Source organism: Micromonospora sp. URMC 107, from assembly GCF_051386315.1.
In the GTDB taxonomy this organism is placed as follows: domain Bacteria; phylum Actinomycetota; class Actinomycetes; order Mycobacteriales; family Micromonosporaceae; genus Micromonospora.
In genome coordinates this window covers 1-55977 of record NZ_JBPQTK010000024.1, presented here as the reverse complement: position 1 = coordinate 55977, position 55977 = coordinate 1, and the positions used below count along the sequence as shown (strand labels likewise).

General features: G+C 74.5%; 53 protein-coding genes, 1 tRNA gene, 1 pseudogene and 1 riboswitch (1 of these 56 only partly in view). Of the genes and pseudogenes, 29 read left to right on the top strand and 26 right to left on the bottom strand.

The genetic code is table 11. The features are described from left to right. Positions 1–61, bottom strand: partial view of an SWIM zinc finger family protein gene (locus ACSNN9_RS08620; protein WP_436672344.1) — the 5' portion only. Its footprint begins 1070 nt before the window's first position; 61 of the gene's 1131 nt are visible here — the first part of the coding sequence; its start codon is at positions 59–61; the stop codon falls past the left edge of the window. Beyond that, a complete protein-coding gene (locus ACSNN9_RS08615) occupies positions 58–3288 on the bottom strand; it encodes an SNF2-related protein (RefSeq protein WP_436672343.1) in 3231 nt (1076 codons plus the stop codon). The genes ACSNN9_RS08620 and ACSNN9_RS08615 overlap by 4 nt, the downstream gene beginning before the upstream one ends. 158 nt (positions 3289–3446) lie before the next feature. Here ACSNN9_RS08615 and ACSNN9_RS08610 point away from each other — a divergent pair, with 158 nt between their 5' ends. After that, the gene (locus ACSNN9_RS08610; protein ID WP_436672342.1) at positions 3447–4319 is read left to right on the top strand and encodes a carbohydrate kinase family protein; all 873 of its coding nucleotides are present in this window, start codon (positions 3447–3449) and stop codon (positions 4317–4319) included. A 71-nt stretch (positions 4320–4390) separates the two neighbouring features. Here ACSNN9_RS08610 and ACSNN9_RS08605 read toward each other — a convergent pair whose 3' ends face one another. Next, positions 4391–4912, bottom strand: a complete 522-nt coding sequence (locus ACSNN9_RS08605; protein ID WP_436672340.1) for a DinB family protein — start codon at positions 4910–4912, stop codon at positions 4391–4393. Positions 4913–4996: 84 nt separating this feature from the next. On the opposite strand from ACSNN9_RS08605, the gene ACSNN9_RS08600 reads away from it, so the two are divergent. Continuing rightward, complete coding sequence (locus tag ACSNN9_RS08600) at positions 4997–5203, top strand: hypothetical protein (RefSeq protein ID WP_357871180.1); 207 nt, start codon at positions 4997–4999, stop codon at positions 5201–5203. A 9-nt stretch (positions 5204–5212) separates the two neighbouring features. Here the strand turns inward: ACSNN9_RS08600 and ACSNN9_RS08595 are convergent, their stop codons facing one another. Both ACSNN9_RS08595 and ACSNN9_RS08590 read right to left on the bottom strand, forming a co-directional pair. Continuing rightward, entirely contained in the window at positions 5213–6358 is a 1146-nt protein-coding gene (locus tag ACSNN9_RS08595; RefSeq protein WP_436672339.1) for a polysaccharide pyruvyl transferase family protein, read from the bottom strand. 68 nt (positions 6359–6426) lie between these two features. Then, positions 6427–7110, bottom strand: a complete 684-nt coding sequence (locus ACSNN9_RS08590) for a GNAT family N-acetyltransferase (protein WP_436672350.1) — start codon at positions 7108–7110, stop codon at positions 6427–6429. Between the two features lie 153 nt (positions 7111–7263). On the opposite strand from ACSNN9_RS08590, the gene ACSNN9_RS08585 reads away from it, so the two are divergent. Beyond that, positions 7264–8004, top strand: coding sequence for an SDR family NAD(P)-dependent oxidoreductase (locus ACSNN9_RS08585; RefSeq protein WP_436672338.1), 741 nt, complete (start codon positions 7264–7266; stop codon positions 8002–8004). A gap of 130 nt (positions 8005–8134) precedes the next feature. Here the strand turns inward: ACSNN9_RS08585 and ACSNN9_RS08580 are convergent, their stop codons facing one another. From ACSNN9_RS08580 to ACSNN9_RS08570, 3 genes are all read right to left on the bottom strand, one after another. Next, positions 8135–8932, bottom strand: a complete 798-nt coding sequence (locus ACSNN9_RS08580; protein WP_436672336.1) for an alpha/beta fold hydrolase — start codon at positions 8930–8932, stop codon at positions 8135–8137. 112 nt (positions 8933–9044) lie between these two features. Next, a complete protein-coding gene (locus tag ACSNN9_RS08575) occupies positions 9045–9512 on the bottom strand; it encodes a GNAT family N-acetyltransferase (RefSeq protein WP_436672334.1) in 468 nt (155 codons plus the stop codon). A gap of 108 nt (positions 9513–9620) precedes the next feature. Next, positions 9621–11462: a sigma-70 family RNA polymerase sigma factor gene (locus ACSNN9_RS08570; RefSeq protein WP_436672333.1), complete on the bottom strand. Its 1842-nt coding sequence runs from the start codon at positions 11460–11462 to the stop codon at positions 9621–9623. 139 nt (positions 11463–11601) lie between these two features. On the opposite strand from ACSNN9_RS08570, the gene ACSNN9_RS08565 reads away from it, so the two are divergent. The 3 genes from ACSNN9_RS08565 (at position 11602) to ACSNN9_RS08555 (ending at position 14869) form a co-directional block, all read left to right on the top strand. Further along, positions 11602–12474 carry a hypothetical protein gene (locus tag ACSNN9_RS08565; RefSeq protein WP_436672332.1) on the top strand — a complete coding sequence of 291 codons (873 nt, stop codon included), beginning with the start codon at positions 11602–11604 and terminating at the stop codon, positions 12472–12474. 179 nt (positions 12475–12653) lie between these two features. Further along, positions 12654–13556, top strand: a complete 903-nt coding sequence (locus tag ACSNN9_RS08560; protein WP_436672331.1) for an aminoglycoside phosphotransferase family protein — start codon at positions 12654–12656, stop codon at positions 13554–13556. A gap of 728 nt (positions 13557–14284) precedes the next feature. Next, positions 14285–14869, top strand: coding sequence for an HAD domain-containing protein (locus ACSNN9_RS08555; RefSeq protein WP_436672330.1), 585 nt, complete (start codon positions 14285–14287; stop codon positions 14867–14869). Between the two features lie 40 nt (positions 14870–14909). Here the strand turns inward: ACSNN9_RS08555 and ACSNN9_RS08550 are convergent. The 5 genes from ACSNN9_RS08550 to ACSNN9_RS08530 all read right to left on the bottom strand — a co-directional run bounded on the left by ACSNN9_RS08550 (position 14910) and on the right by ACSNN9_RS08530 (position 19185). Then, positions 14910–14984 (bottom strand) — tRNA-Val (locus ACSNN9_RS08550). Positions 14985–15063: 79 nt separating this feature from the next. Continuing rightward, a complete protein-coding gene (locus ACSNN9_RS08545; protein WP_334606300.1) occupies positions 15064–15531 on the bottom strand; it encodes a peroxiredoxin in 468 nt (155 codons plus the stop codon). An 83-nt stretch (positions 15532–15614) separates the two neighbouring features. Beyond that, complete coding sequence (locus ACSNN9_RS08540; RefSeq protein ID WP_121400356.1) at positions 15615–16052, bottom strand: DUF3052 domain-containing protein; 438 nt, start codon at positions 16050–16052, stop codon at positions 15615–15617. A gap of 112 nt (positions 16053–16164) precedes the next feature. Further along, complete coding sequence (locus ACSNN9_RS08535) at positions 16165–18651, bottom strand: thiamine pyrophosphate-dependent enzyme (RefSeq protein ID WP_436672329.1); 2487 nt, start codon at positions 18649–18651, stop codon at positions 16165–16167. Between the two features lie 51 nt (positions 18652–18702). Then, positions 18703–19185 carry a MarR family winged helix-turn-helix transcriptional regulator gene (locus ACSNN9_RS08530; RefSeq protein WP_436672327.1) on the bottom strand — a complete coding sequence of 161 codons (483 nt, stop codon included), beginning with the start codon at positions 19183–19185 and terminating at the stop codon, positions 18703–18705. A 91-nt stretch (positions 19186–19276) separates the two neighbouring features. Here ACSNN9_RS08530 and ACSNN9_RS08525 point away from each other — a divergent pair, with 91 nt between their 5' ends. Then, entirely contained in the window at positions 19277–19864 is a 588-nt protein-coding gene (locus ACSNN9_RS08525) for an NADPH-dependent FMN reductase (RefSeq protein WP_436672325.1), read from the top strand. Positions 19865–19959: 95 nt separating this feature from the next. On the opposite strand, the gene ACSNN9_RS08520 is transcribed toward ACSNN9_RS08525, so the two are convergent. Both ACSNN9_RS08520 and ACSNN9_RS08515 read right to left on the bottom strand, forming a co-directional pair. Next, the gene (locus ACSNN9_RS08520) at positions 19960–21399 is read right to left on the bottom strand and encodes a sugar porter family MFS transporter (protein WP_436672324.1); all 1440 of its coding nucleotides are present in this window, start codon (positions 21397–21399) and stop codon (positions 19960–19962) included. 73 nt (positions 21400–21472) lie between these two features. Beyond that, on the bottom strand, positions 21473–21877 hold the full coding sequence (locus tag ACSNN9_RS08515; RefSeq protein WP_358091439.1) for a YjbQ family protein: 405 nt from the start codon (positions 21875–21877) through the stop codon (positions 21473–21475). Positions 21878–22155: 278 nt separating this feature from the next. Between ACSNN9_RS08515 and aceE the strand changes: the two genes are divergently transcribed. Continuing rightward, entirely contained in the window at positions 22156–24900 is a 2745-nt protein-coding gene (aceE, locus tag ACSNN9_RS08510) for a pyruvate dehydrogenase (acetyl-transferring), homodimeric type (RefSeq protein ID WP_358091441.1), read from the top strand. A gap of 137 nt (positions 24901–25037) precedes the next feature. Here aceE and ACSNN9_RS08505 read toward each other — a convergent pair whose 3' ends face one another. Beyond that, positions 25038–25484, bottom strand: a complete 447-nt coding sequence (locus ACSNN9_RS08505; protein ID WP_250795157.1) for an SRPBCC family protein — start codon at positions 25482–25484, stop codon at positions 25038–25040. A 186-nt stretch (positions 25485–25670) separates the two neighbouring features. On the opposite strand from ACSNN9_RS08505, the gene ACSNN9_RS08500 reads away from it, so the two are divergent. Genes ACSNN9_RS08500 through gltX form a run of 3 tightly spaced genes read left to right on the top strand, consistent with a single transcriptional unit; the run spans position 25671 to position 29735 of the window. Further along, positions 25671–27002, top strand: a complete 1332-nt coding sequence (locus tag ACSNN9_RS08500) for a GH1 family beta-glucosidase (protein WP_436672322.1) — start codon at positions 25671–25673, stop codon at positions 27000–27002. After that, a complete protein-coding gene (locus ACSNN9_RS08495; RefSeq protein ID WP_436672321.1) occupies positions 26999–28276 on the top strand; it encodes an MFS transporter in 1278 nt (425 codons plus the stop codon). The genes ACSNN9_RS08500 and ACSNN9_RS08495 overlap by 4 nt, the downstream gene beginning before the upstream one ends. A 49-nt stretch (positions 28277–28325) precedes the next feature. After that, a complete protein-coding gene (gltX, locus tag ACSNN9_RS08490) occupies positions 28326–29735 on the top strand; it encodes a glutamate--tRNA ligase (protein ID WP_436672319.1) in 1410 nt (469 codons plus the stop codon). 100 nt (positions 29736–29835) lie between these two features. On the opposite strand, the gene ACSNN9_RS08485 is transcribed toward gltX, so the two are convergent. Next, positions 29836–30474: a copper resistance protein CopC gene (locus ACSNN9_RS08485; protein WP_436672317.1), complete on the bottom strand. Its 639-nt coding sequence runs from the start codon at positions 30472–30474 to the stop codon at positions 29836–29838. A gap of 245 nt (positions 30475–30719) precedes the next feature. Between ACSNN9_RS08485 and ACSNN9_RS08480 the strand changes: the two genes are divergently transcribed. Further along, a complete protein-coding gene (locus ACSNN9_RS08480) occupies positions 30720–31370 on the top strand; it encodes a hypothetical protein (RefSeq protein WP_436672316.1) in 651 nt (216 codons plus the stop codon). 91 nt (positions 31371–31461) lie between these two features. Here the strand turns inward: ACSNN9_RS08480 and ACSNN9_RS08475 are convergent, their stop codons facing one another. After that, complete coding sequence (locus ACSNN9_RS08475) at positions 31462–32388, bottom strand: NADP-dependent oxidoreductase (RefSeq protein WP_436672315.1); 927 nt, start codon at positions 32386–32388, stop codon at positions 31462–31464. A gap of 36 nt (positions 32389–32424) precedes the next feature. Next, positions 32425–32763, bottom strand: a complete 339-nt coding sequence (locus tag ACSNN9_RS08470) for a hypothetical protein (protein ID WP_436672313.1) — start codon at positions 32761–32763, stop codon at positions 32425–32427. Between the two features lie 194 nt (positions 32764–32957). Here ACSNN9_RS08470 and ACSNN9_RS08465 point away from each other — a divergent pair, with 194 nt between their 5' ends. From ACSNN9_RS08465 to ACSNN9_RS08430, 8 genes are all read left to right on the top strand, one after another. Next, entirely contained in the window at positions 32958–34205 is a 1248-nt protein-coding gene (locus tag ACSNN9_RS08465; protein WP_436672312.1) for a PucR family transcriptional regulator, read from the top strand. Positions 34206–34283: 78 nt separating this feature from the next. After that, positions 34284–35453 carry an acyltransferase domain-containing protein gene (locus tag ACSNN9_RS08460; protein ID WP_436672311.1) on the top strand — a complete coding sequence of 390 codons (1170 nt, stop codon included), beginning with the start codon at positions 34284–34286 and terminating at the stop codon, positions 35451–35453. Between the two features lie 118 nt (positions 35454–35571). Then, entirely contained in the window at positions 35572–36516 is a 945-nt protein-coding gene (locus tag ACSNN9_RS08455) for a beta-ketoacyl-ACP synthase III (RefSeq protein WP_436672310.1), read from the top strand. An 84-nt stretch (positions 36517–36600) separates the two neighbouring features. Further along, positions 36601–36840: an acyl carrier protein gene (locus ACSNN9_RS08450; RefSeq protein ID WP_089013151.1), complete on the top strand. Its 240-nt coding sequence runs from the start codon at positions 36601–36603 to the stop codon at positions 36838–36840. 2 nt (positions 36841–36842) lie between these two features. Then, positions 36843–38069 (top strand): beta-ketoacyl-ACP synthase II, encoded by a 1227-nt coding sequence (gene fabF, locus ACSNN9_RS08445; RefSeq protein WP_358091463.1) that lies wholly within the window; start codon positions 36843–36845, stop codon positions 38067–38069. 10 nt (positions 38070–38079) lie between these two features. Then, on the top strand, positions 38080–39519 hold the full coding sequence (locus ACSNN9_RS08440) for an acyl-CoA carboxylase subunit beta (RefSeq protein ID WP_436672308.1): 1440 nt from the start codon (positions 38080–38082) through the stop codon (positions 39517–39519). Positions 39520–39767: 248 nt separating this feature from the next. Continuing rightward, positions 39768–40670: a MerR family transcriptional regulator gene (locus ACSNN9_RS08435; RefSeq protein WP_436672307.1), complete on the top strand. Its 903-nt coding sequence runs from the start codon at positions 39768–39770 to the stop codon at positions 40668–40670. A 63-nt stretch (positions 40671–40733) separates the two neighbouring features. After that, positions 40734–41393, top strand: coding sequence for a lipoprotein (locus ACSNN9_RS08430; protein ID WP_436672306.1), 660 nt, complete (start codon positions 40734–40736; stop codon positions 41391–41393). Positions 41394–41399: 6 nt separating this feature from the next. Here the strand turns inward: ACSNN9_RS08430 and ACSNN9_RS08425 are convergent. After that, a pseudogene (locus ACSNN9_RS08425) lies at positions 41400–43039 on the bottom strand (glycoside hydrolase family 3 protein). A 76-nt stretch (positions 43040–43115) separates the two neighbouring features. Continuing rightward, a complete protein-coding gene (locus tag ACSNN9_RS08420) occupies positions 43116–43607 on the bottom strand; it encodes a DUF3145 domain-containing protein (RefSeq protein ID WP_357878380.1) in 492 nt (163 codons plus the stop codon). 308 nt (positions 43608–43915) lie between these two features. Here ACSNN9_RS08420 and ACSNN9_RS08415 point away from each other — a divergent pair, with 308 nt between their 5' ends. After that, a complete protein-coding gene (locus ACSNN9_RS08415) occupies positions 43916–44245 on the top strand; it encodes a hypothetical protein (protein WP_121655853.1) in 330 nt (109 codons plus the stop codon). 85 nt (positions 44246–44330) lie between these two features. On the opposite strand, the gene ACSNN9_RS08410 is transcribed toward ACSNN9_RS08415, so the two are convergent. Next, positions 44331–44921, bottom strand: a complete 591-nt coding sequence (locus ACSNN9_RS08410; protein ID WP_358091475.1) for a carbonic anhydrase — start codon at positions 44919–44921, stop codon at positions 44331–44333. Positions 44922–45067: 146 nt separating this feature from the next. Here ACSNN9_RS08410 and ACSNN9_RS08405 point away from each other — a divergent pair, with 146 nt between their 5' ends. The 4 genes from ACSNN9_RS08405 to ACSNN9_RS08390 all read left to right on the top strand — a co-directional run bounded on the left by ACSNN9_RS08405 (position 45068) and on the right by ACSNN9_RS08390 (position 50669). After that, entirely contained in the window at positions 45068–46003 is a 936-nt protein-coding gene (locus ACSNN9_RS08405) for an alpha/beta fold hydrolase (protein ID WP_436672305.1), read from the top strand. Positions 46004–46167: 164 nt separating this feature from the next. Next, positions 46168–48285, top strand: coding sequence for a HelD family protein (locus ACSNN9_RS08400; RefSeq protein WP_436672304.1), 2118 nt, complete (start codon positions 46168–46170; stop codon positions 48283–48285). Positions 48286–48361: 76 nt separating this feature from the next. Continuing rightward, positions 48362–49279, top strand: coding sequence for a cation diffusion facilitator family transporter (locus ACSNN9_RS08395; RefSeq protein ID WP_436672303.1), 918 nt, complete (start codon positions 48362–48364; stop codon positions 49277–49279). A gap of 153 nt (positions 49280–49432) precedes the next feature. After that, positions 49433–49564: riboswitch (cyclic di-AMP (ydaO/yuaA leader) on the top strand. Positions 49565–49577: 13 nt separating this feature from the next. After that, the gene (locus tag ACSNN9_RS08390) at positions 49578–50669 is read left to right on the top strand and encodes a coiled-coil domain-containing protein (protein WP_436672348.1); all 1092 of its coding nucleotides are present in this window, start codon (positions 49578–49580) and stop codon (positions 50667–50669) included. Between the two features lie 78 nt (positions 50670–50747). On the opposite strand, the gene ACSNN9_RS08385 is transcribed toward ACSNN9_RS08390, so the two are convergent. After that, positions 50748–51215, bottom strand: a complete 468-nt coding sequence (locus ACSNN9_RS08385; RefSeq protein ID WP_436672302.1) for an SRPBCC family protein — start codon at positions 51213–51215, stop codon at positions 50748–50750. A 178-nt stretch (positions 51216–51393) separates the two neighbouring features. Here ACSNN9_RS08385 and ACSNN9_RS08380 point away from each other — a divergent pair, with 178 nt between their 5' ends. Beyond that, a complete protein-coding gene (locus ACSNN9_RS08380) occupies positions 51394–52371 on the top strand; it encodes a 1-phosphofructokinase family hexose kinase (RefSeq protein ID WP_358091487.1) in 978 nt (325 codons plus the stop codon). Further along, a complete protein-coding gene (surE, locus tag ACSNN9_RS08375) occupies positions 52368–53192 on the top strand; it encodes a 5'/3'-nucleotidase SurE (RefSeq protein ID WP_436672301.1) in 825 nt (274 codons plus the stop codon). Before ACSNN9_RS08380 ends, surE begins: the two co-directional genes overlap by 4 nt. Positions 53193–53243: 51 nt before the next feature. On the opposite strand, the gene ACSNN9_RS08370 is transcribed toward surE, so the two are convergent. After that, complete coding sequence (locus ACSNN9_RS08370; RefSeq protein ID WP_088998998.1) at positions 53244–53606, bottom strand: STAS domain-containing protein; 363 nt, start codon at positions 53604–53606, stop codon at positions 53244–53246. 329 nt (positions 53607–53935) lie between these two features. Between ACSNN9_RS08370 and ACSNN9_RS08365 the strand changes: the two genes are divergently transcribed. Then, positions 53936–54082, top strand: coding sequence for a hypothetical protein (locus ACSNN9_RS08365; RefSeq protein ID WP_436672299.1), 147 nt, complete (start codon positions 53936–53938; stop codon positions 54080–54082). Positions 54083–54252: 170 nt separating this feature from the next. Further along, on the top strand, positions 54253–54660 hold the full coding sequence (locus ACSNN9_RS08360; protein ID WP_436672297.1) for a hypothetical protein: 408 nt from the start codon (positions 54253–54255) through the stop codon (positions 54658–54660). Between the two features lie 146 nt (positions 54661–54806). Here the strand turns inward: ACSNN9_RS08360 and ACSNN9_RS08355 are convergent, their stop codons facing one another. Both ACSNN9_RS08355 and ACSNN9_RS08350 read right to left on the bottom strand, forming a co-directional pair. Next, positions 54807–55445 carry a maleylpyruvate isomerase N-terminal domain-containing protein gene (locus ACSNN9_RS08355; RefSeq protein ID WP_436672296.1) on the bottom strand — a complete coding sequence of 213 codons (639 nt, stop codon included), beginning with the start codon at positions 55443–55445 and terminating at the stop codon, positions 54807–54809. A gap of 197 nt (positions 55446–55642) precedes the next feature. Beyond that, the coding region (locus ACSNN9_RS08350; RefSeq protein ID WP_436672294.1) for a cellulose binding domain-containing protein at positions 55643–55977 on the bottom strand (335 nt) is incomplete at its 5' end.

The window sequence follows — 55977 nt, the reverse complement described above, 5'->3', positions numbered from 1 at the left end:
GCCGGCCGTAGTCGGCGAACCGGCCGCTCCCCCCGCCGTCGCTCTCCGGCTGCCCGCTCATTCCACCACCGCCCCGGCCTCCAGGGTGAACAGCTCGCGCAGCTGCGTCGTGGACAGCTCGGTGACCCACTGCTCGCCGGTGCCGACGACCGAGGCGGCGAGGCTGCGCTTGTCGGCGATCAGCGCCGCCACCTTCTCCTCCACCGTGCCGGCACAGACGAACTTGCGGACCTGCACCCGACGCCGCTGGCCGATGCGGAACGCCCGGTCGGTGGCCTGGTCCTCGACGGCCGGGTTCCACCACCGGTCGACGTGCACCACGTGGTTGGCCTCGGTGAGGGTGAGCCCGGTGCCGCCGGCCTTGAGCGACAGGACGAAGACCGCCGGCCCCCGCGGGGACTGGAACCGGGTGACCATGGCGTCCCGGTCGGCCTTGCCGACGCCGCCGTGCAGGAAGAGCACCTCCCGGCCGAAGCGGGCCGACAGGTGCCCGCGCAGCATGCCGCCGAACTCGGCGTACTGGGTGAAGAGCAGGGCCCGCTCCCCCGCCGCGAGGACCTCGTCCAGGATCTCCTCCAGGCGGGCCAGCTTGCCGGAGCGGCCGTCCAGCGCCGAGCCGTCGCGCAGCAGTTGCGCGGGGTGGTTGCAGACCTGCTTGAGCCGGGTCATGGCGGCGAGCACGAGCCCGCGCCGCTCCATGCCGTCGCTGGACTCGATCCGCGCCAGCATGTCGTCGACGATCGCCCGGTAGAGCGAGGCCTGCTCGGCGGTCAGGTTGCAGAGCACCTCCATCTCCAGCTTCTCCGGCAGGTCGGAGATGATCGAGGAGTCGGTCTTGAGCCGACGCAGCACGAACGGGCCGGTGATCCGGCGCAACCGCTCGGCCGCCTCGGCGTCGCCGTGCCGCTCGATCGGCTCGGCGTACTTCTTCCGGAAGGCCGCCGCCGGGCCCAGCAGGCCCGGGTTGGCGAACTGCATGATCGACCAGAGGTCCGCCAGCCGGTTCTCCACCGGCGTGCCGGTGACGGCGATCCGGTGCCGGGCCGGCAGCGCGCGGACCGCCTCGGCCTGCCGGGTGGCGGCGTTCTTGATCGCCTGGGCCTCGTCGACCACCACCCGCCGCCAGTCGATCCCGGCCAGGTCGACCGCGTCGCGGGCCGCGACCGAATAGGTGGTGAGGACCAGGTCCGCGTCGTGCACGGCCGCGCCGAACGCCTCGCCCCGCGCCCGTTCCGCGCCGTGGTGCACGTGTACGCGCAGCGCCGGCGTGAACCGCGCCGCCTCGCGCTGCCAGTTGCCCACCAGCGACATCGGGCAGACCAGCAGGGTCGGGCCGGCGTCCGGCGGGTCCTGCGCGAGCAGGGCCAGCAGTTGCACCGTCTTGCCCAGCCCCATGTCGTCGGCGAGCACCGCGCCGAGCCCGAGGGACTGCAGAAACGCCAGCCAGGCCAGCCCTCGGCGCTGGTACGGCCGCAGCGTGCCGTGGAACGTCGGCGGCGGATCCAGCGGGGCGAGTCGCCGCTCCACCGCCCCGGCGAGCAGGTCGCCCAGCGCGCCGTCGGCGCTCACCTCCAGCACCGGCAGCGCGTCCGGCTGCTCGGCGTCGGCCAGGCCGAGGCGGAGCAGGTCGGCGACGGTCAGCTCGCCGGTGGAGCGGAGCAGCCGCAGGCCGGCGGCGAGCCGCTTCGGGTCCAGTTCCACCCACTGCCCGCGCAGCCGCACCAGCGGGGTCTTCAGCGCGGCCAGCGACGCCAGCTCCTCGGCCGTGAGCGGCTGGTCGCCGAGGGACACCTCCCAGCGGTAGTCGACGAGGGCGTCCAGGCCGACGCCCCCGGCGGTCGCGGCGACGGTGCCCGGGGCGGTCCGGCTGCGGGCCTGCAACCGCGCGCCGAGCCGGGACGACGGGCGCCGCCACCAGGACGGCAGCAGCACCGCGAAGCCGGCGGCGTGCAGCACCGGCGCGCCCTCGCGCAGGAACCGGTGCGCCCCCTCGACGTCCAGTTCCAGGACCTCCGGCGTGGCGGTGCGCAGGGCGGTGTCCAGCTCGGGCCAGAGCCGGCTGGCGCGCCCCAGCTCGGCGAGCAGGGTCTCCTGCGGGTCGTCGCCGCGACCGGCCAGCCCGGCGACGGTCTCCGGCGCCCACCAGACCTGCCCGGCGTCCACGTGCAGGCTCGGCTCGTCGGCCGCCTGGAGGCCGAACTCGACCCGCCACCGCCCGGCCGGTCCCGCCGTCGCCGCCTCGGCGGGCACCACGACGACCGGCTCGGTGACCTCGTCGGCCGGCGGCTCGACCAGGCGGAAGCTCGCCCGCACCGCGCCGCCGGCCGCGTCGCGCTGCCAGGCGTCCAGTTCGGCGCGGAGGGTGTCCAGCGCGGCGGGGTCGGCGGCGAACTCCCGCACCGGTCCGGTGAGCGCGGCCAGCCAGACCGGCACCGCGCCGTTCGGGCGTACGCCCCTGGCCAGCGCGGTCTCCGCCAGAGCCGCCCGGACGGCGGCGTCGGTGAGCGCGTCGAGCGCGTCGGCGACCAGCGCGCCCGGCGCGTCGGCGCCGCCCGGCGCGGGCCGGTGGCGCCCGGTGGGCGGGCCGGGTCGCGCGGCGCGGTGGCGAGCCGCGTCCGGCCCGGACGGGGTGCCCGGTCCGGCGGCGGCACGGGGGCCGCCCGGCGCGTCGAGCCCGGTGGCGGCGCGGGCGGCCGGGGGCAGGGCCAGTGCCAGCGCCCGGGCCCAGGCGGCGTCCGTGCCGGTCAGCAGCGGCTGCCACACCGCCCGGGCGACGGCCTCCCCCCGTTCCCCGCCCGGCCGGCAACGGGCCGCCGGGGGCGGCTCGGCGAGGCCGGGCAGGACCCGGCCCCGGGCCGCCAGGTCGACCGCGAAGTCGGCCAACTCGGCGAGGTGGCGCAGGGTCGCGCCCGGCACGGCGGCCACCGTGTCGACGCCGCGCAGCAGGGGCAGGGCGGCGTCGGGGGCGAACCAGAGGACGGGGACCCGCCACCCGGCGAGGGTGACCGGCCCGCGGACCGTCCCGGCGACGTCGGGGCGGACGAGTTCCGGGGAGTCCAGCGGCGTGCCGGCCCGGGTGGGGAGGGCGAGCAGGGCCGTGCCGAGGTCGGCCGGCTCGGCCGTTCCGGCCAGCGCGGCGGCGAGCGCGGCGTGGTCGGCGGCGAACGGGTGCGGCCGTTCCCGGGGCGCCCGCCCCGGGCGGCGCGGCGCGTGCGCCGGCAGCGTGCTGTCCTCGGCCCAGACGGCGAGCCCGACGCCCGACCGCCAGACCCCGTGGACGACCAGCACGCGTCCCCCTCCTCGCGACGACCCCGGCGAGGATATCGGGCCGGGCCCTCGCGGCCCCGGCCAGCACACCGTCGACGGCCCGGACGGGCGACCGGCGGGGCAGCCGGGTCGGGGGCCGCGGTGCCCGGCCGGGTGGGCGGCGGGCTAGGGTCGGGCGCGTGTACGACCTCCTCGTGATCGGCGGCCTCGGTGTCGACGTGCGGGTGCGGGTGCCCGCGATCCCGCTGCCGGCCGCCGACTCCCTCGCCGTCGACCCGATCGACCTGCGGATCGGCAACACCGGTGCCGGGGTGGCGCTGGCCGCGCACGCGCTCGGGCTCCGGGTGGCGGTGGTCGACGTCGTCGGCGTCGACCCGGCCGGCGACGTGGTCCGCGCCGCGCTGGCCCGCACGGGCGTGCACGCCGTGCTGGGCGACGCCCCGGCCGGCACCCGGCGGTCGGTGAACATGGTCGACCCGGCCGGCCGGCGGATGTCGCTCTACGATCCGCGCCCCTGGCACGGACCGGCCCCGTTCCCGGCGGCCGAGGTGACCGCGCTGGTCCGGCAGGCCGCGCACGTGCACCTCTCGATCATGGACTGGACGCTTCCCCTGCTGCCCGCCCTGCGCGCCGGGCTCGCCGACGGGGCCGTCCTCTCCACCGACCTGCACGACTGGGACGGCGGGAACGCCTACCACCGTCCCTTCGCCGAGGTGGCCGACCTGGTCTTCGTCAGCGGCGTCCGGCTGGGCGCGGGGGCGGGCGCGCTCGCCGCCGCGCTGGCGCCCCGCACGGTGCTGGTGACCCGGGGGGCGGACGGCGCCGAGCTGCACACCGGTGGGGGCGCCCCGACGCCGGTGCCCGCCGCCGCGTCGCCCGGACCGGTCGTCGACACCAACGGCGCGGGGGACGCCTTCGCGGCGGGCCTGATCGCCGGCCGGCTGCGCGGCGCGTCGCTGACCGACGCGGCGGCGTACGCGGCCCGGGTCGCGGCGGCGGCCTGCGCCCACGACGGCATGGAGTATCCGCCCGACCTGCTGCCGCGTCGCTGACGCCGCCGGCCCGCCGCTGCGCGCCGGCTCGTCACCCGGGTCGCCGCGCCGGTCGCGCCCGCCCGCGGCGGTCAGACCGCGCCGGTGGCGCCGTCGGTCAGCTCGCGGAGGATGTCGGCGTGCCCGGCGTGCCGGGCGGTCTCCTCGATCATGTGCACCAGGATCCAGCGCAGCGAGACCTCGCCGAGCTGCGGGTGCGGCACGACGTGGTCGAGGTCGAACCGGCCGGCGACCTCCCGGGACCGGGCGCAGGCCCGCTCGTAGGCGGCGGCGAGCCGTTCGACGGTGTCGCCGTCGGTGAGCGTGAAGCTGGCCACCGCGTCCTCCTCGGAGGTGAGGTGAACGTCGCCGGGGCCGGGGGCCAGCAGGCACGGGAACCAGTTCCGTTCCACCAGCGTCAGGTGTTTGACGAGGCCGGCGACGGTGGTGGCCGAGGGCACCAGCCGGCGGGCCGCGTCGGCGTCGTTGAGCCCGCGCAGCTTGCGCAGCAGCACGCCCCGGTGGAAGTCCAGGAACGACTCGAGCACCGCCCGCTCGTCGCCCGTACGCGCCAGCACCGGGCCGAGGGTGGTATCGATCTCCGTCTCCGCCATCCACCGACCCTAGTGCCGGGGCGCCCAGGCCCGCTGCCCCGCTATCCCCTGCGCCGACGGGCCGGGCCGGGCAGGATGGGGCGCATGGCATCAACGGCAGAAATCCCCCTGGTGGGTGGCGTCGCCGACGGCGAGACCGTCACCGTGGAGCTGGACCCGAACGGCCGGCCGCCGCTGACCCACCACCACCTCGGCGCGAAGGGGCTGGCCGAGGCGGAGATCTACGAGCTGGAGTCCGTGGCCGCCGAGGCCGACCGGTGGTGCTACCGCTGGCGCGGACCGGCGGTCTGAGCCGCCGGGTCAGGCCGCCGGGGCCAGGGAGCGGGCGCGCAGGCTGTCCAGCACGGCGCGGGTGACCTGGGAGGTCCCCCGGGCCTCGTCGCACACTTCGGCCACCCGCCGGGCGGTGGCCTCGGCCCGCTGCTCCCGCTCGTCCCAGAGCCGGTCGACCTCGGCCAGGAGCGGGCCCTCGACCTCCCGCTCCACGCCGCGCAGCGCCGGCACCCCGAGCCGCTGGGCCAGGTCGAAGACCTTGCCGGCGTACGGCAGCGGCAGGAACGGCGTGCCCGCCATCGCGGCGAAGATCAGGAAGTGCAGCCGCATGCCCACGGCCAGGTCGAAGTGGCGCATCAGCCCGAGCACCTGCTGGGGCGAGTAGGTGCCGTGCAGGATCCGGCCCCGCTCGGCGGCGACCATGTGCGACAGCACGCCGTGCGAGTGCCGGATGTCGTCGCGCTCCATCGGGACGAAGAGCACGTAGGCGTCGATCCGGTGCACCAGGAAGTCGCCGATCTGGGCGAGCAGACGGTGGTAGCCGTCGACGTCGAGCCGCTCGGCGGCCCGGCCCGGCTCCCGTACGCTCATCCCGACCAGCCGCTTGCCGGCCGGCACGCCCTCCTCGCGGAGCAGGTCCGCCGGGAAGTCCTCGGGTTCGATCAGGAACGCCGGGTCTGCGGTCACGGTGATCGGGTTGAGCAGCCCCGCCTCCTCCAGCACCATCCGGGACTCCTGGTCCCGCACGGTCACCTGGCTGGCGCTGGCCAGGGTCTCCCGCACCATGCCCGTGTCCACGCCCTCGCTGAGCGGCCCGACCCCCACCGCGTACGTCAGCAGCGGCAGGCCCCGCTCCTGGGCGACCCGGACCACCCGCAGGTAGCGGCGGGCCTCCCGGTCGTAGAGGATGCCGCCGCCGCCGAGGATCAGCACGTCGAGCTGGGCCAGGACCAGCGCCGAGTCGGTCCGGCTGATCCCCTCCCAGGGCACCGCCTCCACGTCGGGATGGGCGACGCGGGTGTGCTCCGGGTTCCGGGAGAAGACGATGATCCGCCCGTTCGGCTCCTGCTCCCGCAGATCGGCCAGCAGGCCGCTCAGGATCGCCTCGTCACCGAGGTTGCGACCGCCGTACGAGCCGAGCACACCGATGGTCAGTCCGCCACCATGCCTCATCCGTCGCTCCTCCCCAGGTGCGTCCGGGGCGGGGGTTCCCGCTGCGCGGGGGAACACTCCTGACGGGTTCAGCCGGCCGGGGAGATCCGCTTCGTCATCTGCTGGGCGGCCACCCGGTAGCCGAGGCTGTGGTAGAGGTGGATGGCCCCCGTGTTGGAGCCGAAGACGTTCAGCCCCAGCTCGGGCACCCCGAGGGCGGCGAGTTCCGCCTCGATGAGCTGGATCATCCGCCGCCCGTACCCCTGTCTCCGATGTCCGGGATGCACCTCGACGTTGTTGAGCCATGCGGTGTGGGCCCCGGCGGGGCCGCCGGGGAGCGCGACCCAGATCCATCCCACCTCGGCGTCGCCCACCCGGGCCGTGCGGAGCAGGGCGCCGGCGCTGTCGACGCCGTCGGGGAGCTGTTCGCGCAGCTGGGTGGTGGCCCGGTCCAGGGCCGCGTCCGGGGCCAGGCCGCGATCGACGACCATCGCCTCGGCGTACGAGCGCACGAGCGGCTCCCGCCGCCGCGCGAACTCCTCGGCCGTCATGGGCGTCAGCTCCACCACGCCTCCTTCGCGGGTCATTGGTCGGCGGCCGCCGACCAGCCGGGACACGAACGCCACGACCACGTCGTCGGGGTCGAATCCCGCCTCGATGGACGTGCCGAGCAGGTCGAGCAGCAGCCCGTCCATGACGTAGTGCAGCAGAGCGACCTCGAACGCGCCACCCGGTGATCCGGAGGCGAGGTGGAACGCGACCGCGCCGAGCAGCGCGTCGCGGGAGCGGAATTAGTTGGCGGCGGTGCCGTCGGCACCCCCGCCTCGGCGTCGACCGCCCGGTGCGGGGCCCCGGCCGACTCCCCGGCAACGAGGCGTCCGATCGCCGCCAGACCCGGGAGCCGTCCGACGACCAAGATCGTTGGCATGACGACATTGAACGGAAGAGCTGCCCTGGTCACCGGCGGCGCCCGGGGCATCGGCGCCGCCATCGCCCTGCGCCTGGCACAGGAAGGTGCCGACGTGGCGATCACGTACGAGAACTCGACCGACCGGGCGGCGGTGGTGGCGAAGCAGATCGAGGCGCTCGGCCGGCGGGCGTCGGCGATCCGGGCGGACAGCGCGGACCCCGTCGCCGTCCGCGACGCGGTCGACCGGGCAGCCACGGAACTGGGTCGCCTCGACATCCTGGTCAACAACGCCGGGGTGTTCCTGGTCGGCCAGGTGACGGAACTCAACGACGACGAGGTGGAGCGGACGCTCGCGGTGAACGTCCGTGCGCCGTTCCTCGCCGCGCAGGCCGCCGTGCGGCACCTGACCGACGGCGGCCGGATCATCAGCATCGGCAGCAACGTCGGGGAGCGGGCGGTCTTCCCCGGCCTGTCTCTCTATTCGATGAGCAAGACGGCGCTGGTCGGACTGACCCGGGGCCTCGCCCGGGAACTCGGCCCGCGCGGGATCACGGCCAACCTGGTCAACCCGGGGCCGACGGACACCGACGCCAACCCGGCGGACGGCCCGAACGCCGCGACCATCGCCGGCTTCACCGCCCTCGGCCGTTTCGCCACCCCGGCTGACATCGCCGCCACCGTGGCGCACCTCGCCGGCCCCGAGGCCGGCTACGTCACCGGCGCGGTGGTCAACGTGGACGGCGGCTTCACCAGCTGACCGGCCCCCGGGCGCGACGGGAACCGGTTTCCGTCGCGCCCGGGTCTCGCCTCGCGTCGGGCCGGGCCGGCGGTGGACCCCGCGGCACCAGCCGGATCACGGCTGCGCCGAGTCCGGGCGCCATCCGGAGTCAGCCGGGCGGCGAGACCGGGTGGGTGAGGAACGGCAGCACGGCGGCGGGCAGCGCCGGCGAGACCACGATGTCGTGGTGGGTGAGCCCCGGCAGCACGGCGAGCCGGGAGGCCGGGCGGTCGGTGCCGTCCGGGCCGGCATCCCGGTGGCCGCCGCCGAGCAGCCCGAAGAACTCCACCATGTGCGCGGTGCGGACCGAGTCGGCGTCGGCGAAGACCAGCAGGGTTGGCACGGCGAGGGCGGCCACCTCCGCCGACCAGTCGTAGTCACGGCGCAGCAGTTCGCCGGTCTTCGCCCAGAGCCGCGACCAGTCCCCGGGTAGGGGCGCGACGCCGGTGTAGAGCTCGTGCGGCGGAGTGCCGCGCATCCGCTCGCCCGCCTCCTCGTCGGGCTCGGGCATGCCCGCCAGCACCTCCGGATACCAGCCCTGCCGCCGGCACGGCGCGGAGACGACGACCAGCCGGCGCACCAGCGCCGGGTGCTGGATCGCGGTCCGCAACGCCACGCCGCCGCCGAGCGAGTAGCCCATCACGTCCGCCTCGGTCAGGCCGAGGTGGCCGATCAGCGCCGCGACGTCGTCGGCCATCGACTCGTGGCGCAGCGGACGGTCGACGTCGGCGGTGCGGCCGTGGCCCTGAAGGTCGACCGCGACCACCCGACGACGCGCGGCCAGCGTCGGCAGGAGCGGCGCGAACGTCTCCACCGATCCGAAGCCGCCGTGCAGCAACAGCAGCGGGCGGCCGGCACCGCGCTCCTCGTGCCACAGGCGCAGCCCGTCGACCTCCGCGTAGCTCACCGCCCCATCCAACCCCGGCCGTACGCGGCACGTGGGCCATCGGCCGTACGCGGCGCGCGTCGTCGTCCGCAGTTCCGGGGCGACGGGTGCCCCGTCGCGCGGCCCTCGTGAGCTACAGCCGCTTGCGCATCTGGATGGCGGTCGCCTCGAAGCCCAGCTGCTCGTAGAGCGCCCGCGCGGGGAGGTTGAAGCCGAAGACGCTCAGGCCGATCGAGACGACTCCCCACTCCCGGCACCGCTTCTCGACGGCCTGGATCATGGCCCGCCCGTAGCCCTTGCGCCGCAGGTCCGGCCGCACCTCGAAGTCGTAGCCGAAGGCGTGCGGGCCGTCCGACTTCTGTTCGACGTGCAGCCACAGCATGCCGACCTCGTCGGCACCGTCGTAGGCCGTCCAGAGATGGTGACCCGGCGTCGTCAGGCCGTCGGGCAGGAGCTTCGCGTACTCCTCCTGCGCCTTCTGCTGTGCCTCCGGCACCGGCATCGCGCCGGACTCGGCGATGTGCCGCGCGTAGCTCGATTCCGCCCGCTGCCGGTACCGGAGGTACTGCTCGTCGGTCATCGGCTCCAGTCTCAGCGTCACCCCGACACGGTATTTCAGCCGCTCGGGCCGGGCCGCCCGGAGAGGAGAAAACGGACATCGCGCGCCGTGGGTCACCGCTGCCCGTCAGGCGTGGCGGAACCGTCCCGGCTATCCCGGGCGGACGCACGGGTCGGTGACCGGGTGGGTCGGGCTCTGCGCCGTACGGCCATCCGTCGTGGTCGCCCGCACCGACCAGGTCAGCGCCGACGCGCGCAACTGCCCGACGGTCGCCCGCGCCGCCGATCCGTCCACCGTCAGGGCCCGCGCCGACGTCCTGCCCCCGGCGGGTGTCCAGCGAACCTCGGCGGCGACGAGCGTGGCACTGCCGGCGGCCCGCACCACGAGGCTGTACGTCTCCGAGCCGCACCGCACGTGAGCGGTGGCGGTGACCGTGAACGGCGCGGCGACCTGCGGTGCGCCGGTCGGCCGGGGCGCGGTCGGAGACCTGGTCGGCGCCGGAGGCCTGGTCGGCGCCGGAGGCCTGGTCGGTGCCGGTGCGCCGCCACCGGGTGCGACCTCGGGCGCCTCGGTCCGGGCGGCCCCGTCGCCGTCCGCCGGCACGACCGCGGTCCCGGACGTCGCGCCGGCGGCGCCGGCCGGCGGCGGCTCGGCAGCCCGCGGGTCACCTCCCGTGGCCGTGACGGACGCCGGCGCGGAGGCGGGCGCCACCGGACCACCGACCGGTGAGCCGAAGGTCTCGGACATCGGTTGGCCGGAGGCGTTCCGCGCGGTCGGGCGCCCGGGTGCCAGTGCCCAGGTGCCGAGCGCGGCGAGGAGGACCAGCAGAGCCGCCGTCGCGGCCAGCCGCCGCCGGCGCCGCTCGCGGTTCGCCCGCGAGGTCGTCCGCACGGCGTGCGCCGCACCGCGCGCCACCGCCACACCGTCGCGGACCACCGCCGGACCATCCGGAGTGACCGCCACACCGTCGCGGACCACCGCCGCGTTGTCCGGGACCACCGCCGCATTGTCCGGAGCGACCGCCGCACCGTCCGGGACCACCGCCCCGTCGGCCGTGGGTGCGGGCCCCTCGACCGGTCCGTCCGCCGGCCCGGCGGGCCCCGACGCGGCTGGTTCGCCGGCCACCGGCGGCTCGTCGGTGGCGGGGGCGGCCGTGTCCGCACCCGCCGGATCGACTCCCGCGCCGGCCACCGGGTCGGCCAGGACGTCGGCCGCGCAGGTCTCGGCCAGTCGCGGCCACACCGTGTCGGCGACGACCAGGAAGGCCGGTGCCGTGTACGCCGACAGCAGCGCGGCCGGGCTGAGCTGTTCCCGCCGGAGCAGCCCGCACACCGCACAGCCCTCGATGTGCCGCGAGACCCGCTTGCGCAGGGTCGGGGTGAGCCGGCCCTGCCAGCCGTCGAGCAGTCCGGCGAGGGTCGGGCAGTCCCGGGCTCCGGTGCGGGCCACCAGCAGCGCCCCCAGCGCCCGTTCGAGCTGCTGGCGGGCGCGCGACAGGCGGGCGTGCGCGTGGTTCGCGGGCACCCCGAGGGCCGCGCCGATGTCGGCGGACGACAGGTCGTGGCGGATGGCCAGGTGGACCACCTCACGGTCGCCCGGGTTCAGCGCGGCGACCGCGGTGTGCACCAGGTCGCGTACCTGCGCGGCGTTGACGCCCGTGCCCGGGTCGGCGATGTCGGCCACCGGCTCGCCGGCCTCCTCCAGCGGCAGGGAGCGGGACCGCTCCCGCAGCTGCCGAAGGCACTCGTTGCGCACGATCGCGTACAGCCAGGAGCGCAGCCGGTCGGGCTCGCGGAGCTGGCCGATGCGCTGGCTGGCGGTGAGGAACGCGTCGTGGACGGCGTCCGCGGCGGCCTCCGGCTCGCGCAGCATGGTCCGGGCGTACGTGTACAGGCGATCGGCGTACCGCCGGTACATGCCCTCCAGCCCGGCCCGCTCGCCGCGGCGCACCGCCTCGACCAGTGCGGTGTCGTCCCGTGCCGCCGTGTCCATCCGTCTCCCTCGCTGCTCGTCGACGGGTCCAGTAGAACCGCGGATTTTTTTCTTCGGGTCTTTCTGTTGGCATCCCGACCCGACCGCGCTCCTACCGGTGTCGGCAATACCGAACAGCTCCGAGAAAGGTAGAGACATCATGCGAGAGGGATCGAACCGCACCCGGTGGACGCGTCGGACGGCCACCGTGGGGGGAGCCACGCTGAGCGCGCTCGTACTCGGCCAGCTGGCCCTCGCCGGGCCGGTGGCGGCGGTGCCCGGCCTGAGCGTCAAGACGACGACCGGCCCCAGCAACAGCAGCGCGAAGACGCAGAACACGGCCTGCCCGGCCGGCACCAAGGTCATCGGCGGCGGTGGCGCGATCACCGGCTCCGGCCTCGGGCAGGTCGGCATGGACATCATGCGCCCGCTGATCGGCGGGGACGCGTACTCGGTGACCGGCCGGGAGGACGAGAACGGCGTCGGCGGCAACTGGGCGGTCACGGCGAACGCGATCTGCGCCACGCCGCCCCCGGGCCTGGTGATGGTGTCCGGCAGTTCGGCGCCCAGCTTCGGCACGTCGAACTGGTTCGAGAAGTCCTGCCCGGTCGGGAAGCACGCCATCGGGGTCGGTGGCGCGGTCGTCGGGGCGGCGAACAGCGAGGTCGTCCTGGAGGACCTGCGCATCCACCAGAACAGCGTCGTGGTGGCGGGTGCCGAGGACGGCACCGGCTTCGCCGGCACGTGGTGGCTGGACGCCGTCGCGATCTGCGCCGACCCGCTGCCCGGCGAGCAGCGCGTGATCGACGACAGCGTCTACAGCTCCGCCGCCACCCAGTCGATCACGGCCACCTGCCCGGCCGGCACGCGGGTGCACGGGGTGGGCGGCGAGATCCTCGGCGGCGACGGGCAGGTGCGCCTGACCCAGATGCGGGCCACCACCTCGACCGTCGTCACCGTCTCCGCCGCCGAGGACGAGGACGGCTTCAGCGGCAACTGGAAGGTGCGCGCGTACGCCGTCTGCGCGAGCTGACCCACGGTGTCCCCGGGTCCCGCGCCGGACGTCCGGCGCGGGACCCGCAGGTCGCCGCGCCCCGGCACACGGGGCGACGGACGAGCGGCGGCGGGCCGCCGGCGCCGCGGGCGCAGGCGTGTGCGGTGCCGGACTAATCGGTTGGCACCGCACCGCCGCACCGCACTACCGTGCCGGTCGTGCCCATCCACGATGACGAGGTCCGGCCCACCGTCGGTCAGGTGCGCCGCCTGGTGGCGGCCCAGTGCCCGCCGTGGGCGGATCTTCCCGTGACGCCCCTGGCCGACGAGCTGGAGGGCACCGACCACGTGCTGTTCCGGATCGGCGACGACCTCGTCGCCCGGATGCCCAAGATCGCCTCGGCGGTCGACCAGGCCGATTCCGATGCCCGGTGGCTGCCCGTGCTGGCACCCCACCTGCCGGTACGAATCCCCGTCCCGCTGCACGTCGGCGAGCCGGGCGAGGGCTACCCGTGGCGGTGGACGGTGGTGGCGTGGATCCCGGGCGAGACACCGCCCCGGCTCGGCTGCGACGACGTGACCCTGGCCCGCGACGTGGCGGCCTTCGTCCACGCCCTGCACCGGGTGGATCCCGCCGGGGGCCCGGTCAAGCCACCGGGTTCCCGCGGGTCCGCCCTGCGCCACGTCGACGCGGCCGTCCGCCGGGTGCTGCCGCGCCTCGCCGAGCACGACGACGGCTTCGACGTGGCCGCGGCCGAGGCCGCCTGGGACGTCTGCCTGGCCGCTCCCGACTGGGACCGCGCCCCCGTGTGGATCCACGGCGACCTGCAGCCCGGCAACCTGATCACCGACACCGGCCGGCTGGCCGCCGTCGTCGACTTCGGGGCACTCGGTGTCGGCGATCCGGCACCGGACGTGGCACCGGCGCTCTGGACCTTCACCGGCGCGGCTCGGGACGCGTACCGGAAGGCGATCGGCTACGACGACGCCACCTGGCAGCGCGCCTGCGGCTGGGCCCTCGCACCGTCGCTGACCGGCGTCGACTACTACCGGCACACCTTTCCCCGGATGGCGGAGCACGGCCGCCGGATGGTCCGCGCGGTGATCGCCGAGCTGGCATGAGCGCCGCTGCCGACCGGGTGCCGCCGCGTCCGGGGTGGTGATGGTGGACGCGGCAGGTTGCGAACCTGCGGCCCCTCGCTCGGAGGAACTGCGCGCTCCGTCCGGTGGCGTCCGCAGCCTCGGGCGCTCGTCCCTGCGCCGCCGCCGTCGACTGTCATGGTCCGGCTCGTTGCTGTCGCCTTCGTGGTCGCGTCAGAGGTCTGACCACATCCCGCCACAGCATGCCCACCATCGCCTGCCGACGAGTCATCTCACGCGGCATCAACCCGCCCGCGTACAGCATCGTCAACCCCGCAAACGCGAGAACCACAGCGGGAAGCATCACGAGCGCCACGCAGACAGCCAGCGTCGCTGTCAGCAGCGGAGCCTCGACAAGCGTTGACGCCCCAGCCAGGCCGCCCAACACCAGCGCGACCGGGTGGCAGCGGAAGGCCCACACGAGCAACCGGTACCCCCGGCTACGCCGCAGGGGCAAGGCCTTCCTGTCGATCACGCCTGCCCACTTTCCTGCCGAACACGGCTTGACGATCAGTATGCGGGGGTGCGGAATTTGGCGTACAGGTCGACTCGTCCGTCGCCCACCAGGTCAGCCCGCCGGTCGCCTTGGTCAGCGTTCGACGACCCGGACGGCCCAGCGGCCCGTTCAGGGCCGCCTTGAAGGCGTACAGAGAGTTCGAAGCAGCCGGTTGTCCGGCTCCGGATGACGGGTCACACCGTGGCTCCACTCGATGGTGACACTCTGCGCGGGCCGGGATCGCTATCGTGCGACGGTGACCGCTAGTGCTCAGCGTCCCTTGCTCTTTCTCGACGTGGATGGGCCACTGATCCCGATTGGTGGGCCGCCGCAGGACTCCGTAGGGCGTGCAGCAAGGGCCGAAGCCACCGGCCACTGGGACGAGATATCCAACCCCCTCCTGTCGAGGCTCAATCCGATGCACGGCAAGCGGCTCGACATGCTCGGGTGCGAGCTGGTCTGGGCCACCACGTGGATGGCTGACGCGAACGAGGACGTGGCACCGCGAATCGGCTTACCAGAACTGCCAGTCGTCGACTGGCCGGAGGAGGATGAAGAGCAACCGACCCGGAGGCTGCACTGGAAGACCAAGGCCCTGGTCGCCTGGGCAGCCGGACGTCCCTTCGTGTGGGTCGACGATGAGATCAGCGACGTTGACCGGACCTGGGTAGCCGCCAACCATCCCGGACGCGCACTTCTCCACCGCGTTGACCCACGGGTTGGACTTTCCGATCCCGACTTTGCCGCCATCGAGCGGTGGCTTGCCACACACGCCCTGTCCGACCAGGAGATCGTCTAGCCGGATGTGTCACCCGACATTTGACATCGATCGGTGGTGATGGTGGGCGCGGCAGGTTTCGAACCTGCGACCCCTCGCTTGTAAGGCGAGTGCTCTCCCGCTGAGCTACGCGCCCGGAACGCCCGTACGGCGGGCCGGAGGGTGGCAAGCTTACCCTGCCCTCCACCGGCCCGGTCGTACGGCGTGCCCGGTTGTCAGGCCGCGGCGGCGTCGGCGAGGGCCTTGCGCCAGCCCTGCTGGTCGCGTGCCTCACCAGGCATGTTCATCTCGGCGAAGCGGACCACGCCCGCCTTGTCGATCACGAAGGTGCCCCGGTTGGCGATGCCGGCGACGTCGTTGAAGACGCCGTACGACTGGGCGACCGCCCCGTGCGGCCAGAAGTCGGCCAGCAGCGGGAACTGGTAGCCCTCCTTGTCGGCCCAGATCTTGTGGGCGTAGACCGAGTCGACGCTGACGGTCAGCACCTGGACGTCGTCGTTGACGTAGTCGTTGAGGTTATCCCGCACCTCGCACAGCTCACCCTGGCAGATCCCGGTGAAGGCGAGCGGGTAGAAGACCAGCAGCACGGTGCGCTTGCCACGGAAGTCCGAGAGCCGGACCTCCTGGTTGTTCTGGTCCTTGAGCACGAAGTCCGGCGCCTCGGCGCCAACCTCGATCGGCATGCGAGCTCCTCAGGATGGGGTCGGATGGGCAACAGCCTGCCACACCCGGCAGCGGGCGCCGCCGGGTGATCGCCGACGACGGCCTACTTCTTGCCCTTGGCCCCGCGGCGCAGGACGAGGCGGGCGCCGCTCCAGTCCCGGCCGGCGTTGACGGTGGAGGTCTGCTGGAGGCCGGCGGTGGGCGCGGACTCGGCGACCTCGCTCGGCTCGACGTGCCCCTCGCGCCCCGCCTTGGGCGTGAGCAGCCACACGACACCGTTGTCGGCCAGCGGGCCGAGGGCGTCGACGAGAAGCTCGAAGAGATCACCGTCGCCGTCCCGGTACCAGACCAGCACCGCGTCGACCACCTCGTCGGTGTCCTCGTCGACCAGCTCTCCACAGCGGTCGGTCAGGGCGTCCCGGAGATCCTGGTCGACGTCGTCGTCGTACCCCATCTCCATGACGACCATCCCCGGTTCGATCCCGAACCGGTCCGCCAGGCTGCGTACCCCGTCGGCGGCCTGACCAGCGGTCGCGCTCACTGTCGCGTGCCTCCTCATCTCATCCCTGCCCGCGGCGTCGCGTCGACGCCGTCAGGCAAAGTCCACACAGTTGTGGCTCCCCGCGCAAGTGGCGCACCGGGTGGAACGGAATTTACCGTGCCAGAAGCGTGCGGGCACCCTGGGTAATTGCTTCCTCGGAGACCAGAACGTGACGGGCCGCCGGGCCTAATGGTACAAACGAGTCAACTCCGGCCACTCGCCGCGCCGCTCCGACATATCCGGCATCCACGAGGGCCGCGATGACCCCCTCGCCGACCCCGCCGGAGCGGCGGGTCTCGTCCACGACCAGCACCCGGCCGGTCGCCGCCGCCTCCCGGATGACGTCGGCCACCGGCAGCGGGGACAGCCAGCGCAGGTCCACTACCCGGGTGCCGATCCCCTCGTCGGCGAGGGTCGCCGCCGCGCGCAGCGACATCGGCACCCCGTTACCGAAGGTGATGATCGTGACGTCCTCGGCGGAGCCGACGCCGTAGACGCGGGCCCGCCCGATCGGCACGTGCCCGCCGGTCCACGCGCCGGGCTCCGCGTAGTGGGCCAGCCACTCGCCGTCGCCGTCGGCGTACAGGTCGCGGGTGTGGTAGAGCGCGATCGGCTCCAGGAAGACGCAGACACTGCCGTCCACCGCCGCGCTGGCCAGGCAGGTGCGCAGCATCGGCGCGGCGTCGTCCGGCCGCGCCGGGACCGCGATCACCAGGCCCGGCACGTCCCGGAGTACGGCCACCGAGTTGTCGTTGTGGAAGTGCCCGCCGAAGCCCTCCTGGTACGCCAGGCCGGCCACCCGCACCACCATCGGGTTGCGGAAGGCCCCCTGCGAGAAGAACTGCATCGTGGCGGCCTCGCCGCGCAGCTGGTCCTCGGCGTTGTGCAGGTACGCCAGGTACTGGATCTCGGGCACGGGCAGCATCCCGGCCAGCCCGGCGCCGAGCCCCAGCCCGAGGATCGAGGTCTCGTCGAGCAGCGTGTCGAAGACCCGGGCCGCGCCGAAGCGGTCCCGCAGCCCCTTGGTCACCCCGTAGACGCCGCCCTTGACGCCGACGTCCTCGCCGAACACGGCCATCTGGGGGTGGTCGAGCATGCCGTCGGCGAGCGCGGCGTTGATGCTCTGCGCCAGCGTCAGCGGGCCGGTCAACTCGGGCGGCCTGCCACCGAACGCCGCCGCCCGGGCGGCGGCGCCGGGGCCTGCCGCGCGGGCCGCCGCGTCGGCCACCGCCCGGGATACCCGCACCGGCCGGCGGGGGGCCAGCGGGGCCACCACCTCCGCGGGCGCGCTGAGCTTCGGCTCGTCCAGCACCTCCTCGGCGATCCGGCGCACCTGCCAGCCGATCTCGTCGTAGCGGGCGAGCAGTTCCTCGCCGGTGGCGACCCCGGCCCCGACCAGCAGCCGCGCGGTGCCGGCCAGCGGGTCGCGGTCCAGGTCGGCGGCGATCTCCTCGGCGCTGCGGTAGGCGGTCTCGGCGTCCGCGCCGGCGTGTCCCATCAGCCGCACGGTCGACAGGTGGAGCACGGCGGGGCGCCGGTGCCGGCGCACCCAGGCCGCCGCCTCGGTCGCGACCTCGTACGCCCGCACCAGGTCGTCGCCGTCCGCCGCGAAGTAGCGGACCCCGGGCTTGGAGCGCAGCGTGGTCTCCACCCACCCCCTCGGGGAGCGGACGCTGATGCCGAGCCCGTTGTCCTCGCAGACGAAGAGCACCGGGATGCGCAGGCCGGTGTGGTCGTACCAGCCGGCGGTGTTGAACGCGGCGGTGGCGCTGGCGTGGTTGACCGAGGCGTCGCCGAACGAGCAGACCACGATGGCGTCCGGCGGCCAGGACGCCTGCTCGGCGCCCCCACCGCTGCCGACCCGCACCCCGTCGCGCCGGCCGGAGGTCTCGAGCCGGCGGAGCCGCTCCACCGCCAGCCCCATCCCGACGGCGCGGGGCAGGTGCGAGGCGATGGTGGAGGTGGTCGGGACGACGGCCAGGTCGGCCCGGCCGAAGACCTTGTGCCGCCCGCCGGCGACCGGTTCGAGGCTGGAGGTCACCATGCCCCGCAGCACGTCGCGGGCCGCCTCGGCGTACGCCGGAGCGAGCGGCCGGTCCGCGACGGACCCGGCGCCGCCGGTGGGCTCGTCCGGGTCGGCGGCGTCCGGCCGGGAGCCGTCGCCGGTCCCGGTCGGGTCGGCCTCGACGGGCCCGTCGGCCGCGGCCGGCTGCCCGCCCTGCTCGGCCTCGGGGCGCTCGGCCGGCGCCGGCCGGTCAACCTGGGCGGCGCGGACGCAGTAGAAGGCACCCGAGCGGTAGTGCAGCAGCGCCGGGTCGGTCGCGCGCAGCGCGGCGGCGACCGCGGCGTTCCCCTCGTGGCCGGCGGAACCGATCGTGTAGAAGCCCTCGCCGAAGCTGCGCAGCCACCGGCCGGCCAGGTCGAGCTGGCGGCTGGTGGCCTGGGCGTCGAAGAGGTCGAGCGCCCGCGCGCCGGTCAACGTCGTGTCGTCGGTGACCGGCCGTGCCGGGTCACGCCGCTGCGGCGGGGTGGCCAGCGCGGCCAGCGTCTCCCGGAACCGGTCGTCGAGATCTTGCGGGGTGGTCACGTCGGACAGCATTACCGACGAGCGGCCTGCGCGCCCACTCGGACACGTTCGACGCGGCGTGGGTCAGTCGTCGCCGCACTGTTCGGGGCAGCCGCCGTCGGAGACCTTCCAGACCAGCTCGCGCAGGGTCGCCAGCTCCCGCACGGTGAGCCCGGCGAGCAGCCGGGAGTCCGACATGACCTGGTGCACCCGGGCCCGCACCTGCCGCCCCGGCCCGGTCACCACCAGCGTCTTCTGCCGCCGGTCGGCGGGGTCGGTGCGCCGCTCGACCAGCCCGGCCCGCTCCAGCTTGTCGACCAGGGCGGTCACGTTGGAGCGGTCGCAGCCGAGCCCCTCGGCGAGGTCACGGGCCGGCAGCGGCCGGTCCGGGTCCAGCTCGTGCAGCGCCCGGGCGGTCGCGGGGGTCAGCCCCAGCTCGGCGATCTCCACGTCCTGGTGGTGGCGCAGCGCGGCGGCGAGGTGCGTGATGCGGCGCACCACGTCGCCGGCCAGCGCCGCGCGGTCGGCGGGCTCCGGCGGGGTGGAGGGGACGGTGTGCTGCGCCATGCCTCACATCCTACTTGCGGTCAATAGTTGAATACCTCTACCGTTTAGCAGCTCACGCAAATCGCGTCGAGCGCCGAACGGAGGAACCACCATGTCCGACTTCTCGGTCCTCGCCATCTCCGGCAGCCTGCGCGACGCGTCGTACAACACCGCGCTGATCCGGGCCGCGCAGCGCCTCGCACCCGAGCGGCTGACCATCGAGCGGTACGAGGGCCTCGGCGCCATCCCGCCCTTCAACGAGGACGTCGAGGCCGAGCCGCCGGCGTCAGTGGTCGACCTACGGCAGCGGATCGCGGCGGCCGACGCGCTGCTCATCGCCACCCCGGAGTACAACTACGGGGTGCCCGGGGTGCTGAAGAACGCCCTCGACTGGGCGTCCCGGCCGAGCTTCCCGATCACCTCCTGGGTGTCACCGCTGGCGCACAAGCCGGTGGCCATCATGGGCGCGGCGCCGACCGGGATGGGCACCGTCCGGGCCCAGCTCCAGCTCCGGCAGCTGTTCCTGTGGACCGACTCCGCCGTGCTCAGCAAGCCGGAGATCATCGTGACCAACGCGCACGAGAAGATCGCGCCGGACGGCACCGTCAAGGACGAGACCACGCAGGCGCTGCTGAGCGGCCTGCTCGACGCCCTGACCACCAGGATCCGCGTGGCCCGACTCGCGCTCGCCACCGCCTGACCCCCGAGTGGCCGGCTCGATCGTGGGGTCGGCGGCGCGACGCCCCGCTGGGGCGCCGGCGCGACCGACGCCGCCACCCCACGATCGTCGAAGGGTCACATCGTCTCCAACTCGCGGCCCTTCGTCTCCGGGACGGCGCGCGCCACGAAGACGAGAGCCAGCACCGCGAAGGCGGTGTAGACGCCGTACGCGAGCGTGAGCCCGACCTCGGCGATGGCGGGAAAACTGACGGTCACCAACCAGTTCGCGGTCCACTGGACGGTTCCGGCGACGGCGATGGCGGCGGCGCGGATCCGGTTGTTGAACATCTCGCCGAGCAGCACCCAGAGCACCGGACCCCAGCTCGCGGCGAAGGACACGACGTAGAGGTTGGCGGTGACGAGGGCGATCACGCCCACGGTCGGCGGCAGGCTGACGTTCTCCCCCGACCCCGTGGCGCGGCTGAAGCACCAGGCGAGGACGGCGAGGGTGAGCACCATGCCCCCGGCGCCGACGGCCAGCAACGGCTTGCGGCCGACCCGGTCGACGAGCGCGATCGCGACGAGCGTGGCGAGGATGTTCGTGCCGCTGGTGATCACGCTCGTGACCAGCGCGTCCCGTTCCTCGAAGCCGACGGCCCGCCACAGCGTGGTGGAGTAGTAGAAGACCACGTTGATGCCGACCAGCTGCTGCAACGCCCCCAGGACGATGCCGACCCAGACGATCGGCAGCAGGCCCAGACGCCGCCCGGCGGGGTCGCCGCGTAGCTGCAACAGCCGCGTTCCCCGCCCGCCTCCGGCGAGCGACCGGTCGATCTCCCCCACCCGCACCCCGTCGCCGACGTACCGGCCGAGCACCGCGCGCGCCTCGTCGTAGCGCCTGCGGCGCACGAGGTAGCGGGGCGACTCGGGGATCCGCAGCGCGACCACCCCGTAGACCACCGCGGGAACCGCGGCCGAGGCGAACATCCAGCGCCACGCCGCACCGCCCCACGGCTCCTGCGCACCGGCGCCGCCGGCCAGGGTGGCCAGGGCGTAGTCGACCACCAGCGCGACGAAGATGCCGGAGACGATGGCGAGCTGCTGCAGGGAACCGAGCCGTCCGCGCTGCTCGGCCGGCGCCACCTCGGCGATGTAGGCCGGAGCGATCACGCTCGCCGCGCCCACGGCCAGACCGCCGACGACCCGCCACGCGGTCAGGCTGACCGGTCCCACGGCGAGGGCCGCGCCGGCGCTGCTGACCGCGAAGAGGACCGCGGCGATCCGCATGACCCCCACCCGGCCGATCCGGTCGGCCAGCGGCCCGGCGAACCAGGCGCCCACGGCGCCACCGATCAGGGCCGAGGAGACCGCGGCCCCGAGCACCAGCGGGGAGAGGCCGAACTCGGCCTCGATGGCGTCCACCGCGCCGTTGATCACGGCCGTGTCGTAACCGAACAGGAAGCCGCCGATCGCCGCGGCCCCGGCCACCACGACGGCCGAACGGCGCTCCTCCGGGCGCGTGCCCGCCGGCGCCGCGCCCGGCTCGGCCTTCGACCCGTCATCGCCGGCGTCCATGCCGTCCATGCTGCATGAACAGGCGGTTCCGCCCGGCCCCAACGCGGATGTCGCGCGCCCGGACGCAGGGCGGTCAGCCGGGCAGGAACGAGAAGCGGACGCTGCGGGTGGGGTTGTCGCCGTTGGGGTCGACCAGGCAGATCGACTGCCAGGTGCCCAACGCCAGCCGGCCGCCGACGACCGGCAGCGTCGCGTACGGGGGGACGAACGCCGGCAGCACGTGGTCGCGCCCGTGGCCGGGCGAGCCGTGCCGGTGCCGCCACCGGTCGTCGGTGGGCAGCAGGTCGTCGAGCGCGGCGAGCAGGTCGTCGTCGGACCCCGAGCCCGTCTCGATGATCGCCAGCCCGGCCGTGGCGTGCGGCACGAAGACGTGCAGCAGACCGTCGCCCTGCCCGGAGACGAACCGCTCGGCCTCGGCGGTGATGTCCCGGACGGTCGGCCGGGCCCCGGTCTGGACCGTGATCACCTCACTGCGCATACGACGCATTCTGCCCGAGCGGGGCACCAACCGCCGCCGGAGTCCTCCCCCACCGGGCCGGCGCCCCGCCCGGCGGCCCCGCCGACCAGCCCGAGCCCGGGCGGCAGGGGGGCGGGGCACCCGGCCGCCCGGCTCGCACCGGGCGGCCGGTTGCGCAAAGTTACCGGCGGGTACCTGTGTCGCGCGTCGCGTCTCCGGGCGGTGGGCGTGACGGCGGGTGCCACCAGGAGGCAGGATGACGCTAGAGACCTATCCCACACAGAACCGAGGGAACGCCTGTGGCTACGGAACGCAAGCGCCCGGTGATCACCGCTGGTCTGCCGAGCCAGCTTCCGGACATCGACCCTGAAGAGACCGGCGAATGGGTCGAGTCGCTCGACGGTGTCATCGACGAGCGCGGGACCAAGCGCGCCCGCTACGTCATGCTGCGCCTGCTGGAGCGGGCCCGCGAGCGCCAGGTCGGGGTGCCGTCGCTGACCACCACCGACTACATCAACACCATCCCGCCGGAGCGCGAGCCGTGGTTCCCGGGCGACGAGCACGTGGAACGGCGGATCCGGGCGTACGTCCGGTGGAACGCGGCCATGCTGGTGCACCGGGCGCAGCGCCCCGAGATCGGCGTCGGCGGGCACATCTCCACCTTCGCCAGCTCGGCCTCGCTCTACGAGGTGGGCTTCAACCACTTCTTCCGCGGCAAGGACCACCCGGGCGGCGGCGACCACATCTTCTACCAGGGCCACGCCTCCCCCGGCATGTACGCGCGGGCGTTCCTGGAGGGGCGGCTGACCGAGCACCAGCTCGACGGGTTCCGCCAGGAGCTGTCGCACCCGGGCGGCGGCCTGCCGTCGTACCCGCACCCCCGGCTCATGCCGGACTTCTGGGAGTTCCCCACGGTGTCCATGGGCCTGGGCGGGCTGAACGCGATCTACCAGGCGCGGTTCAACCGCTACCTGCACCACCGGGGCATCAAGGACACCTCGGACCAGCACGTGTGGGCGTACCTGGGCGACGGCGAGATGGACGAGCCGGAGACGCTCGGCGCGATCGGCGTGGCCGCCCGCGAGGAGCTGGACAACCTCACCTTCGTGATCAACTGCAACCTCCAGCGGCTCGACGGGCCGGTGCGCGGCAACGGCAAGGTCATGCAGGAGCTGGAGGCGTTCTTCCGGGGCGCCGGCTGGAACGTCATCAAGGTGGTCTGGGGCCGGGAGTGGGACCCGCTGCTCGCCGCCGACACCGACGGCGCGCTGGTCAACCTCATGAACACCACGCCCGACGGTGACTACCAGACCTACAAGGCGGAGTCCGGGGCGTACGTCCGGGAGCACTTCTTCGGCCGCGACCAGCGGACCCGCAAGATGGTCGAGCACCTCAGCGACGACGAGATCTGGAACCTCAAGCGGGGCGGGCACGACTACCGCAAGCTCTACGCGGCCTACAAGGCGGCCATGGAGCACACCGGCCAGCCGACCGTGATCCTGGCCAAGACGATCAAGGGCTGGACGCTGGGCTCGCACTTCGAGGGCCGTAACGCCACCCACCAGATGAAGAAGCTGACGCTGGAGGACCTGAAGACCTTCCGCGACCGGCTCTACCTGGACATCCCGGACAAGGCGCTGGAGGACAACCCCTACCTGCCGCCGTACTACACGCCGGGCGAGAAGTCCGACGAGATCGCCTACCTCAAGGAGCGGCGCCAGCAGCTCGGCGGCTACCTGCCGTCGCGGCGGTCCGGTCAGAAGCGGCTGGCCATCCCCGGCCCGGAGCGCTTCGCCGACGTCAAGCGCGGCTCGGGCAAGCAGAAGGTGGCCACCACGATGGCCTTCGTCCGCCTGCTCAAGGACGTGATGAAGGACAAGGAGTTCGGCAAGCGCTGGGTGCCGATCATCCCGGACGAGGCCCGCACCTTCGGCATGGACTCGCTCTTCCCGACGCAGAAGATCTACTCGCCGCACGGCCAGCGGTACACCTCCGTCGACCGGGAGCTGTTCCTGTCGTACAAGGAGGCCGTCGGCGGGCAGATCCTGCACGAGGGGATCAACGAGGCCGGCTCGGTCGCCTCGTTCACGGCGGCGGGCTCGGCGTACGCCACCCACGACGAGCCGATGATCCCGATGTACATCTTCTACTCGATGTTCGGGTTCCAGCGCACCGCCGACGGGCTGTGGGCCGCCGCGGACCAGATGGCCCGGGGCTTCCTGCTCGGCGCCACCGCCGGCCGGACCACGCTCAACGGCGAGGGGCTCCAGCACGAGGACGGCCACTCGCTGCTGATCGCCGCCACCAACCCGGCGGTGGTCGCGTACGACCCGGCGTTCGCGTTCGAGATCGCGCACATCGTGGAGAACGGCCTGCACCGGATGTACGGCGAGGCGCAGGAGAACGTCTTCTACTACCTGACGATTTACAACGAGCCGATCCTCCAGCCGGCGGAGCCGGAGGGGGTGGACGTCGAGGGCGTGCTCAAGGGCATCTACCGCTACTCCCCCGCCCCGTCGGTGGGCGACGACGCGCCGAAGGCCAACGTGCTCGCCTCGGGCACCGGCATGCAGTGGGCGCTCAAGGCGCAGCAGCTGCTGGCCCAGGACTGGGGCGTGGCCGCCGACGTCTGGTCGGTGACCTCCTGGACGGAGCTGCGCCGGGACGCGGTGCAGTGCGAGGAGCACAACCTGCTCAACCCGGGCGCGGAGCAGCGGGTGCCCTACATCCAGCAGAAGCTGGCCGACGCCGAGGGCCCGAAGGTCGCGGTCAGCGACTGGATGCGCGCGGTGCCGGACCTGATCGCCCGCTGGGTGCCGGGTGACTACACGTCCCTCGGCACGGACGGGTTCGGCATGTCCGACACCCGGCACGCCCTGCGCCGGCACTTCCACGTCGACGCCGAGTCGGTGGTGGTCGCGACGCTGCGGCAGTTGGCCCTCCGCGGCACGGTGCCGGCGAGCGTGCCGGCCGAGGCGGCCAAGAAGTACGCCATCGAGGACGTCAACGCGGCCCCGGTCGGCGAGACCGGCGGCGACAGCTAGGACGTACGCACGAAGGGCCCGGCGCACCCGCGCCGGGCCCTTCGTCGTCGCCGGAGGAGCGAACCGGCGGTGGTCCGGAGTCCCTGGCGGGGACACCGGGCCACCGCCGTCGCGGGTGGCGCCAGGACGTGCCCGGCTCAGCCGACGGCGGCCAGATCGGTCAGCCGGGCGAGCGAGTCCTCCAGGTCGGCGCCGACCCTGCGCAGGCCGAGGCGCAGCAGGGCGGCCTTGACCGGACCGGCCGGCCAGCGCACGACGATGAGTCGCACGATCGTCCCGCCCTCCTCCTCGTCCGCGGTGAGCTGGACGTAGATCTCGGTGCGCGCCTCCGCCCGGGCACCGGCGCCCTTGGCGCGTTCGCGCCAGCCGATCAGAGTCGGCTCCTGGTAGGCGATCACCTCGGCCTCATGCGCCGCGCCACGTCCGGCCTGGACCAGTTGTCGGCGGCCGAAGCCCTCTCCCGAGAGCACCTCGGCCGCACGGACCCCCGCCAGCCAGGCCGGCAACTGCTCGGCCCGCTGCACGACGTCCCAGACCGCTTCCACTGGCGCCATCACGTGCGCACTGCGTTCCACGAGGATCATTTCCGTCTTTCCTCCAGTGAGGACATCCCACGATATCGGCACTCTATGCGCAAATTCGGACGTACCGGGACGGGTTTGGAAAAGACACGCCGAAATCCATTGCGCCGCGGCGACGCACGGCCTATGGCGCATCGACCGGCCGCGCCCTAAAGTCGCGAGCACGATTCACGTACGACGGGAGGGCGCATGTCGACCGCAGCGATGCCCGAGTTCCCCGCCGGATTCCGCTGGGGAGTGTCCACCTCCGCCTACCAGATCGAGGGCGGCGTCGACGAGAACGGGCGGGGAGCGTCCATCTGGGACACCTTCGCCCACACCCCCGGGCGGATCGCCGACGGCAGCACCGGCGACGTGGCCTGCGACCACTACCACCGGCACGCCGAGGACGTCGCGCTGCTGGCCGGGCTGGGCGTCTCGGCGTACCGCTTCTCGATCGCCTGGCCCCGGGTGCGGCCCAGCGGCGACGGCCCGGTCGACGCGCGCGGGCTGGACTTCTACGACCGGCTCGTCGACGACCTGCTCGCCCACGGCGTCGACCCGGTCGCCACGCTCTTCCACTGGGACCTGCCCCAGTGGGCCGAGGACGCGGGAGGCTGGCTCGCCCGGGACACCGCCCACCGCTTCGCCGAGTACGCCGACGCGACCGCCGCCCGGCTCGGCGACCGGGTGAAGCTCTGGATCACCCTGAACGAGCCGTTCATCCACATGAGCCTCGGCCACGGCACGGGCGAGCACGCCCCCGGCCGGACGCTGCTCTTCGACGCCTTCCCCGTGGCCCACCACCAGCTCCTCGGCCACGGTCTCGCCGTCGCCGCGCTGCGGGCGCGCACCACGAGCCCGGTCGCCATCGCCAACAACTACTCGCCCGTGCGGGCGGCCGGCGAGTGCGCCGCCGACCGGGCGGCCGTCGCGGCGTACGAGGCGCTGCACAACCGGCTCTTCACCGACCCGCTGTTCGGCCGCGGCTACCCCGCCGGGCTGGGCTTCGACACGGCCGTGGTGCGCGCCGGGGACCTCGACGTGATCGCCGCGCCGATCGACGTGCTGGGGGTCAACTACTACAACCCCACCGGCGTACGCGCCCCGCGGGAGGGCTCGCCGCTGCCGTTCGAGCTGGTGCCGCTGGACGGATACCCGCGCACCGCCTTCGACTGGCCGGTCGCCCCGGACGGGCTGCACGAGCTGCTCGGCTGGCTGCGCCGCACGTACGGCGACGACCTGCCGCCGATCCAGGTCACCGAGAGCGGCTGCGCGTACGACGACGCGCCCGACGCCGACGGCCGGGTGCACGACCCGGAGCGGATCGCCTACCTCGACGGGCACCTGCGCGCGGTCCACGCGGCGATGGCCGAGGGCGTCGACGTGACCGGCTACTTCGTCTGGTCGCTGCTGGACAACTGGGAGTGGGCGGAGGGCTTCACCAAGCGCTTCGGCCTCGTGCACGTCGACTTCGACACCCAGCTCCGCACGCCCAAGTCCTCGTACGCCTGGCTCCGTGACCTGATCGCCCGGCCGTGACCACCGCCGATCCGTCGCCCGCGTCGCCGCCGGCGGCGCTCGCCGAGCCGACGGTCCCGGTGCGGCGCGGCTGGATCGCGCTGGTCTTCGCGGCGAACCTCGGCGTCTGGATGGCGTTCTTCACGCCGATCCAGGTGCTGCTGCCGCAGCAGCTGGGGCGGATCGCGCCGGCCGACAAGGAGGCCGCGCTGGCCGTGGTCACCGGCCTCGGCGCGCTCGCCGCGGTGCTCGCCAACCCCCTCGCCGGGGCGCTGTCGGACCGGACCTGCCTGCGGCTGGCCGGGCGGGAGTTCGGCCGGCGGCACGTCTGGACCGCCGGCGGCGCGCTGCTCGGCGCGGCGGCCCTGGTGCTGCTGGCGCGGCAACGCACCGTCGCCGGGGTCGCGCTCGGCTGGGTCGCCGCGCAGGTCTGCTTCAACGCGATGCTGGCCAGCCTGACCGCCGCCGTGCCGGACCGGGTGCCGGTCGTCCAGCGCGGAGGCGTCTCCGGCTGGGTCGGCATCCCCCAGGCGCTGGGGCTGGTGCTCGGGGTGGTGCTGGTGACCGCCGTGGTGAGCGGCACCTCCGCCGGCTACCTGGCGATGGCGGCCGCGGTGCTGCTGCTCGCCCTGCCGTTCGCGCTGCTCACCGCCGACGATCCGCTGCCCCGCACGCACCGCCCGGCGCTGCGGTGGCGCGCACTGCTCGCGTCGATGTGGATCTCGCCGCGCCGCCACCCCGACTTCGGCTGGGCCTGGATCACCCGGTTCCTGGTGCAGCTCGGCAACGCGCTCGGCACGCTCTACCTGCTCTACTTTCTCACCGACGAGGTCCGCCACGTCGACCCCGAGGGCGGCCTGCTGGTGCTGATCCTGCTCTACACGGCCGGCCTGGCGGCCACCGCCGTGGTGGCCGGGCGGCTGTCGGACCGGTCCGGCCGGCGCAAGGTCTTCGTCATCGCCGCCGGCGGGATCATGGCGGTCGCCGCGCTGCTGCTGGCCGTCGCGCCGGTCTGGCCGGTGGCGGTGGTCGCCGCGCTGCTGCTCGGCGCCGGTTACGGCGTCTACCTGTCCGTGGACGCCGCGCTCATCACCCAGGTCCTGCCGGCCGCCGCCGACCGGGCCAAGGACCTCGGCGTGATCAACATCGCCAACTCCGCCCCGCAGGTGCTCGGTCCGGCGATCTCGGCCCCGCTCGTGGTCCACCTCGGCGGCTACCCGGCGCTCTACGCGGTCACCGCGGCGGTCACCGTGCTGGGCAGCGTGCTGGTGCTGAAGATCCGCTCGGTGCCCTGAGCCGCACCCCTGGCGGAATCCGGTCGCGGGCCGCCGTAGGCTGGAGGACGTGACGGTACGTGTGCGCTTCGCCCCCTCCCCGACCGGTATGTTCCACGTCGGCGGCGCCCGCTCGGCGCTCCAGAACTGGATCTACGCCAAGCAGCAGGGCGGGGTGTTCGTGCTCCGCATCGAGGACACCGACGCGGCACGCAACAAGCCGGAGTGGACCGAGGGCATCCTCTCCGCGCTGGACTGGATCGGCATCGAGCGCGGCAGCTACGAGGGCCCGCACTTCCAGTCGGAGTACGCGGGCGAGCACCGGGCCGCCGCCGCGCGGCTGCACGAGTCCGGCCGCGCCTACTACTGCGACTGCACCCGGGAGGCCGTGCAGGCCCGCACCGGCTCGCAGTACCAGGGCTACGACGGCTTCTGCCGGGATCGGGGCCTGCCGGCCGGCGAGGGACGCGCCCTGCGCTTCCGCACGCCGGACGAGGGCGAGACCGTCGTGGTCGACCTGATCCGCGGCGAGCCCACCTTCGAGAACAAGCTGATCGAGGACTTCGTCATCGCCCGGGGCGACGGCTCGCCGGTCTTCCTGCTGGCCAACGTGGTCGACGACATGACCATGGGGATCACCCACGTGATCCGAGCCGAGGAGCACCTGCCCAACACCCCCAAGCAGCAGCTGCTGTGGGACGCCCTCGGGGTCGAGCCGCCGATCTGGGCGCACGTGCCGGTGGTGGTCAACGAGAAGCGGCAGAAGCTCTCCAAGCGCCGCGACAAGGTGGCCCTGGAGGCGTACCGGGACGAGGGCTACCTGGCCGCGGCGATGCGCAACTACCTGATGCTGCTCGGCTGGGCGCCGTCGGGCGACCGGGAGATCGTCCCGTGGTCCGTGATCGAGGAGGAGTTCCGGCTGGCGGAGGTCAACCCGTCGCCGGCGTTCTTCGACGAGAAGAAGCTCCGGGCGTTCAACGGCGAGTACATCCGGGCGCTCGGAGTCGAGGAGTTCGTCGACGCCTGCCGGCCGTGGCTGACGGGCACCGGCACCATCGCCCCGCCGCCGTGGCAGCCGGAGGAGTTCGACGCGGACGCCTTCGCGGCCGTGGCCCCGCTGGCGCAGACGCGGATCGCGGTGCTCAGCGAGATCGTGCCGAACGTCGACTTCCTCTTCCTCGCCGCGCCGCTGACCGACGAGGCCGCCTGGGCCAAGGCGATGAAGGAGGGCGCGGCGGAGCTGCTGGACGCCGCCACGGCGGCGTTCGAGGCGCTGGAGTCGTGGGACGCGGAGACGCTGAAGTCGACGCTGGAGGCGGTCGGCGCCGAGCGCGGGCTCAAGCTCGGCAAGGCCCAGGCCCCGGTGCGCGTCGCGGTCACCGGCCGCACCGTCGGGCTGCCGCTGTTCGAGTCGCTGGAGGTGCTCGGCCGCGAGCGCACCCTGAGCCGGCTGCGCGCCGCCCGGGTCCGCCTGGTCTGAACCGTCACGGCCGACGCGCGCACCGCGCCGGCCCGGCGTACCCCGTCAGCGCCCGGACCGGTCGGTCCGGGCGCTGACCCGTCGGGGGCGCGGGTGGCGGTCAGCGGCGGGCGGAGCGGCGGCGCAGCAGCAGGCCGGCGGCGAGGGCGGCGAGGAGGAGCACGCCGCCGAGCGCCCACAGCCAGCCGCGCCCGGCCGCGTCGTCGCTCTCCTCCGCCGCCGGCACCGCGGCCTCCGGCGTGCCCGTGCCCGCCGGAGCGGGGGTGGCGGAGGACGGCCCGGCACCGGTCGACGGCGCCCCGGCCGAGGACGGCCCGGCGACGGACGGCGACGGCAGGGCCGAGGCCTGGGCGGTCGGCGGCTCGGCGGGGGTGCCGGTGGTCAGGGTGAACCGGACCTCACCGGAGACCGGGTGCCCGTCGCTGGACGCCACCCGGTAGCCGACGATGTAGAGCCCCGCCCGGCCCGGCTTGAACGGGACGCTCACCCGGGAGCCGGAGAAGGTCGGCGCGCCGCCCAGCGCGGCCACGTTGTCCGGTCCGGTCACTGTGATCTTCGTCGTACTCGGGTCCGCCTTCGCCAGGAAACGCAGCTCGATCCGGGCCGGCGCCTCGGCCAACCGCGCGCCGTCGCGCGGATCGCTGCCGGTCAGCGAGTTGTGGGCGGCCGCCGGCGCGGGCGGCAGCAACAACGACACACCGAGCGCCACGCCGAACACCACCGGCCAGGTACGCGCCACCCGTGAGAACCTGCCCCCCATGAACCCCTCCGTAAAGGTACGATCCGCCCGCTGATCCACGGCCACCGTCCATTGGTCGGGCCGGGATCACAGATAGTTCCAATTACTGTTTTACGAGCTGCAACCGATCGACGTTCTGCGCAGTCTTGAGGGTGGCACCCCCGGTACGGGTTGGGTCACCCTCGTCAGCCGACCAACGCGTGACCTGCAGCAAGCCACCCATCGAACGGGGCGAGGAGGCGGCGATGGTCCGAACGATGCGGCGGCTGGTCGCGGTGTTGGCGGGCGGGCTCGCGGCGGCGGTCCTGTCGCTCGGGCCGTCCGGGACGGCGACGGCGGCGCCGAAGCCCGCACCGGCCGGAGTGGAGATCACCGGGGAGGGGCTGGCGGAGCCGTTGCGGCTGCGCGCCGAGGCCCACCCGACGCACGTGGTGGCGATCATCGACCAGGTCAACTTCCTCGGCCGCACCGGGCAGGCCAAGGGCCCGAAGGCGGCCGACCTCGGTCCGAAGTACACCGTCGTGGTGTTCGCCGGCGACGTCGCGAAGCAGACGTACGACCTCTACCCGAAGGCGGTCGGCGGGCCGCGCGTCTTCCGCCCGGCCAAGCAGCCGGACGCCCGCAAGACCGCCGCGGGCTGGTTCCTCGGCCGGCTCAGCATGTCGGAGACCCTCCGCACGGCGGGCGTCCCGCTGGAGCGGCAGTTCGACACCGTCAGTGGCGGCGTCGGCGGCGGCGAACGGGTCATCCCGGAGGACGCCCTCAACCCGGCCAAGGACATCGACGAGGCGCTCGGCGAGTTGCAGCGGCTGCTGCTGCTCAACGTCGCGGTGGTGCTGGTCATCACGTCGGGACTCGCCGGGATCGCGCTGCTGGTCCGCCGCCGCACCCGCTGACCCCACCGCACCGGCCGGCCCCGGGGCCGGTCGCCGTGGCCCGGTCGCGGGCCGACGTCCCCGGTCGACGCGCCCGCACCCCGGCCGGGGGTCAGACCTCCAGGACGACCTTGCCGCGCACGTGCCCCGCCTCCACCATGCGCTGCGCGTCCGCCGCCTGCGCCAGCGGGAACGTCCGTGCCACGTGGACGGTCAGCCGGCCGGCGTCGACCAGCCCGGCGAGCGCGCCCAGGTCCACGGTCGACGGCTTGACGAACAGGTAGCTGCCGCCCAGCCGGGTGACGTGCTCCGGGTCGGCCGTCGAGATCAGCCGCGCGGGCCGGGCGATCAGCTCGGCCGAGACGTCGAGCGCGTCGCCGCCGAACAGGTCGAGCACCACGTCCACCCCGTCGGGCGCGACCGCGCGGACCCGGTCGGCCAGCCCGTCGCCGTACGCGACCGGCTCGGCGCCCAGCGACCGGACGAAGTCGTGGTTGGCCGCGCCGGCCGTGCCGATCACGCGGTCCGCGCCGAGCGCGCGGGCGACCTGCACCGCCAGGTGGCCCACCCCGCCGGACGCCCCGTGCACCAGCACCGTGTCACCGGCGCCGGTGCGCGCCGACTGGAGCGCCTGGTACGCCGTGAGACCCGCCAGGGGCAGGCCGCCCGCCTCGACCCAGGACGCCTGGACCGGCTTGCCCGCCAGCGCCCGCTCGGGCGCCGGGACGAGTTCGGCGTACGTGCCGTACTGGATGTGGTCGCGTCGGACGTAGCCGACGACCTCGTCGCCCACGGCGAACCCGGTCACCGCCGGCCCGACCGCCTCGACCACCCCGGCCGCGTCCCAACCGGGAACGAGCGGGAAGTGACCGGGGATCGCACCGGCCAGGTGCCCCTCGCGCACCTTCCAGTCGACCGGGTTCACCCCGGCCGCCCGGACCCGCACGAGCACCGTGTCGGGGCCGACCGGCGGGTCGGGCAGGTCCCGGACGGTCAGCAGGTCGGCCGGGCCGTACGCGTCGATCGCGATCGCCTTCACACCGACCACGCTAGTGGCCGGGCGGCGTCCCCGTGGTCAGCACCAGCGACGTGGCGGCCGCTCGCGGCGGGTGCCGCGCTGCCGGGGGCGGACCGGGCCGTGCCGGTGCGCCCCGGCCCAGCCGGGCAGGTCGCTGCGGCAGCCGTGGGCCGCCGCGGGCTCGGGCTCGCCGCTCGGAGCCGGCTCGGCCACGCGCTGCCGGGGCACCGTGACGTCCTCGTCGGGGCGCTCGCACGCGCGGGCCGGGTGCTCCGGCGAGTGGGCCGGGAACCCGCCGGGCAGCCGGCGGTGCTTGGCTGCCGCCTGCTGCTCGTGGTGGCCCGGCCGGCAGGGCTCGCCCTGGGCGCAGCCGTGCTCGGCCTCCCCGTGCGCCATCCCGGTCTCCTCACGCTCTCGCCCCGCCCGCCGGGGTCGCTCCGGCGGGCCCTGTCACCGTACTGGCCGGCACCGACGCCCCGTACAGCCGCACCCGCCTCCCCCACCGGCAGCAGGCAACCGGAAGGGCGCCCGGGCGCGGAGGCGGGCCGCCCGGCGCCCAGGCGCAGGTCGGGGCATGTCAGGCTGGGGCGGTGAGCGAGCCGGGCGGGACGGAACTGTCGGCCACGCTGCGCCGGATCGAGCGGGCGGCGGGGGCGCTGGCCAGCGCCAGCGTGGCCCGGATGGACGAGACCCAGCCCTGGTTCCGCGGCCTGCCGCCCGACCACCGCTCCTGGGTGATGCTGGTGGCCCAGGCCGGCGCCCGGTCGCTGGTGCAGTGGCTGCGTGACGGCGGCGGCACGGCGGACAGCACCCAGGAGGTCTCGGACGAGGTCTTCGCCACCGCGCCGCAGGCGCTCGCCCGCTCGATCAGCCTCCAACAGACCGTCGCGCTGGTGAAGGTGATGATCGACGTCGTCGAGGAGCAGGTCTCGCACCTGGCGGCGGAGGGCGAGGAGCAGCAGTTGCGCGAGGCGGTGCTGCGCTTCTCCCGGGAGATCGCCTTCGCCGCCGCCCGCGTGTACGCCCGGGCCGCCGAGTCGCGCGGTTCGTGGGACGCCCGGTTGCAGGCGTTGCTGGTGGACGCGCTGCTGCGCGGCGACTCGCCGGACGTGCTGGCGAGCCGGGCGGCGGCGCTCGGCTGGGCGGACGCCCCGCCGGTGGCGGTGGCGGTCGGCCGATCCCCCGGCGGGGAGGTCTCGGCGGTGCTGCACACGGTGCACCGGCAGGCCCGGCGCATCGGCACGGAGGTGATCGGCGGGGTGCACGGCGACCGGCTGGTCATCGTGCTCGGCGGCGCCGCCGACCCGGTCGCGGCCACCGGCAAGCTGCTCGGCGCGTTCGGGGACGGGCCGGTGGTGGTCGGTCCGGCCGTGCCGAGCCTGGACGAGGCGACCGAGTCGGCGCGCGCCGCGCTGGCCGGCTTCCGGGCCGCCCCGGCCTGGCCGACCGCGCCCCGGCCGGTGCCGGCGGACGAGCTGCTGCCGGAGCGGGCGCTGGCCGGGGACGCGGAGGCGCGCCGACGGCTGCGCCACGACGTCTACGCCGCGCTGGTGCGGGCCGGCGGGGAGCTGCTGGAGACCCTCGACGCCTTCTTCGCGGCCGGCGGCACGCTGGAGAGCGCCGCGCGGTCCCTCTTCGTGCATCCGAACACGGTGCGCTACCGGCTGCGGCGGATCTCCGACGTCACCGGCTTCTCGCCGCTCGCGGCGCGGGACGCGTTCGCGCTCCAGGTGGCCCTCACCGTCGGCCGGCTCGACCCGGTGGCACCAACCACGACAATGAACCCAGGCGGCGGTAAAACGTCACACACAGGTGATGATCGCCGCCGATTTCTGTAGGATCCCTCCAAAGGTTCTAGTGTGGTTTGGTCGGGGGCGGCACAGCGCTACCCGCGCGTATCCGGGAGAGTCATAGACGTGCTCGCCGTACTCTCGCCCGGCCAGGGTTCCCAGAAACCCGGCTTCCTGACTCCCTGGCTGGACCTCACCGGCGCCGAGGCGCGTCTGCGCTGGTGGTCGGCGCTGGCCGGGGTCGACCTGGTGCACCTCGGCACCGTGGCCGACGCGGACGAGATCAGGGACACCGCCCGGACCCAGCCGCTGCTGGTCGCCGCCGCGCTGCTGGCCGCCGAGCACCTGCCGATGTACGACGTCACGCTCACCGTCGGCCACAGCGTGGGCGAGCTGGGCGCGGCGGCGCTCGCCGGGGTGCTCCCGGCGGAGGCGGCGATCACCCTGGCCGGCGTACGCGGCCGGGAGATGGCCGCGGCCTGCGCGCTGGAGCCGACCGGGATGGCGGCCGTGCTGGGCGGGGACCCGGACGAGGTGCTCGCCTCGATCGTCGCGCACGGGCTGCACCCGGCCAACCGCAACGGCGCCGGCCAGTTCGTCGCCGCCGGGGCCGTCGAAGGGCTGGAGAAGCTCGCCGCCGAGCCGCCGACCAAGGCCCGGGTGATCCGCCTGAAGGTGGCCGGCGCCTTCCACACGCCGTACATGGCCCCCGCCGAGGCGGCGCTTGCGGCCGTGGCCGCCGGGATCACCCCGAGCGACCCGGCCCGGATCCTGCTGTCCAACCTCGACGGAGCCGCGGTCAGCCACGGGCGCGACATGGTGCAGCGCCTGGTCCGCCAGGTCACCGCGCCGGTACGGTGGGACCTCTGCATGCGCACCCTGGCCGACCTCGGGGTGACCGGCGTGATCGAGCTGCCCCCGGCCGGGACCCTCGCGGGGCTGGTGAAGCGGGAGCTCAAGGGGGCCGGGGCCCCCGAGGTGGTCACCCTCAACACCCCGGACGACCTGCCCGCCGCCCGGGACCTGATCGCCCGGCACGGGATGGCGCCGAGCCACGAGCCGACCATGCACTTCCGCGTGGTGGTGGCGCCGTCGGCCGGCACCTTCGAGCCGGTGCGGGAACTCGCCGAGGGCGACCCGCTCCGCGAGGGCCAGGTCGTCGGCCATGTGGCCACCCGGCAGGGCCCGGTCGAGGTGACGGCGCACGGCAGCGGCGTGCTCACCGAGTGGCTCGCCCACCACGACGACCCGGTCGCGCCGGGGCAACCGCTCGTCCGAATCGGAGGTCACCCGTGAGCGCGAGGAACGAGCCGGGTCTGCGAGTCCCGCAGTCGCGAACGAAAAGCGGCCCCGTGAGCGCGAGGAACGAGCCGGGTCTGCGAGTCCCGCAGTCGCGAACGAAAGGACAGGTCCGATGACCGGCAGCCGGCTCGTCGCGCTGGGGCACTACCAGCCCTCCCGCGTGGTCACCAACGACGACATCGCCCAGCTGGTCGAGACCAGCGACGAGTGGATCCGGGACCGGGTCGGCATCGTCACCCGGCGGATCGCCGACGGCGAGACGGTCGCCGACATGGCCGCCGCCGCCGCCGGCAAGGCCCTGGCCAACTCCGGGCTCACCGCCGCCGACATCGACCTGGTCGTGGTGGCGACGTGCAGCTCCGCCGACCGCAGCCCGAACGTGGCCTGCCGGGTCGCCGCCAAGCTCGGCATCACCGCGCCCGGGGCGTTCGACCTCAACACGGCCTGCTCCGGCTTCGCGTACGCGCTGGGCACCGTGGACCACGCCATCCGGGCCGGCGCCTCGCGCAACGCCCTGGTCATCGGCGCGGAGAAGCTGTCCGACATCGTCGACTGGACGGACCGCTCCACCTGCATCATCTTCGCCGACGGCGCCGGCGCCGCCGTGGTGTCGGCCGTCGGCGACGGCGAGCCCGCCGGCGTCGGCCCGGTGGTCTGGGGCTCGGTGCCCGAGAAGGGCGACGCGGTACGCATCGAGGGCTGGCGCCCGTCCATCCAGCAGGAGGGCCAGTCGGTCTTCCGCTGGGCCACCACGGAGCTGGCGCCGCTGGCGCGGCAGGCGTGCGAACGCGCCGGGGTGGACCCGTCGGAGCTGGCGGCCTTCGTGCCGCACCAGGCCAACGCCCGGATCATCGACGGCATCGTCAAGCGGCTCGGCATCCCGAACGCGGTCGTCGCCAAGGACATCGTCGAGTCCGGCAACACGTCGGCGGCGAGCGTGCCACTGGCCCTGTCCAAGCTGGTCGAGCGGCGGGAGGTGCCGTCCGGCGCCCCGGTGCTGCTCTTCGGCTTCGGCGGCGGCCTGACCTACGCCGGTCAGGTCGTCCGCTGCCCCTGATGAGCCCCTCCGGCCGCTGCGCCGGGGAGTGACGGCCGGCGTCGTCGGCCGTCGAATGAACCACGATGAGAGGAACCAACCGCAATGACCCGTGACGAGATCACCGCCGGCCTCGCCGAGATCCTCGAAGAGGTTGCCGGGGTGAACCCGGACGACGTGGCCGAGGGGAAGTCCTTCACCGACGACCTGGACGTCGACTCGCTCTCCATGGTGGAGGTCGTGGTGGCGGCCGAGGAGAAGTTCGGCGTCAAGATCCCGGACAACGAGGTGCAGAACCTGAAGACCGTCGGGGACGCCGTCACCTACATCGAGGCGCAGTCCTGATCATGGCTCACACCGACGTCGTCGTCACCGGGCTCGGCGCGACCACCCCGCTGGGCGGGGACGTCGCGTCGACCTGGGACGCCATGCTCGCCGGCCGCTCCGGGGTGGGTCCGCTCACCCAGGAGTGGGCCGAGCAGTTGCCGGTCCGGATCGCCGCCCAGCTCGCGGTCGAGCCGACCGGCCTGATCGACCGGGTCAAGCTCCGCCGGCTCGACCGGTCCGAGGCGATCGCGATCATCGCGGCGCAGCAGGCCTGGGCGGACGCGGGCCTGGCCGACTCCGGGCTGGACCCGGAGCGGCTGGGCGTCAGCGTCGGCTCCGGCATCGGCGGCGCGCTGACGCTGCTCGCCCAGGACGACATCCTGGAGGCGTCCGGCCCGCGGCGGGTCTCCCCGCACACCATCCCGATGCTGATGCCGAACGGCCCCGCCGCCTGGGTGGGGCTGGAGCTGGGCGCGAAGGCGGGGGTCCACTCGGTGGCCAGCGCCTGCGCGACCGGCGCCGAGGCGATCGCGCTCGGCATGGACATGATCCGTGCCGGCCGGGCCGACGTGGTGGTGGCCGGCGGCACCGAGGCGGTCATCCACCAGCTGCCGATCGCCGGGTTCAGTTCGATGCGGGCGATGTCGACCCGCAACGACGAGCCGGAGCGGGCCTCCCGGCCGTGGGACAAGGGCCGCGACGGCTTCGTGCTCGGTGAGGGCGCGGGCATCGTGGTACTGGAGCGGGCGGAGCACGCCGCCGCCCGGGGCGCCCGGGTCTACGCGAGGCTGGCCGGCGCCGGGCTCACCTCGGACGGCTACGACATCGTCCAGCCGCACCCCGAGGGCGAGGGCGCCATCCGGGCGATCGCGAAGGCGATCGCGGACGCGGGCGTCGCGAAGACGGACATCGTGCACGTCAACGCGCACGCCACGTCGACCCCGGTCGGTGACGTCGCGGAGATCACCGCGTTGCGGGCGGCGCTGGGCGACCACCCGGTGCTGACCTCGACCAAGTCGATGTCCGGTCACCTGCTGGGCGCGGCGGGCGCGCTGGAGTCGATCGCCACCGTCCTGGCGATCCGCGACGGTGTCGTCCCTCCGACGATCAACCTGGACGACCCCGACGACGGGTTGAGCCTGGACGTGGCCGCCAACGAGGCGCGCCGTATGGACATCCCCGCCGCGCTGAACAACTCGTTCGGCTTCGGCGGACACAACGTGGCTCTCGTCTTCACGCGGGCCTGAGACCACAGCCATGGAGGCTCACGTGACCACCACCGCCGTCGGCGTGGACGAATCTTCCGTCGTGGACCACCGGGATCCGGAAGTCCGGCTCCGGGCGTTGTTCGACGCGGGTTCGTTGCGGTTGTCGGTGCCGCGGGACACCTCCGGTGTGCTGTGGGCGCGGGGTGAGGTCGACGGCTCGCCGGTGGTCGCGTACGCCACGGACGCGACGCGGATGGGCGGGGCGATGGGCACCGACGGGTGCCGGCACGTCGTGGACGCGATCGACACCGCGGTGCGGGAGCGGGTGCCGGTGGTGGGGTTGTGGCACTCGGGCGGGGCGCGGTTGGCCGAGGGCGTGGTCGCCCTGGACGCGGTGGGTCAGGTGTTCGCGGCGATGGTGCGGGCCTCGGGGCGGGTGCCGCAGATCTCCACGGTGCTGGGTCCGGCGGCCGGTGGCGCCGCGTACGGGCCGGCGCTGACCGACATCGTGGTGATGAGCGGCGCGGGCCGGATCTTCGTGACCGGCCCGGAGGTGGTCCGCAGCGTCACCGGTGAGCAGGTCGACATGGCCCGCCTCGGTGGGCCCGAGCCGCACGGCCGCCGCTCCGGGGTGGTCCACGTGACCTGCGCCGACGACGGGGCGGCGCTGACCGAGACCCGCAAGCTCGCCGCGTTGCTGGGCCGGCAGGGGCGCCTGTCGCCCGACGACGTGTCCGCCCAGGACGAGGGTGGGCACGACCTGGCGGCGAAGATGCCGGTGGAGACGAACCGGGCCTACGACGTCAGGCCGGTGGTCAAGGCGCTGCTGGACGACCCCGGGGTGGAACTGCACGCCAAGTGGGCGCCGAACGTGGTGACCACCCTGGGTCGCTTCGCGGGACGCACCGTCGGGGTCGTGGCGAACAATCCGCTGCGCCTGGGCGGCTGCCTGGACGCCGCCAGCGCCGAGAAGGCCGCCCGGTTCGTGCGGATGTGCGACTCCCTCGGCGTGCCGCTGATCGTCCTGGTCGACGTCCCCGGCTACCTGCCCGGCCTCGGCCAGGAGTGGGACGGCGTCGTCCGCCGCGGCGCGAAGCTCCTGCACGCCTTCGCCGAAGCCGTCGTGCCCCGGGTCACCCTGGTCACCCGCAAGGCCTACGGCGGGGCGTACATCGCGATGAACTCCCGCTCGCTGGGCGCCACGGCCGTGTTCGCCTGGCCGAACGCCGAGGTCGCGGTCATGGGAGCCAGCGCCGCCGTCAACATCCTGCACCGCAGGAAGCTGGCCGCCGTCCCCGCCGAGGAGCGCGAGACGCTGCGCGCGCACCTCGTCGAGGAGCAGACCCGCATCGCCGGCGGCGTCAACCGCGCCCTCGAGATCGGCGTCGTGGACGACGTCATCACCCCGGCCGAGACCCGCCGCCGCATCGCCGAGGCCCTCGCCGCCGCCCCCGCGGCACGAGGCGCCCACGGCAACATCCCCCTCTAGACCGGCCGCTTCGTCGGGGCGCGGCCGGCGCGGGAGAGCCGGCCGCAGGCACCGGCGGGGGCCGACGTACGCCGGAAGGGCCCGCGCTCACCACGAGCGCGGGCCCTTCCGCGTCGCTCAGCCCCCGTTGCGGGGGTGCCGGCCCTCAGCCGTTCCCATGTGCGCCGAGGGTGCCAGGCGGGGCGGACGAGGGCGACCCGGTTTTCCCGCTTGACTCTCCAGCGGCTGGAGGCAGGAGGCTGTTCGACGTGGACGACCGCACCGACCTGTTCACCATCGGGCAACTCGCCCGCCGGACCGGCCTGTCCGTCCGGACGATCCGCTTCTGGTCCGATCTCGGCCTGCTCCCGCCCACCGCCCGGTCCACCGGCGGTTACCGGCTCTACGACGCGGCGGCCGTGGCCCGGCTGGACCTCGTCCGCAGCCTGCGGGAGTTGGGGATCGGCCTGGACGACGTCCGCCGGATCCTCCAGCGGCGGACCAGCGTCCGGGAGGTGGCACAGGCGCACAGCCGCGCCCTGGACGCGGAGATCCGCACGCTGCGGCTGCGCCGGGCGGTGCTGCGGTCGGTCGCCCGACGTGGCAGCACGACCGAGGAGTTGAGACTGATGAACGACCTGGCCCGCCTCTCCGCTCAGGAGCGGCAACGGATCGTCGACGACTTCGTCGCCGAGGTCTTCGGCGGCGTGGAGCCCGGCCCCGACGGCGACGGGCTGGCCCGGGCGATGCGGAGGCTCCCCGCCGACCTGCCCGACGAGCCCACCGACGAGGAGGTGGACGCCTGGGTCGAGCTGGCCGGGCTGGTCGCCGACCCGGACTTCCGCCGGCGGGTGCGCGCGATGGCGGTGGCGGGCGCGGCGGGCACCGCGCCGTCGCCCCCGGTGGCGATGCACTCGATCGAGCCGGCGCGCGCCGCGCTCGCCGCCGGCGTCGCGCCGGACTCGGAGCAGGCGCGGGCGGTGCTCGACGAGCTGCTGGACCCGGGGCTGTCCCGCGACGAGCGGCTCGCGCTCGCCGACGGGATGGCCGCCTTCACGGACCGGCAGGTGGAGCGGTACTGGCAGCTGATCGGGGTGCTCAACCAGCGGCCTCCCTTCCCGCCCGCGGTGCCCGCCGTGGAGTGGCTGATCGCCGCCCTGCGCGCCAGCTGACCCCATCGGGTTGACGGCGCCCGTCCGTGCCGCTTTGATGGGCCGGCTCATCGTCGACGGGGAATGGACACCATGCGACGTCGTACCCGCGCCGCCGTGCTCGCGGCGCTCACCATCGGACTGACCGGCGGCTGCGCCGACGGGAAGGAGTCGCCGTCGGCCGGCGGCTCCCCGTCGGCCTCGCCGGGCGCCACCGCCTCGCCGGTGACGCCCGGCCCGCCCTGGCACGACGAGGTGGTGGCCGCGCCCGCCGGCACCACCGTGGGCGGGAAGGGCACGCCCTGCGAGCTGCCGGTCACCTTCTCGCTGCCGGCGGAGTGGAAGGTCGAGGCGGTGAAGGGCTCGGCGAAGTTCGGCGAGCCCCGCGTCGGCAAGGCCCTCATGCTGTGCGAGCTCGACGCCCGGCCGACCGGCGCGCTCGGGTTCCTCCGGGTGTGGCGCGTCGACGGGGTCGCCGGCGGCGCCCAGGAGCACCTGAAGCACTTCCTCGACGCCTACTCGCCCGACGCCACCGACGCGGAGTACCGGCGCGTGAAGGCCGGCACCGTCGACGCCGTCGAGGCGAGCTACCTCGAGGAGGACGGCGGCACGGTCCACGACCGGGCCATCGCGGTCTCCTCCCTGTACGGGCCGATCGTGCTGAGCCTGGACACCTCGGAGCCCGCGGAGCTGCTGCCGGCGTACCAGTTGGTGAAGCAGTCGGCCCGGATCAACCGCGACTGACGCGGCTCACGCGCGGCAGGTCGTGGCGGGCAGGCCGGTCACCGGCACCGGGGACCGGCCGTCCGGGCGGGCCTTGCCGGCCAGCACCCCGGCGAGGGCGGTCATCGACGCCCGGCTGGACGAGTAGGTCGCCAGCAGGGTCGGCGACTTGGCCTTCGCCAGCACGTACGGGGTGTCCATGGCGACCGTGACGGCGGCGTCGGCGCGCAGGTCGCCGGCGCCGTCGCCGTACCCGACGAGGTGCACCACGGTGCCGCCGCCGGCCACCACCTCGACCCCGGCGGCCTTGAGCGCCTCGGTCAGCGCCGCCCGCGTGTGGTCCCGCCCGCCGGAGGCGGTCACGGTCACCGGGCCCCGTACGCCGCCGCCGCAGGCGCCCCGCAGCACCGTCACCGCCGCCGCGGCCAGGTCCTCGGCCGCCTTGCGGTGCGCCGGGCCGCCCAGCGTGGACAGCTCCGGCGTGGGCCGGTCGGCCAGCTTGAACTTCATCGTCAGCACGCGGGTCGCGGCCTCGACGAGGCGGGCCCGGGGCAGCGAGCCGTCGCGGAGCGCGGCGAGCAGCCCGTCGTACGCCTGAGCGACGTTCGGCGGCATCAGGATCAGGTCGTTGCCCGCCTTCAGGGCACGCACCGCGGCCTCGCCCGGCGACCAGCGCTTGGCCGGCGGCATGTTCATCCCGTCGGTGATCACCACGCCCTGGAAGCCGAGCTGGCCACGGAGCACGCCGGTGAGCAGCTTGTGCGAGAAGGTCGCCGCGGTGCCCGGGTCCACCGACCGCGCGTCGAGGTGGGCGGACATCACGGCCATCGCGCCCGCGCCGATGGCGGCGGAGAAGGGCGGCCACGCCCCGGTCTCCAGCGTCCGGCGGGGCTGGTCGAGCACCGGCAGTCCCTCGTGGGAGTCGGCGGCGCTGTGCCCGTGCCCCGGGAAGTGCTTGACGGTGGCCGCGACGCCCGCGGCCTGCAGCCCGCGGACCGCGCCCGCGACCTGCCCCGCCGCCACCTTCGGGTCCGCCCCGTACGACCGGGAGCCGATCACGGTGCTGCGGGTGGCGAGCACGTCGGCGACGGGGGCGAAGTCGAGGTTGATCCCCATCGCGGCGAGCTCGGTGCCGGCCGCCCGCCAGGCGGCCTCGGTCAGCTCCGGCCTTCCGGCGGCGCCGGCGGCGAGGGCGCTGGGCAGCAGCGTCACGCCGTCGGTGATCCGGGTGACCACGCCGTGCTCCTGGTCGGTGCCGACCAGGAAGGGCGCCGGCCCGGCGGGCAGCCGGCCGGCGGCCGCGCGCAGGCCGTCGGTCAGCGCGCGGACCTGCTTCGGGTCGTCGACGTTCGTCGTCTCCTGGTTGCCCTTGGTCGGGTCGTCGGCGCTGAAGCCGACCAGGATCAGCCCGCCGAGCCGGTACTTCTCGACCATCTGGGCGGGGGTGTCCACCCCGGCCAGCGCCTGGTTGCCGGCCGCCGAGCCGGGCGAGACCCGGGTGGCCGCGTCGCCGTAGGCGTACGGCATCAGCACCTGGCCGACCAGGTCCTCGTCGGCGCCGGGTCGGGGCGGCGGTCCGCCGGACCGGAGCACCCGGAGACGAGCAGCGCGGTCAGGGCGGCGAGCGCGACGCCGGCACGTCGCGGGGTAGTCGACACGCGGCCCATCCCACCAGTTCACCCCTTATCGGGGCAACTTGACCTTCACCCCGAAGGATGAGTCGGCCCCGGTCGGGGCCGGGTGTCAGCCGACGCGGGTGAGCAGGGTCACCGGCGCGCCGTCGCCGGCGTACCGGTAGGGCTCCAGCTCGGCGTCCCACGCCGTGCCGAGCGCCTTGTCGAGGGCGTGCGCGAGGGCCTCCGGCGCCCGCGCGCCCGCCATGATGCTGCGCAGCCGGTCCTCGCCGAGCTGGATGTCGCCGGCCGCCCCGACGGTCGCCCGGAACAGGCCCCGCCCGGGCACGTACATGAAGCGCTCGCCGTCGGAGCCCGGGCTGGGCTCCTCGGTCACCTCGAAACGGATCATGGGCCACTGCCGGAGGGCAGCAGCCAGCTCGGCGCCCGTCCCCGGGCGACCGGTCCACCCGCACTCGGCCCGGCGGGCGCCGGGGTCGACGGGCTGAGCCGTCCACTGCAGGTTGACCGGCGCGGCGAGGACGCGCGCGATCGCCCACTCGACGTGTGAGCACACGGCGAGCGGGGTCGAGTGGACGTATACGACGCCACGCGTTGGCACGGTGACCTCCCGGAGAGCGAGGTGCGTCTTCCCCTACGACCTCGACCACCCGAGTGGTTGCTGGAACACATGATGACTGGTGTGACGGATGGTGCGCCAGGGAATCGGAAAATTCGCGGGTCGGAATAGTCGGACGGGTGGCCCCGGTTGACCCCTCACGACGCGATGACCTGCCAGGGATCGTGGTCGTGTACAGTTCCATCGGCGGCCTGTGCCGCGCACATCTTCCGCGGGTCCACCCACCAGGGTGTCACCCGCACAGCCCCCGGACGTTCCGTCCTCCCGTACGTCTTGCAAGGAGTACCTCCGTGGCGAGCAACACCTCTAAGACCGCGCGCGCGTCAGTCCGGGCCGGCCAGGCTGGCCAGGGTGGCGCCCTCAGCGTGCTGGGCGAGTTCAAGTACCTCATCCCGCTCAACGGCGGCAAGCACGCCTACGTGCGGAACCTGACCAACGGCAAGACCGCGCACCTGCGCACCGACTCCGAGGCGTTCGTCGAGGAGATCCGGGTGCTGGCCGCCGCCGGTCACGCCGCGAAGATCCGGGCGGAGATCAACAACCTCAACGCCACCCACCCGGGTGACGGCTGGGACGCCACCGAGAAGCGCCTCGTCGAGGCCGGCGTCTTCGAGGGCTGAGCCCTCCCCCACGCGACACCGCAACCGCCCGTCGGGATCATCCCGGTGGGCGGTTTCGCGTCCGCGGACCCCGGCGAGGGGATTCCTACGTCTCCAGCAGGGCCACCTCGCCGGTCGCGAGGTCGTAGAGGGCGCCGACCACCGCCAGCCGGCCGGCGGCGACCGGGGCGGCGAGCCGGTCGTCGGCGCGCAGGGCGGCCACCGTACGCAGCACGTGCCGCCGGACCGCCATCGGACGCACCCGGGGGTCGTCGACGCCCACCTCGGTCACCGCCGGGGCGATCTGGTCGACCAGGTGGGCCAGCGCGCCGCCCGGCGACCGCCCGCCGCGCAACGCGTCCACGGCGGAGGCCACCGCGCCGCACCGCTCGTGCCCGAGCACCATGACCAGCCGCACGCCCAGCTCACCCACCACGTACTCGATGGAGCCGAGCACCGCCCGGTCGAGCACGTGCCCGCCGGTGCGGATCACGCAGATCGAGCCGAAGGTCTGGTCGAAGATCGCCTCCAGCGGCACCCGCGAGTCGATGCAGCCGAGCAGCACCGCGTACGGCTGCTGGTCGCCCGAGGCCGCCGCCGCGGCGGCGGTGACGTCGTGGCCGTGGATCGGCTGGCCGCTGACGAAGCGGCGGTTGCCGGCGAGCAGCTCGGCCAGCGCGGCGCGGGGCGACCCCATGCCCCTCAGCTTGGCGGGCACACCGGGCGCCCGGAGCGGGTTGCGAATCTTCTCACCGACCCGGTTGCCGTGGTCTCATGACGGGTAGCCGGTGTTACCACCGGGTATCCCCGGTGTTGCGGTTCCGTGCGGCCTGGGAGGTGACGATGTCGGAGCACGTCGAGGTGCGTCTTCCCGACGACGTACGCCTGCACGTCGAGGCGACCGGACCGGCCGACGCCGAGGTCACGGTCGTGCTGCTGCACGGCTGGACGCTGGACGGGCGGGCCTGGCACCGGCAGCTCGCCGACCTGCGGGAACGATTCGACGACGCGGTACGGGTGGTCACCTACGACGCTCGCGGCCACGGCCGGTCGAGCTGCATGGCGCTGCCCACCGCCACGGTGGCCCAGCTCGGCGACGACCTCGCCGCGGTGCTGGACGAGGTGGTCCCGGCCGGCCGCGTCGTGCTGGTCGGCCACTCGATGGGCGGCATGACGATCATGGAGTACGCGCACCGGCACCCCGGGCACTTCGCCGCCCGGACGGCCGGGCTGGTCTTCGTCTCCACCACCGCCGAGGGCCACACGCACACCGCGTACGGCCTCTCGCCCCGGATCGCCCGGTTGATCCGGCTCGCCGAGACCACCGGGGCCGGCGTCCTGGCCCGGTGCGGGTCCTGGCGGCCGCCCCGGGCGCTGCTGCGCGCCCTGCGTCCCAGCATCCGCTGGATGCTCTTCGGCGACCGCTGCGACCCCCACGACATCCGGCTGGTCACCTCGGCGGTGGCCCGCGCCTCCCTGCGCTCGATCGGCGGGTTCCGCGCCTCCATCGGCACGCAGCACCGGCTGGACACCCTCACCGCGCTCGCCCACCTGCCGGCGGCGGCCCTGGTCGGCGACCGGGACCGCCTCACCCCGCCACCCTGCGCCGAGTCGATCGCCGCCGCGCTGCCGGCGACCGAGCTGACCGTCTGCCCGGGCGCCGGGCACATGCTGATGATGGAACGCCCCGACGAGGTCAACGCGGCGCTGGGCGGCGTGCTGCGGCGCGTGCTCGCCGTCCCGGGGGCCGACGCCACCGCCGCCGCCCGCGCGGACTGAGCCGGGCGTCCGGGAGCGCGCCGCGGCCCCCGCGGGCGTGACGCGGGTTCCTTTCCCGCACCGGTCGCGCCGCTGGTTGCGCGCGGGCCGTACCCTCTTGCGGTTGGCCTGGCGCGGTTCGCACGGTTCGCGCCGCCCGCCGCCGACGTCAGGAGGAGCGAGCGGTGACCGACCAGACCACCCTGGAACAGGAGATCGCCGTCGAGCAGCGGCATCTCGACCGGGTGTACGCCCGACTGGCCGAGCTGCGCCGGTCGGCGGTCAGCGCCGAGAAGGAGGGCTACCGGCTCGCCCGGGTGGGCAACTTCGGGGCGCTGGTCGAACGGGACGCGATGGTGTTCCACGCCGCGCGGCGGCGGCACATGCTGGACGCCGAGCACGAGGGCCTGGTCTTCGGCCGGCTGGACCTGCTCGACCGGCAGGTGCTGCACGTCGGGCGGCTCGGCATCCGGGACGACGACGCCTCCACCCTGGTGGTGGACTGGCGGGCCCCGGCCGCCGCCGCCTTCTACCAGGCCACCCCGGCGCAGCCGCTGGGCGTGGTGCGGCGGCGCACGATCCAGTCCTCCGCCGAGCGGGTCACCCGGATCGAGGACGACCTGCTCGATCCCGTCGCCGCGCCCGCCGACATGGCGGTGGTCGGCGACGGCGCGCTGCTGGCCACGCTGTCGAAGGCCACCGGCCGGGGCATGCGGGACATCGTCGCCACCATCCAGCGGGAGCAGGACGAGGCGATCCGCTCCCCCGGCTCGGGCGTGACGATCGTGTCCGGCGGTCCGGGCACCGGGAAGACGGCCGTCGCCCTGCACCGGGCCGCGTACCTGCTCTATTCCGACCGCAGCCGGTTCGCCGGCGGCGGCATCCTGGTGGTGGGCCCGTCCTCGGTCTTCGTCGAGTACATCGCCTCGGTGCTGCCCTCGCTCGGCGAGGACACCGCCACCCTGCACTCGCTGGGCACGCTCTTCGCGGGCATGACCGCCACCCGCACCGATCCGCCGGCGGTGGCGGCGGTCAAGGGTTCGCTGCGGATGCGGCGGGTGCTGGAGCGGGCGGCCCGGGACGCGGTGCCGGGCGGCCCGAACGAGCTGCGCCTGCTCTACCGGGGCGAGCTGCTCCGGCTGGAGCGCCGCGAGCTGGACGGCATCCGGGACCGGGCGTTGCCCCGGGGCGCCCGGCGCAACGAGGTGCGCCGGGCCGGCTTCGACGGGGTCTTCGCGGCGCTCTGGGCGCAGGCCCGCCGGTTGGGCGTCGGCCGGCTGCCGGAGCAGCGCGCGTTCGAGGACGAGATCGCCGAGCGGCCGGAGTTCCGGGAGTTCCTCAAGGCGTGGTGGCCGCGGCTGCACCCCCGGCACGTGCTGGGCTGGCTGGCCCGCCCGGACCGGCTGCACCGGTACGCCGCCGGGATCCTCTCCCGCGCCGAGATCCGGCTGCTGACCGACGCGTACCGCAGCCTCGACGCCGCCGGGCTGACGATCGCCGACATCGCGCTGCTCGACGAGCTGGACGCGTTGCTCGGCAAGCCGATGAGGCCGGCCCGGGCCAGGCGGGACCCGTTCCAGCTGGCCGGCGGGGTCCGCGAGCTGAGCACCTTCGCCGACCGGCAGCGCGCCGCCCGCGAGGCGGCCCGGGAGCGCCCGGAGGACTACCGGGAGTACGCGCACGTGGTGGTCGACGAGTCGCAGGACGTCTCGCCGATGCAGTGGCGGATGATCGGCCGGCGCGGCCGGCTGGCCTCGTGGACGGTGGTGGGCGACCCGGCCCAGACGGCGTGGACGGGGGACCCCGAGGAGCTGACCCGGGCCCGGGACCAGGCGTTGGGCCGGCGCAAGCGGCACCACTTCACCCTCACCACGAACTACCGCAACTCGGCGGAGATCTTCGCGGTGGCGGCGGCCGAGATCCGCCGGCTGCACCCGGACCTGCCGCTGCCCAGGGCGGTGCGCTCCACCGGCGTCGACCCGGTCGAACTGGCGGTGCCCCCGGCGGAGCTGGAGAGCGCCGTCGTGGCGGCGGCCCGCGCGCTGCTCGCCGAGGTCGAGGGCACGGTCGGCGTGATCACGCCGGTGCCCCGCCGCGACGAGGTGGTCGGCTGGCTGGGCGGGCTGGCCGCGCCGCGCCTGCAGGTGGTGACCAGCCTGGAGGCCAAGGGCATGGAGTACGACGGGGTCGTCCTCGTCGCCCCTGGTGAGATCCGGGCCGACCCGGGTTCGGGGGTGCGGACGCTCTACGTCGCGCTGTCCCGGGCCACCCAGCGTCTGACCACCGTCGACCCGACCGGCTGAGGCCACGTTACTTGCATACATAGCGATGTGAACATAGATTGGACGCGAATCCGGACGCCTGACGGAGGGTGGGCGCGTGGGCGCAGGTCATGACCACCATCACGGGTCGGTGGCGAATGCCGCACACCGCCACCGGGGCCGGCTCTGGGCGGCGTTCGGGCTGCTCGCCGGCCTGATGGTGGTGGAGGCGGTGGCCGCCTTCCGCACGGGCTCCCTGGCCCTGCTGAGCGACGCCGGGCACATGTTCACCGACGTGCTCGGCATCGGCATGGCGCTCGCGGCGATCGCCGCCACCCGGCGGGCGGGCGCCGATCCGCAGCGCACCTTCGGCCTCTACCGGCTGGAGGTGCTGGCCGCGCTGGCCAACGCCGTGCTGCTCTCCGGCGTCGCGGTCTACGTCGTGGTCGAGGCGGTGCGCCGCTTCGGCGACCCGCCCGAGGTGCTGGCGGGCCCGATGCTGGTGGTCGCCGTGTTCGGCCTGCTCGCCAACGTCGGCGCCTTCGCGCTGCTGCGCTCCGGCGCGAAGGAGAGCATCAATGTGCACGGCGCCTACCTGGAGGTGCTCGGCGACCTACTGGGGTCACTGGGCGTGATCGGGGCGGCGCTGCTGATCGCCACCACCGGCTGGTGGTGGGCCGACCCGTTGGTGGCCGTCGCGATCGGGCTGTTCATCCTGCCCCGCACCTGGCGGCTCGGTCGGGCCGCGCTGCGCATCCTCGTACAGGCCGCGCCGGAACACCTCCAGGTCACCGCGGTGCACGACCGGCTGGCCGCCGTGCCGGGCGTCGCCGAGGTGCACGACCTGCACGTCTGGACGCTGACCTCCGGGATGGAGGTGGCCTCGGCGCACCTGACGATGGCGCCCGGCGCGGAGGTGGGCGCGGTGCTGGCCGCCGCCCGGGCCGCGCTGCACGACGACTTCCAGATCGAACACGCCACGTTGCAGATCGAGCCGGGAGCGTCGCCCGGGGCCTGCGGGGCGGTGGAGTGGTAATGAGGACAACCTTAATTCTGGGATAGTATTGTTGCCTTATGCCGGATTTGACTGTTAGTGGACGCACACCGTCCGTCACCTGCGCTGCACCAGTCACACCGGCACCGGTAGGCTCGGCTTCGGCCTCCGCCAGGCGGCACCCACCGGTGCCGGCGGTGGTCGCCGCCTAATCGCCCGGCGGGGCGAACCGGGGAACCATGTTCGTGGGGTGCATCCGCGTCAGCGGTAGGGATCTTCCGTCCCGAACCCGTCAGCTAACCCGGTCGGCGGCTGACGGAAGGACACGTGTATGCCCGTGATGGCACCTGTACGACGACGTGCCGCCCGAACGGCGGCCCTGATCGCCACGATGCTCGCCCTGGGCGCCGCGGTGGCCCCGGTCACCGCCGCCCCGGCGGCGGCCACCACCCGCGCCGGCCTGCTCGCCGCGGCTCCCGGCCAGGACCAGGAGGGCGGCACCCCCGCCCTGCGGGACCAGCTGGAGGCGGCCAGCAAGGGCTACCTCGACGCCAAGCGCGCCCTGGAGACGTCGACCAAGCGGCAGCAGCAGCTCACCGCGCAGCTCAAGACCACCGAGGTCGAGCTGACCGCGCGCACCGCCAACGTCGGCGAGATCGCGGGGGCCGCCTACCGCACCGGCCGGCTCAGCGTGGCGTCCGCCCTGCTCAACAGCGGCTCACCGGACGGCTTCATGGACCGCGCCGCCGCCCTCGACGCGGTCGCCGCCAAGGAGGACCGGGCCCTGCGCGAACTCCAGGAGACCCGGGACGAGGCCACCCGCACCAAGCTCGCCCTGGACGGCGAGATCCGGGAGCAGCGCAAGCAGGTCACCGTGATGGCCAAGCGCAAGGAGCAGGCCGAACGGGCGCTGACGGTCGCCAACCGGAAGCAGCAACAGGAACAGCGACAGCGACAGTCCGCGGGCGGGGGCGCCTCGCCGGGCGGCACCTCGAACAAGACGGCGAAGGCGGCGCCGCGCAACTCCGACGGCTCCTGGCCGCGTGAGTCGTGCAGCGTCAACGACCCCACCCCCGCCAACGGCTGCATCACCCCGCGCACCCTGCACGCGCTCAACCAGGCCAAGGCGGCGGGCTTCACCCGCTACGTCTCCTGCTACCGTCCCGGCGGCTCGGGCGAGCACCCGAAGGGCCGGGCCTGCGACTTCGCGGCCCAGAAGGGCGGCTTCGGCGGCGACGCCACCGGTGGCGACCGGACGTACGGCAACAACCTGGCGGCGTTCTACGTGCGCAACGCCGACCGGCTCGCCGTGCTCTACGTGATCTGGTACAGGCAGATCTGGCTGCCGAGCAGCGGATGGAAGTCGTACAGCGGGGCCAACGGCGACCCGTCCAGCGACCACACCAACCACGTGCACCTGTCGGTCTACTGACGGCCCGCGCCCCGGTGCCCCGCCCGTCGGCGGGTCACCGGGGGCGCGGGCGCCCGCCGACTCCGGTCGTCCCGTTGGTCAGTCGGCCGGCGGCCCGGGCGGGCGCGTGTCGAGGGCCACGGCGAGGCGGGCGGCCAGCCCGAGGTGGGCTGCGCGGGCCTGGCGGAACGCGTAGCCGAAGAGCGGCGCGGGCGCGGAGAGGGTGATCTCCACGTCGATGCGGACCACGTCGTCGGGCTCCACCCGCAGCCGGGTGTGGTTGCGCACCGTGGTGGCGGGCCACTGCCGCGCCACGGTGACGATCTCGTCGGGATCGTGGACGAGGACGTCGGCCCGGTAGGTGATCGGCAGGCGCACCGGCCCGGCGGCGAGTCGATCGGTGATGTCGTAGCTGGCGCGCGCGCCGGGGCGGGGCGGCACCCGACGGACCCGGACGATGAGCGGGTGCAGCTCCTCCTGCCGGCGGGGATCGGCGAGCAGCGCCGCGGCCTCCGCGAGGGAGCAGCGCGCCTGGACGGTGTAGCTGAAGGAATCCCGCCTGAGCACGCCGTCTCCCCGCCGTCGATGGTCGCCCGATCGTCGCGCATGCCGGGCGCGCTGGCAACGCCGCGCCGATCCCACCCGGAGTCCGGACGCCCGGGCCCGAATCCCACTACGGTCGGCTGATGGATGGTCACGTCACGTGTCGATCGGTGGAGGGTGGGCGCATGAACGGGTACGACGGATGAGCGGGCACGTGATGGTCTTCGCGCCCACGCCCCGGCTGACGGTGACCGTCGACCAGCCCAGCGACGCGCCGGAGCTGCACCTGCACCCCGGCGGGCAGGGCGTCTGGCAGGCCCGGATGGTCATGTCGCTCGGGGTCGACGTGGTGCTCTGCACCGCCCTCGGTGGCGAGATCGGCCAGGTGCTGGAGCCGCTGCTGGTCAGCGAGGGGGTCAACCTGAAGGTGGTGCTCCGCGACTCCGGCAGCGGCGGGTACGTGCACGATCGGCGGGAGGGCTCCCGGGAGGAGATCGTCGACGTGCCCGGCCAGCCGCTCAGCCGGCACGAGCTGGACGAGCTCTACAACCTGGCGCTCGGCGAGGGGCTGCGCGCCACGGTCAGCGTGCTGAGCGGGCCGAACGAGCCGTCGCTGGTCCCGGCCGACCTCTACCGGCGGTTCGCCGCCGACCTCGGGGCCAACGGCAGCCGGGTGGTGGTCGACCTCTGCGGCGAGCACCTCGACGCCGTGCTCCAGAGCGGCGTCTTCTTCCTCAAGGTCAGCCACGAGGAGCTGATCGCCGACGGCCGCGCCGACGGCGAGGACGAGGAGCAGCTCACCCGGGCCCTGTACGACCTGCACGCCGGCGGCGCCGAGAACGTGGTGGTGAGCCGGGCCGACAAGCCCGCCCTCGCTCTGGTCGACGGCGAGGTCTTCGAGGTGGAGATGCCCCGGCTGGAGGCGGCCGACCCGCGCGGGGCGGGCGACTCGATGACGGCCGGGGTGGCGGCCGTGGTCGCGCGCGGCGGTGACGTGCGCACCGCGATCCGTACCGGCGCGGCGGCCGGCGCGCTGAACGTGACCCGGCACGGCCTGGGCACCGGCCGGCTCGATTCGATCACCGGGCTGGTCGACCGGGTGCGCCTCGTACCGGCCGGCAGCCGGCCACAGGAGCGGACCAGCCCCGACGAGCTGGCCGACCGGGCGGCCGAGCGATGACGCTGCGGGTGCTGGTGACCAACGACGACGGGATCGCCGCGCCCGGCATCCAGGCGCTGGCGCGGGCGGCGGCGGACCGGGGCCTGGACGTGGTGGTCGCCGCGCCGCTGGAGGAGGCGAGCGGCACCAGCGCCGCGATGACCGCCGTGGAGCGCGACGGTCACGTGGTGGTCCACGAGCACCCGCTGTCGGAGCTGCCGGGAGTGCCGGCGTTCGCGGTCGGCGGCTCCCCCGGCTTCATCGCGCTGATCGCGGTGCACGGCGCCTTCGGACCCCCGCCGACGGTGGTGCTCTCCGGCATCAACCGGGGTGCGAACGCGGGACGGGCGGTGCTGCACTCGGGGACGGTGGGCGCCGCCTTCACCGCCGCTGCGAACGGCTGCCGGGCGATGGCCGTCTCGCTCGACGTGCTCTCGGCCGGAGAGGCCACGGCCGCCAGCGGGGGCGCCGCGGTGGCCGCCGCCGCCCGGGTACGCGACGCCGAGCGGCACTGGTCGACGGCCGCCCGGGTCGCCCTGGACCTGCTGCCCCGGCTCACCGCCGGGCCGGTGGAGAGCGTGCTCAACGTCAACGCGCCGGACCTGCCGCACAACCGGCTGCGCGGGGTACGCCGGGGCACGCTGGCCAGCTTCGGCCAGGTGCAGATGACGGTGGCGGAGGCCGGGCACGGCTTCGTCCGCACGTCGCTGGAGGAGCCGGGGCAGGCCGTGCAGCCCGGCACCGACCTGGCCCTGCTGGCCGACGGCTACGCCTCGGTGACGGCGATCCGCGCGGTCACCGAGGTGGCGGACGTCGACCTGTCGGGCCTCGGCGACGGCTGAGGGCCCCCACCCTCCCGCGTCGTGGCGGGTCGGTGGGGTGTTGTCGGCGGGTCAGGCGCCGGGGAGGACCTCGGGCGTGGGCGCGCCGGCGTAGTAGGGCTCGGGGGCGCCGAAGAGGCCGAGCAGGCCGGTCACCCAGAGCTGCCGGTGCACGAACCGGCTCGGCTCGGTGACGACGAGCTTGACGCCGCTCACCTCGGCGGTCTGGAAGCCGGCGACCATCGCGCTGATGCCGACCGAGTCGATGAAGGTGACGAGCCGCATGTTCAGCTCGATCCGGCCGGGGCGCCCCTTGGTCAGGACCTCGGCGATCGCCTCGCGCACCTCGTATGCGGTGTCGACGTCGATCTCACCCCGCGGGGCGATCTCGATGACACCACCGGGCAGGACCGACTTCACGATCGACAGGCTCACGCGAGCACCTCCACTCGCCCGTCCGACGGGCGCCTCATCAGTACGCGGGCCGCGACCGAGAGTATTCCTCCGACGGCCTCGGTCGCCACCCCTCGGGATGAGCAATTCGCGGACGAGGGCACGGCAAGTCGCCCAAATCCGAACTATTGACGTTTTGTCCAACCAACGATCAGCTGCCGCTGACGCGTCGCGCCCCAGGGTAGCCGGCTGCTGCCGCCACCGCCCAGCAGCGGACCCCTCGGGCGTGGCCTGTACCGCTTCGGCCCCCGGCCTTGCCCGTACTGCCTAGCATCGGCTCGGAGACACGACTGCGACCGGGAGGACGATCGATGCTCAGGAGACTTGCCGCGCTGGCCGGCGTCAGCGCGCTGTTGGCCCTCGTACTGGCCTGCGGGTTCGGCGGCGGCGGTGGCGATGACGACGACGATGACGACGACTTCGCGCGGGGCGTGAGCGCGGCGGTCGCCGTCCGCTGACGCCCCCGCACCGCCCGCCGACGTCACCCGGGTCGCGGCACCCGCCGCCGCGCCGGGTTTGCGGAACCGCCCCACGGGGCACAGGCGGAAACGAGCGAACCGTCACACGCCGGTGCGACGCCGAAGTCCGAAGTGGCCGCCGGCTTCGGCACCCGAGGAGGTAACCCACCATGTTCGCAAGCAACCTGCTGGACCGCCGCAGCAAGCCCGAGCGCGTCACGGACCAGGCGTGGCAGCACCTGGTCTCGGCGGTCAGCTCCGCCGGTGACAGCGTCCGGGACACCGCCCGTTCGGCTCGCCGAGGCGGTTCCGGTTTCGCCGACGAGGCCGGCGACCTGGTGGGCTCCGCGGCGGACGAGGCCCGCCGCCGGGCCACCCTCGCCTTCGACGCGCTGGCCGGCCGCCGTCCCGCGTTGCCCTGGACGCTGCTGATCGGCGCCGCGCTGGTCGGCGCGGCGATCGGCTGGGCCGCCGGCACCGCCGCGCGGGCCGCCGGCAGCCGGGGCGACCGGGCGATGGACGACATCGAGTTCGTCGACGTCGACCGCCCCAACTCCCCGGTCGGCCTCGACGGCTGACCGGCCCGGCACACGCTCGCGGCGAACGGGCCCCGGCCGACGGCGAGTCGGCCGGGGCCCGCGCCTGTCCGGGGTGGCTTCCGACACCAGGCCGCCTGTCCGGGGTGGCTTCCGGCAGCAGGCGTCACCTCACCTCGCGCCCCGCCTCAGAGGGCGGCGACGCTCGCCGGTGCCCGCTCCGCGCGGCTCAGCGCGCGCAGCACCGCCGGCTGCCCGTGCCGGCGTACGGCGAGGCGGACCAGCAGCGTCAGCACCGGATCGACCGCCTCGGCCGGCAGCTCCGGGGTGGGCACGCCGACGCTGACCGCGAGGTCGTCGGCGTGCACGACGAGTTCCATCAGCCGGGTGACCAGGTAGTCGTCCAGGGTGAGCGACCACGGGCCACGGGCCACGTGCACCACCCGCTCGGGTGGCTCCGAGAGCAGCACGCCGGTCAGCTCGCGCAGCGTGGCGGCGCACCGGTCGACCAGAGCGGCCGGGCCGTCGGCGGCGAGGCCGTCACCGGCGCGGCGGATGGCGACATTGACCGTGGCGTCGACCGGGGCGCCGAGCCAGGTGCCGCGCGCGTAGTGGTCGAGCAGCCCCACGGGGTCACCGGCGGGGACGGGCGCGGCCAGCACGGCGGGGACGCCGAGCACCTGGCTGGCGAGGTGACCGGCCAGGCCCCCCACGCCGAACGCGGGCAGGGCGCTCGGTTCGTCCCAGCGGGCCGCGACGGCGGGGTCGGTGAGCAGGTCCACCGCCGAACGCGCGGCGGTGAGATAGGCCGTCCTGATCGGATTCACGGAGGGTCCCTCCTTCGACGGGCGATCCCCCGAGCCTATGGCGCGCTCCGTCGGCATGCCGGCCTGTCGATGCGTGCCGGGGTGCGGCCGACTCCTCGGCGCTCACCGACCCGGTACCGGCTCCACCGCCGCCCCGCGCGACCGCGCACGTCCCGCCCCTGGTCGGAACGGGGTGCGCGGTCGGCGGGGCGGGACGGTCAGCGGGCGGTGCAGGTGACGGTGGCCGGCGCGGTGTTCGCCCCGGTCGTACTGCCGAGGAAGCCGGCGGTGGCGGTGGCGCCCGCCCCGAGGGCGCCGTTCCAGCCGGCGTCACGGACGGAGACCGTCGCCCCGGTCTGGGTGTGCGTGCCGCCCCAGAGCTGGGTGATCTTCTGGCCGTCGGGGAAGGTCCAGCCCACCGTCCAGCCGGCGATCGCCGCGCTGCCGGCGTTGCGGACCACCAGCTCGCCCTGGAAGCCGCCCTGCCAGGAGCCGGTCACCCGGTACGTCGCGGTGCAGCCGCTGGTCGGCGGCGGGGTGGTCGGGGGCGGGG

What these genes read in the sequence shown, in the direction of transcription:
- ACSNN9_RS08605 (WP_436672340.1), bottom strand. Translation starts at nt 4,912, where the DNA reads ATGGCGGAGACGGAGATCGATACCACCCTCGGCCCGGTGCTGGCGCGT.
- ACSNN9_RS08600 (WP_357871180.1), top strand. Translation starts at nt 4,997, where the DNA reads ATGGCATCAACGGCAGAAATCCCCCTGGTGGGTGGCGTCGCCGACGGC.
- ACSNN9_RS08595 (WP_436672339.1), bottom strand. Translation starts at nt 6,358, where the DNA reads ATGAGGCATGGTGGCGGACTGACCATCGGTGTGCTCGGCTCGTACGGC.
- ACSNN9_RS08585 (WP_436672338.1), top strand. Translation starts at nt 7,264, where the DNA reads ATGACGACATTGAACGGAAGAGCTGCCCTGGTCACCGGCGGCGCCCGG.
- ACSNN9_RS08570 (WP_436672333.1), bottom strand. Translation starts at nt 11,462, where the DNA reads ATGGACACGGCGGCACGGGACGACACCGCACTGGTCGAGGCGGTGCGC.
- ACSNN9_RS08565 (WP_436672332.1), top strand. Translation starts at nt 11,602, where the DNA reads ATGCGAGAGGGATCGAACCGCACCCGGTGGACGCGTCGGACGGCCACC.
- ACSNN9_RS08555 (WP_436672330.1), top strand. Translation starts at nt 14,285, where the DNA reads ATGGTGACACTCTGCGCGGGCCGGGATCGCTATCGTGCGACGGTGACC.
- ACSNN9_RS08545 (WP_334606300.1), bottom strand. Translation starts at nt 15,531, where the DNA reads ATGCCGATCGAGGTTGGCGCCGAGGCGCCGGACTTCGTGCTCAAGGAC.
- ACSNN9_RS08535 (WP_436672329.1), bottom strand. Translation starts at nt 18,651, where the DNA reads ATGCTGTCCGACGTGACCACCCCGCAAGATCTCGACGACCGGTTCCGG.
- ACSNN9_RS08530 (WP_436672327.1), bottom strand. Translation starts at nt 19,185, where the DNA reads ATGGCGCAGCACACCGTCCCCTCCACCCCGCCGGAGCCCGCCGACCGC.
- ACSNN9_RS08525 (WP_436672325.1), top strand. Translation starts at nt 19,277, where the DNA reads ATGTCCGACTTCTCGGTCCTCGCCATCTCCGGCAGCCTGCGCGACGCG.
- ACSNN9_RS08520 (WP_436672324.1), bottom strand. Translation starts at nt 21,399, where the DNA reads ATGGACGCCGGCGATGACGGGTCGAAGGCCGAGCCGGGCGCGGCGCCG.
- ACSNN9_RS08515 (WP_358091439.1), bottom strand. Translation starts at nt 21,877, where the DNA reads ATGCGCAGTGAGGTGATCACGGTCCAGACCGGGGCCCGGCCGACCGTC.
- ACSNN9_RS08505 (WP_250795157.1), bottom strand. Translation starts at nt 25,484, where the DNA reads ATGATCCTCGTGGAACGCAGTGCGCACGTGATGGCGCCAGTGGAAGCG.
- ACSNN9_RS08500 (WP_436672322.1), top strand. Translation starts at nt 25,671, where the DNA reads ATGTCGACCGCAGCGATGCCCGAGTTCCCCGCCGGATTCCGCTGGGGA.
- ACSNN9_RS08480 (WP_436672316.1), top strand. Translation starts at nt 30,720, where the DNA reads ATGGTCCGAACGATGCGGCGGCTGGTCGCGGTGTTGGCGGGCGGGCTC.
- ACSNN9_RS08470 (WP_436672313.1), bottom strand. Translation starts at nt 32,763, where the DNA reads ATGGCGCACGGGGAGGCCGAGCACGGCTGCGCCCAGGGCGAGCCCTGC.
- ACSNN9_RS08455 (WP_436672310.1), top strand. Translation starts at nt 35,572, where the DNA reads ATGACCGGCAGCCGGCTCGTCGCGCTGGGGCACTACCAGCCCTCCCGC.
- ACSNN9_RS08450 (WP_089013151.1), top strand. Translation starts at nt 36,601, where the DNA reads ATGACCCGTGACGAGATCACCGCCGGCCTCGCCGAGATCCTCGAAGAG.
- fabF (WP_358091463.1), top strand. Translation starts at nt 36,843, where the DNA reads ATGGCTCACACCGACGTCGTCGTCACCGGGCTCGGCGCGACCACCCCG.
- ACSNN9_RS08440 (WP_436672308.1), top strand. Translation starts at nt 38,080, where the DNA reads ATGGAGGCTCACGTGACCACCACCGCCGTCGGCGTGGACGAATCTTCC.
- ACSNN9_RS08430 (WP_436672306.1), top strand. Translation starts at nt 40,734, where the DNA reads ATGGACACCATGCGACGTCGTACCCGCGCCGCCGTGCTCGCGGCGCTC.
- ACSNN9_RS08410 (WP_358091475.1), bottom strand. Translation starts at nt 44,921, where the DNA reads ATGGGGTCGCCCCGCGCCGCGCTGGCCGAGCTGCTCGCCGGCAACCGC.
- ACSNN9_RS08405 (WP_436672305.1), top strand. Translation starts at nt 45,068, where the DNA reads ATGTCGGAGCACGTCGAGGTGCGTCTTCCCGACGACGTACGCCTGCAC.
- ACSNN9_RS08390 (WP_436672348.1), top strand. Translation starts at nt 49,578, where the DNA reads ATGGCACCTGTACGACGACGTGCCGCCCGAACGGCGGCCCTGATCGCC.
- ACSNN9_RS08380 (WP_358091487.1), top strand. Translation starts at nt 51,394, where the DNA reads ATGAGCGGGCACGTGATGGTCTTCGCGCCCACGCCCCGGCTGACGGTG.
- surE (WP_436672301.1), top strand. Translation starts at nt 52,368, where the DNA reads ATGACGCTGCGGGTGCTGGTGACCAACGACGACGGGATCGCCGCGCCC.
- ACSNN9_RS08365 (WP_436672299.1), top strand. Translation starts at nt 53,936, where the DNA reads ATGCTCAGGAGACTTGCCGCGCTGGCCGGCGTCAGCGCGCTGTTGGCC.
- ACSNN9_RS08360 (WP_436672297.1), top strand. Translation starts at nt 54,253, where the DNA reads ATGTTCGCAAGCAACCTGCTGGACCGCCGCAGCAAGCCCGAGCGCGTC.